We start from the raw sequence: 43,600 nt of genomic DNA, 5'->3' as shown, positions 1-43,600 counted from the left end.
GGCAGCAACGGCTCCAGCACCGCCCACTCTTCGTCCGTGAGATCTCCCCGTCCCATGAACCGTGATCATCCAACGCTCAAGATCCACTTTCGACACACGGCCTAAGGCAATGGGCTCAGCGTCCATGCCGATCTCCTTCGGCTGGGGGGTGACGGCGCTGTCGTCGTGGCGGGGCCCACACGGGGTGACGGCCCAGGACGGCCACAAAGAGGTGAAGGTCAAAGCGCGTTCACTTGCCGGCTTCCAGGGCTTCGGCGAACCGCCGGTCCATGCATGAGTCAGCCGAAATGCCCTTTAGCGCACCCTCGGCAGGCTAGGTGCGGGGCGGCGGCGGGGTCAAGCGCACCCTCGGCGGGCAGCGCTGCGCGTCCGGAGGTGTGCCACGGCGCGGCGGCGCGACAGAGGGCAGGCGTACAACTCCCCGCACGCCAGCGGGCGTTGAGTATGTGACGACTGCACCTTCGCGGGACGGCGCGAACCTCCGTCTGCGGCAGGAAGCAATCAGTCCGCACTGCTTCATACCGCCATACGGTCACGGTGACGCGATGAGCCACTGTTGGCTGAAATCCCCCGTGTCGGTTTGTTCGACGATCTTCGCGCCGTCGGCGGTCGCGCTTCCCGCCACCCCTAGCACCTTGCCGGTGCTGACGCTGACCAGCTTCACGTACCCGTCGCTGGTGGGCACCGGCCGCCACCGCTGGTTGGCGCCGCCGTTGGCGGGCCACTGGATGACCGGTGTGCCGTCGGCGGACGCGTTTCCCTGGATGTCGACGAGCAAGCCCGAGTGCACGTTGGCCAAGGTGCAGGTCCCGTCGGCGGCCGTGGTACGGCGCCACTGCTGGTTGGCACCGCCGTTGCCACCCCACTGGTTCAGCTGCACACCATAAGCGGTTGACCAGTCCGGTACGTCGAGGAGTTTGCCGCTGCGCCGGTTGGTGAGAGTGCAGGGGGTTTCGACGAGGGTCGCCCGGAACGGGACGGGCTGCGGGCGCAGTTGGTGCAGGTCGAGGACGAGGATCTCGTTCTGTCCGACGGTGAGCCACGGGGCGGGGCAGTACAGGCGCTGCTGGGGTCCGATGGACCAGTACCGGCCGAGGTTGTGTCCGTTCACCCACACGACCCCCTTGGTCCAGCCGGACATGTCGAGGTAGGTGTCGCCGGTCTCGGCGAGGGTGACCGTGGCGCGGAAGAAGATGCCCGCGCGGCCGGGGTCGCTGATCTTCGGACGCAGGGCCGCGACGAACGCCTCGTCGATAGGCAGCGCGTAGGTCTGCCAGTCGCTGACCGTGCCGTTGAGCGGGCCCGCGCCGGAGAGGGAGACCTGCTGGGTGATGCCCTTGCGGTCGACCAGGCCGTGGCCGAAATTGGTGCGCCCCATGCCCTCGACGAGAATGTCCAATGTGGGCCTTGCGCCCGCCGACCCGAGTACGAGGCGCGAGCCGGTGGTCACCTTCAACGGCGTGGCGTACGCCGAGGGCACCGCCGGACGGGAGATAGCGCCCTGGTAGGCGCCGTCGAGGAAGACCGTGGCGTAGTCGTGGACGGAGGTGACGTCGAGCGTGCCTCCCGCGTACCCGGAGAGGACCTTGCGGTAGAGCATGAACCCAAAGTTCTGCCCGTAGTTCTCCATGGGCTGCGGCGCGACGGTCTGCGCGGGCGGCAGCGCGGCGGGCAGGTTGTCCCACAGCGACGCGTAGGCGCTCGGCATCGGCGCGTCGCTTCCGCTACGCGTGATGGTGGGGACCGGTTCCGGCACGGGCGGCAGTGAGACACCCGGATAGCCGCCGATGAGCGAGCGGTACGCGGCGTACCTCGGCGCGGGCCGCCCCTGCTCGGTGATCGGCGCCCCGTAGTCGTAGGTGGTGATGTCGGCGGTGTAGCCGCTTCCGTCGTCGTTCGCGTTGGCACCGGCCCAGTAACCGAAGTTGGTGCCGCCGTGCACCACGTAGACGTTGAACGACTGCCCGGCGTTCATCAGGTCCCGCAGCGCCCCGGAGAGGTCGGTGTCCTGCCCGGCGAACGTGCCCTCGCCCCAGTGGGTGAGCCATCCCGGGTACAGCTCCCCCGACATCGCCGGGACCTTCGGGTACGCCGTGCGGCAGGATCTGATGTCCGAGGAGGTCCCGCCGCTGAGACCGATCGCCCCGCCGGTGACGTTGGTGTGGTTCGCCACGACCTGGCCGAGCCCGTCCTGGGTGTAGAACGGCCCCTCCACCCCTGCCCCGAGCCACAGTTGGCGCAGCTGCTCCAGATAGGTTCCGTCGCTGCCGTACGAGCCGTACTCGTTCTCGATCTGCACCATCAGGACCGGGCCGGCGTTGACGGCCATCAGCGGCCGGATGACCGGGGCGATCGCGTTGATGTACCGGGCCACGGCCGCCATGTAGTCCGGGTCCTGGCTCGCGTTCACCCGCAGCCGGACCGACGGCTTCTTCAGGAGGTACGAGGGCAGCCCGCCCAGGTCCCATTCGCCGCAGACGTACGGGCCCGGGCGCAGCAGCACGTACATGCCCTCCTGCGCGCAGAGCCGGATGAAGGCGGCGAAGTCGCGCCGGTCGGTGGCGAGGTCGAAGACGCCGGGCCGCTCTTCGAGGTAGTTCCACATGACGTACAGCGCGACGGTGTTGAGACCCATCGCCTTGGCCATCCGGATGCGGTGGCGCCAGTACTGCACGGGGATGCGGGCGGGGTGCATCTCGCCGCTGCGGATCTGGAACACGGCGCCGTCGAGGACGAACTGCGAGCCGTCGGCGGAGAAGCCGAAGGTGTGCCCGGCGGCGGAGGCGCGCCCGCCGGAGACGGCCAGCGCGGCCGCCGGGCTCAGGGCGGCGGCGACCAGCAGGGTGCGTCGGTGCATGCGTACTCCCCGGGGCGACGGGCGGACTGCGGGCGGGTCATGAGGCGTTCGGCGGCACATGAGGCGAGCGGAAGGGCATCCGTCTCTCCGCCGTGCTGCGCCGCAACGTAATTAATCGATCAAGAAGCGTCAAGAGTGCACGTAATCAAACATGGCGCCTTCAGGACGCGCACCTCGGAACCTCCGCACGCACCCGGCCATGCTCAACTCAAGCTGCCTGCACGGTGATTGAAGGTGCTTCAAACTCCGCGCTACGATGCACCATCAATCACGCCCGGCCGCACGTCCCCTTCTCACCACAGAGGAGCTCCCCGTGCCACGCCCCCCAGGTTCCCCCCGTATACGCACCGCTCTGAGCGCCGTCGCCGCAGCTCTGCTGTGCCTGCCGCTCGCCACGGCGACCGCCGCGCACGCGTCCCCCGAGGCCCTCCCCGCAGCGGCCCAAGTACCCGCCCCCACCCCGCCGATGGGCTGGAACGACTGGGCCCACTACCAGTGCGGCGTCACCGAGCAGACCGTCACCGCCAACGCCGACGCGCTCGTCTCCACCGGTCTCGCCGCCAAGGGATACACCACGGTGACCGTGGACGACTGCTGGACGACCCGGTCGCGGGACGCCGACGGGAACCTCGTCGCCGACCCGGTCAAGTTCCCGCACGGCATGGCCTGGCTCGGCCAGTACCTGCACGCCCGTGGGCTCCGGTTCGGGATCTACGAGGACGCGGGCTCGTCGACCTGCGGCGGCTACCCCGGCAGCGGACGGCCCCAGGGCGGCGGCGCGGACCACTTCGCCCAGGAGGCCGCCGCGTTCGCCTCCTGGGGCGTGGACTACCTCAAGCTCGACGGCTGCAATCTGTACGTGGCCCCGGGCCAGACGCAGGAGCAGGCCTACCGGCAGGCGTACGACGCCCAGGCGGCGGCGCTGCGCGGCTCGGGCCGCGAGATCGTGTTCTCCGAGTCGGCGCCCGCGTACTTCCAGAGCGGCGAATGGGGCAACCCCACCTGGTTCGACGTGCTGTCCTGGGTCGGCTCGGACGGCCAGCTCTGGCGCGAGGGCTGGGACATCGCCACCTACGATCCCGCGCATCCGAACACCAGCCGCTGGTCCAGCGTGCTCGCCAACTACGGCTACAACCGCTGGATCGGCCGGTACGCCCGGCCGGGCAACTGGAACGACCCGGACTTCCTGATCGCGGGCGCGGGCGGGCTCACCGACGACGAGTCCCGCAGCCAGGTCGCCCTGTGGTCGATGATGGCCGCGCCGCTCATCCTCTCCTCGGACGTCTCCCAGCTCACCCCGGCGGCCCGGTCCGCGCTGGGCAACACCGAACTGATCAAGGTGGACCAGGACAGCCTCGGCCGGCAGGCGGGCGTGGTGTCCACGGACGGCAGCACCGACGTCCTGGCCCGGCCGCTCGCGGGCGGGGACCGCGCGGTCGCGGTCCTCAACCGGAGCGCGACCGCCCGCACCCTCACCACCACGCTCGCCGACGTGGGCCTGCCGGGCTGCACGGTGACCGCCAAGGACCTGTGGACCGGCGCCACCTCGACGGTGAGCGGCAGCCTGGCCGCGACCGTCCCCGCCCACGGCACGGCGGTCTGGCGCCTCACCCCCGGCAGCGGCTGCGGCGCCGCCGTCCCCACCGGCCAGCTCACCGGCAACGGCGCCAAGTGCGCGGACGTCACCGGCAGCGGCACGGCCGACGGCACCCAGGTGATCCTCTACACCTGCACCGGCAACCCCAACCAACGCTGGACCACCGGCACCGACCGCACCCTGCGCTCACTCGGCAAGTGCCTCACCGCGAGCAACACCACCGCCGGCAGCCCCGTCACCCTGGCCACGTGCAGGGGCACCACGGCCCAGCAGTGGAACGCCAACCCCGACGGCACAGTCCGCAGTGCCGCGAGCGGGCTGTGCCTCGATGTGTACGGGGGTGGCACGGCCGACCTGACCAAACTCGACACCTGGACGTGCGGCCACCTCCAGGCCAACCAGGTCTGGGCGATGCCCAACTGACAGGCCGGCCTGTCCGGCCCCTCGCCGTCAGCCGAACCGGACGCTGGAGAAGCGCAGCCCCTTCGGACCCTGCTGGCCGGCGGCGATCTTCGTGGCCTTGCCCTTGCACTGCTTGCCGGCGAAGACGGTCGCCGCCGAGCCCGTCCCGTTGTGGGGGCTGGACGCCGCCTGGGACATCGTGAAGCACTTGCCGTCCGGCAGGTTCTCCACGAAGTACGGCCGGCCCCCCCTCTGGAACGTGAACGGGCCCTTCGCGGGGACGGTCAGGGCGAAGCTCAGCCCGACGAGAGCGACGGCGAACGGACGGATAAGACGTATTATTGATCCCCTGTTGGACAACGGACGACGAAGCGGAAGTGCTTCACTCACACAACGACACTCGGCGGCAGGCGACACGAGCGGAGCGCTTCGTCCGATCGTCGGACGAGGCGGGCGGACCCGATCCGCCGCACGACAAACCCCATGCGTCCGAACCCGGTTGACTTGGAGTGCACTCCAGCACCTAGCGTCCTGAACAGATCGTTTCGAGTTCAGGAGGCAGCAACATGACCACCGTTCCCACCCGTTACCTGGGCAGCCTGGCGGTTTCGGCGCAGGGCCTGGGGTGCATGGGCATGAGCCACGGCTACGGCACCACGGACGACACCCAGTCCATCGCCACCCTGCACCACGCCCTCGACCTCGGCGTGACCCTGCTGGACACCTCCGACTACTACGGCTCCGGCCACAACGAGGAGTTGATCGGCCGGGCCATCGCCGGGCGTCCCCGCGACGAGGTGGTGCTGGCCACCAAGTTCGGCTTCGCCAACAGCCTGGGCGAGCCCACCCTCATCCGCGGGGACGCCGCCTACGTACGGCAGGCGTGCGAGGCGTCGCTGCGGCGCCTCGGGGTCGACCACATCGACCTCTACTACCAGCACCGGGTCGACCCGTCCGTGCCGATCGAGGAGACCGTCGGCGCGATGGCCGAGCTCGTACGGGAGGGGAAGGTGCGCCACCTCGGGCTGTCCGAGGCCAGTGCCCAGACCATCCGGCGGGCGCACGCGGTGCACCCCATCGCGGCGCTGCAGAGCGAGTGGTCGCTGTGGACCCGCGACCTGGAGGCGGAGATCGCCCCGGTCTGCCGTGAACTCGGCATCGGCCTCGTCCCGTTCTCCCCGCTCGGCCGCGGCTTCCTGACCGGCCAGTACAGCTCGGTCGACAAGCTGGAGGCCACCGACATACGGCGCAGCCAGCCGCGCTTCGCCGACGGCAACCTCGAACGCAACCTGGCGATCGTGGCGAAGCTCAACGAACTGGCCACGGCGAAGGGCGTCACCGCCGGGCAGCTCGCCCTGGCCTGGGTGCAGCACCGGGGCCAGGACGTGGTGCCGATCCCCGGCACCCGCCGCCAGCGCTACCTGGAGGAGAACCTCGCGGCCCTGACCGTCGAGCTGTCCCCGCAGGACCTCGCCGCCATCGAGGCCGCCGCCCCGTCCGAGCAGATCGCCGGCACCCGCTACGACTCCACCAGCCTCACCTTCGTCGACAACTGAGCCGCCGAGGCGCCGGCCGAGCAGCGGGCAGGCCGGTCCGGGCTCCGCGAACGTCGACGGGGCCCACGGCGGCGCCACCGGACCCTGACCGGAGCGACCTGCTCCGAGGCCGTGGGCCAGTCTGCGAGGATGTGCCGTATGACCGTGCGCGGCAGGAATCATGTGACGGTGACCGGCCGGGACGGAGGGCCGGTGGTGATGCTGGCGCACGGGTTCGGGTGCGACCAAAACATGTGGCGGCTGGTGGTACCGCTGCTTGAGCAGGACTTCACCGTGGTGCTCTTCGACCATGTGGGAGCCGGGCGTTCGGACCTGTCGGCGTGGAGCCGGGAGCGCTACTCCTCACTGGAGGGGTATACCGAGGACGTCCTGGAGATCTGCCATGAGCTGGCGCTCGGGCCGGTGACGTTCGTGGGGCACTCGGTGAGCGCGATGATGGGCGTGCTGGCGGCGGCGCGGAAGCCGGAGGCGTTCGCCGGGCTGGTCCTGCTCGCCCCGTCGCCGTGCTTCGTCGACGATCCCGCGACGGGCTACCGGGGCGGGTTCAGCGCCGAGGACATCGATGAGCTGCTGGAGTCGCTGGACGCGAACTACCTGGGCTGGTCGGGTGCCATGGCGCCGGTGATCATGGGCAATCCGGAGCGCCCGGAACTCGGCGAGGAGCTGACCAACAGCTTCTGCCGCACCGATCCCGACATCGCCCGCGTCTTCGCCCGGGTGACGTTCCTGTCCGACAACCGCGAGGACCTGGCCGAGGTCACCGTGCCCACCCTGGTCGCGCAGTGCTCAAGCGACGCGATCGCGCCCCCGGAGGTCGGAGCCTTCGTCCAGGCGCGGATTCCCGGCAGCCGGCTGGTCACGCTGAACGCGACCGGGCACTGCCCGCAGCTCGCCGCCCCCGAGGAGACGGCTGCCGCGATCGCCGACTTCGCGCGAGCGGGCCACTGATGTGCCCGGCCGACGGCGGCGACAGCGGCGGGGACCGGGCACCCGGGAAGCAGCCGGGTGACGACGCCGCGTTCGCGGCCCTGCTGGAGGACAGTGCCGAGGACCTGTACGAGCATGCGCCGTGCGGCTATCTGTCCACCCTCCTGGATGGCACGATCGCGAAGATCAACACGACGCTGCTGGACTGGCTGGGCCACGCCCGCGGCGACGTGGTGGGCCGCAGGACGTTCTCCGACCTACTCACGGCCGGCGGCCGCCTCTACCACGAGACCCACTTCGCTCCCCTGCTGCGCATGCAGGGCGAGGTCAGCGGGATCGCCCTGGAGCTCAAGGCGGCCGACGGCAGCCGACTGCCGGTGCTGGTGACCTCGACGGTCAAGACGGGCGGCGACGGGCAGCCGCTGCTCATCCGTACCACCGTCTTCGACGCCCGCGACCGCCGCGCGTACGAGACCGAGCTGCTGCGCGCCCGCCGGGAGGCGGAGCGCGAACGCGAGGAACTCAAACGCCTCAACGCCACCCTGCAGCAGACCTTGCTGCCCCCGGCTCTGGTGAGCGTGCCCGGTCTGAACGTCGCCGCGCACTACCACATCGCCTCCGCGGACAAGGTCGGCGGCGACTTCTACGACCTCTTCCCCCTCACCGACGGTACGTGGGGGCTGTTCCTGGGCGACGTGTGCGGCAAGGGCGCCACCGCCGCGGCCATCACGTCGCTCGCCCGCTACACCCTGCGCGCCGCCGCCGTGTACGACCCCGACCCGGCCGCCGTCCTGAGCAACCTCAACACGGTCCTCAACCACGAGTACAACGGCACCGACCCGCGGTTCTGCACCGTCGTCTTCGGGCTGCTCACCCCCGACGCCGACCGGGACGGCTTCCGTATCACCCTGGCCAGCGGCGGCCACCCGCCGGCCCTGTTGATACGAGCCGACGGCAGCGCCGACTTCCTGCCCACGCCCGGAGGGCAGCTGATCGGCGTCCTGCCCGACGCGCACATCGCCACCACGACCGTCCGTCTGGACCCCGGCGACACCCTGCTGCTCCACACCGACGGACTCACCGAAGCCCACACCGCGCAGCTCGGCGACGGCGACCGCTACGGGGACGAGGCGCTCCTCGACTTCGTCCGGGCCCTGGGTCCGACGACCGCCGCCCACACCGTCGCCGCGGTCCGCGACCTGCTCGACACCTTCGGCACCGGAGTGGACGACGACACGGCCGTCCTCGCCATCAGCGTGCCCCGACCCCCCAGTGAAGAGCAGCAGTGACCGAGCTGACCGTCCGCACCCGCACCACCCCCGCCGGGCCCGTCATCGAACTGGCCGGGGAACTCGACCACGCCAGCGCCCCCGACGTACGCGCGCTCCTGCCCGGCCTGGCGCTCGGGGCGGGCCAGCAACTGGTCATCGACCTGAGCGGCATCACCGTCTGCGACTCCAGCGGCATCACGGTCCTGCTCGCCGCCCGCAACCACGCCCTCGCGGCCCGGGCGGGCATCGCCCTGGCGGCCGTCCCCGCCCGCGTCAGCCGCATCATCCACATCGTCGGCCTCGACCGGGTGTTCCCCACCTACGCCACCGCGCGAGCAGCCGAGGCGGCCTGGGCGCCGCCCTCAGCCCATCCGTGAACAGGGCGCGTCCGACGCGTGGTTGTGCCCGTGGGGAGAGGCGCAAGACTATGGGCCATGGACTACGTTGCGCAGTTCCGCCGCGAGATCGAGGCGTTCGACGCCGCGATCCGTACGGCGTCGCTGGAAGCGGGGAACGACCGGGTGGCCTTGGTGCCCTCCTGCCCCGGCTGGTCGATGGCCGACCTGACGTTCCACCTGGGCTCGGTGCACCGCTACGTGACCGCGGTAATCGCCGAGAGGCACCAGCAGCAGCCGGAACCAGTCGACCCCTCCTACCTGAACCTTCCCCCCGTACGCGCGAATTGGCCGCACCCGGAGAACACCCCGCACCGCGGACCACTTCCGCCGGACCTCATTGACTGGTTCGGGGAAGGGGCCACCGCGCTGGGGAACCTGCTGGCCACCCGCGATCCGGCCGAGCAGGTGTGGACCTGGTCGCGGGAGCAGTCCGTCGGGTTCTGGCAGCGGATGCAGACCATCGAGGCGGCCGTGCACCGCTGGGACGCGGAGAACTCCATCGGCGCTCCCGGGCCGATGGACAGGCAGCTGGCCATGGACGCCGTCACCCACACCTTCGAAGTGATGGCCCCCGCCCGCCGAGCCTGGCGCAAGGCGCCGCCCGGAGCGGGCGAGCGGATCCGCTTCAGGCAGTCTGACGGCTCCCTCATCTGGATCGTGCAGACCGACCCCGACGAGGTCCTGCTCAACGCGGGCAGCGGCTGCTGCGACGTCGAACTGACCGCCACGGCCTCGGACCTGATGCTGTTCCTCTGGCACCGCATCCCCCTGGACACCCTGGAAGTCCGCGGCGACGCCTCACTCCTCGACCGCTACTTCAAGCTGGTGCCCCCGCTCTAGAGGGCCTGCGGACCGGAACGTCACCGGGCGGCACGGCCCCGGCATCACTACTACTCGGTCGGCGGCATGTGGGCCTTCGCGTCCTCGTACGTGCCCTCCGCCTTCTGCTCGGCCGGGCCGTAGACCAGGTTCAGTACGCCCGTCTGGAACGCCTCCGAAGAGATCAGCCTCAGCGGGATCGACGGCTCGCCCTCGTCGAACAGGCGCAGGCCCTTGCGTACGGCGAGGGGGTGCACCAGCAGGTGCAGCTCGTCCAGGAGTCCGGCCGCCAGGAGCTGGCGGATGATCGAGATCGAGCCGCTGAGGGCGATGTCGCCGCCCGGCTCGTTCTTCAGGGCGGTGACGGCGTCGACGAGGTCGCCCTGAAGCTGCTCGGAGTTCCGCCAGGTGAAGTCCAGCTTCCGGCTCGACGCGACGATCTTGCGTGCGTCGCCGAGCATCTTGGCGAAGCCCGCGTCCTCGCCGCCCGCCGCCTCGCGCTCCGGCCACGCCCCGGCGAAGCCGTCGTAGGTCTTGCGGCCGAACAGCACGGTGTCGGCATCGGCGAGCATCGCGCCGACCGCCGCGCCCATCTCGTCGTTGAAGTACGGGAAGTGCCACTGGTCGGGCGCCTCCACGACGCCGTCGAGCGAGATGAAAACACCCGCCGTGATCTTCCTCATGATGTCCTCCCGGATACGTCGCGGTTGCAGTCTGCTCCAGTAAGACGGCGGGAGAGTGGGGAACTCATCGGTGGCGGCGCATTCGTTTCGGATCCCGCGCCACGACTACGCCACCGGTTGGCTTGTTCGCGCTCTGTGACGGCGGCGGTGAGTACGTTGAGGTGGTCTCCGAGCAGCACCGACCGCACCGGCACCTGGCACAAGGAGCACCACCCATGCCGTACGACCGCGCATCGAGTTCCGAGCAGGCGACCCGCAGCTACTACGACACCGCCGACGTCGACGCGTTCTACGACGCCGTGTGGGGCGGCGAGGACATCCACACCGGGATCTACACCCATGACGAGGAGTCGATCGCGACGGCCTCGCGCCGCACGGTCGAGCTGGCCGCGGACAAGGTGAGCGGCCTGCTCACCGCGGACAGCACGGTGCTGGACCTCGGATCGGGCTACGGCGGCGCCACCCGCTATCTGGCCGAACGCTTCGGGTGCCGCGTCGTCGCCCTCAACCTCAGCGAGTCCCAGAACGCGCGCCACCGCGCCACGAACGCCGAGCGCGGTCTCGGCGACCGGATCGAGGTCGTCACGGGGTCCTTCCACGACATCCCCTTCCCGGACCGCCGCTTCGACGTCGTCTGGTCCCAGGAGGCGTTCTGCCACAGCGGCGACCGCACCCGGCTGCTCAGCGAAGCCGTACGCGTCCTCAAGCCGGAAGGGGCTCTCGTCTTCACCGATCTGATGGCCGCCGAGGACGTCCCCGTCCGCACCCTGCGCCCCGCCGTGTCCCGCCTGGGCGTGGACGCCCTGGCCACCCCGAACCTGTACCGCCAGACGCTCGCCGGACTCGGCCTGACCCGCACCGACTTCGACGACCGCAGCGGCGAGATCCTCACCCACTACGAACGCCTCACCGCCGAGACCAGCCGACGGAAGCACGAACTGCGCCAGATCATCAGCCCGGCGTACGTCGACGGTCTGCTCGCCAATCTGCCGCTGTGGGTGGACGCGGCCCACCGAGGGCATCTGCGCTGGGGCATCTTCACCGGCCGCCGCGCCTGAACCTCAGTTCCGCTCGCCGCGCGCGGGCGGTTCGGGCAGCCAGTCGTGCGCCGGGTCGTACTCCAGCCACCGGCTCCGCGCCGCCTCCGCCGCGCAGGCGGCGGTGAGGCCGTCCACTCCCGGGTGTCCGCCGCCGGTACGCCACAGCAGTGACCAGGCGTACAGCGGTGTGGGTTCCACCAGGGGAACGGAGCACAGCCCGGGGACCGACGGCAGGGGTACGTCGGCGGGCAGGAGCGAGAAGCGCCGCGGGTCGTCGGCCACCTCCGTGAGGAAGTGGCCGAGCCCCAGGTTGACGCTAGCGGCCCGGTCCCGGATGTCGAACCGCTCGGCGAACTGGTGGAGGAAGTCGAGCCGGTCCAACGCACCGGGCGCCCACAGCACACTGCCGCGCAACTGCTCGGGGCGCAGCGCCGGTTCGGCCGCGAGCGGATGGCTCGCGCTGAGCACGGCGTCCACCGGTTCGAGGCGGACGAGGCGGTGTGCGAGGCCCGTGTGCAGCGGAGGGTGGACCCGGCCGAAGGCGGCGTCGATGTCGCCGCGCAGCAGCGCCGCCGTCACCGACGGCAGATCGCGGCCGTGCCCGAGCACCAACTCCCCCGCCTGCCCGGCGACTTGGGCCAGCGTCCGCATCGGCGCGTAGAGGTGGCCCCAGACGTCCACCCGCAGCGGGCGGTCCTGCCCGACCGCCGCCGCCACGGCCGCGTCGGCGGCGGCCAGCGCCTGCCGGGCCGGTGGAAGGAAACGCTGTCCGGCCTCGGTGAGGCGGACACCGCTGCCGTCGCGCCGGAACAGCTCGGTGCCGAGCAGGGATTCCAGCCGCGCGATCCTCTTGGAGAGCGCCTGCTGCGAGATGGCGAGCGTCGCGGCGGCCCGGCCGAAGTGCAGCTCCTCGGCGGCGCGTACGAAGGCACGTACCTGCGCCATGTCGAGATCCACGGCTCCCACCATAGGTGACAACCAAAGGTTGTCGGTCGCGCGTATGCGTTGTTGGATCACGGGGTGACCGGCGAGGTTGCATGCTCGGCATGCAGAGACTGATTCCCACCGGGGACGCCGCGCGCCCGGTCGCCTTCGCCGAAGTCCCCCAGCCCGTACCGCGGCCCGACGAGGCACTGATCAAGGTCGAGGCGTTCGCGCCCAACCGGGGCGAGACGTTCCTCCTCGAACACCCCCGGCCGGGGCTGCTGCCCGGCAAGGACGTCGCGGGGCTCGTCGTGCAGGCCGCGGCCGACGGCTCGGGCCCCGGCATCGGCGCCCGGGTGGTCGGGCATCCGGCGCTCGGCGGCTGGGCCGAGTACGCCGCCGTGCCCACGCACTCCCTCGCGGTGCTCCCCGACAGCGTCGACAGCGTACGGGCGGCGGCCCTGCCCCTGGCCGGGATCACCGCCCTGCGGCTGCTGCGCGCGGCCGGTTCCCTGGCCGGGCGACGGGTGCTGCTGACCGGCGCCTCGGGCGGTGTCGGCCACTACGTCACCGAGCTGGCCGTGGGGGCCGGGGCCGAGCTGACCGCCGTGACGGCCACGCCGGTGCGCGGCGAGCGCCTCGCGGAGCTGGGCGCCCGGGTGGTGCACGAGGTCGCGGCGGCCCAGGGGCCGTTCGACGTCGTGCTGGAGTCGACGGGCGGGCCGGATCTGCCGGTCGCCCTCTCGAAGGTGCGCCCGGGCGGTCTGCTCGTCTGGTTCGGGCAGGCGAGCCGGAGCCCGGTGACCCTCGACTTCTTCGAGCTCTTCAAGGGGCCCGAGCGGGTCACCATCCAGCACTTCCACTACGCGGGCGCCCCCTACGGCTCCGACCTCGCCGCCCTGGTGCGCCTGGTGGAACGGGGCCTGCTGCACCCGGAGATCGGCCGGACCGCCGACTGGACGGAGACCGCCGACACCTTGGTCGACCTGCGCGAACGCCGGATACGCGGCAAGGCCGTCCTGGTGACGGGCGGTGCACGATGAGCACCACGCAATCCCCCGCCACGCAATCCCCCGCCACGCAGTCCCTCCCCACGCAATCCTCCACCACGGAAGCCGCCGCCTTCGCCGCCGCGCAGTGGACGCGCGCCACCGGCGCGGGCGTCGACCCCCACGAGTACCGTCGCGTCACCGACGCGCTCGCCTCCGTCGCCGGCTGGGGCCCGTCCTTCGTACGCACCGGACGGGCCTATCTGGACCGCGCGGCAGGCGCGGGATCGTCCGTGTCGGCGGGCGAGTTCCTGCTGACGGCGGCTCGGTGGTTCCACCTGGCCACCTTGGCGCCGTACGCGGAGGCCGACCGTGCGGCCGCCGAGGCGGACCACGCCTTGGGCCGGGCGCTGACGCTGTTGGAGCCGGGCGCCCGGCGCGTGAGCGGCGAGGCGTTCACGGGCTGGCTGCGCGGCCCCGCCGACGCGCCGGGCACTGTGGTCGTCGTCCCCGGCCTGGACTCGGCCAAGGAGGAGTTCCTCGGTCTGGTGTCCGCGCTGCTGGCCCGAGGGCTCGCCGTGTTCGCGATGGACGGCCCGGGACAGGGCGCGCTCGCGGCCACGACGACCTTCACGCCGGAGTACGAGCAGGTGGTGGGCCGGGTCGTCGACGCCCTGGGCGTCGCCCGCATCGGGCTCGTCGGCATGAGCCTGGGGGGCTACTTCGCGGCCCGGACCGCGGCGCTGGAGCCGCGTGTGGCGGTCGCGGCGACCGTCAGCGGCCCCTTCCGCCTCGACTGGGACCAACTGCCGCCGCCCGTACGGGACATCATGGCCCGCCGCACCGGCGGACCCGACGCGGCCCGCGCGTTCGTCCGCCAGGTGGACCTCGCCGCCCTGACACCCCGCATCGCGGCCCCGCTCCTGGTCGTGGACGGCGGCCAGGACGTCATCCCCGGGGTGGCGAACGGCGAGTCACTGGCCCGACTGGCTCCCCGTGGCACCTACTTGTCCGTCCCCCACGGCGACCACCTCCTCGGCAACGCCCAACCCGACTGGCTGCCCCGGCTGGGCGACCACATCGGGCGCGCACTGACGGAAGCCGAATAGCCCGGCCCTACCCCTTCACGCCGCGTGCAACGCCACCGTTGGATGCAGGCGCGAGGCGCGGATCGCCGGATAGAGGCCCGCGAGCACGCCGATCAGGAGGGTGGCGGCGAGGCCGCCCGCCAGGGCCCAGGGCGGGACCACCGTCGTCCAGCCCTGGGCCCGGGCGAAGCCGTACGTCGCCGTCGCGCCCAGCAGGGCGCCCGTCACCCCGCCAAGCCCCGAAAGCAGCAGCGACTCGGTCAGGAACTGGAGGCGGATCGCGCCCCGGGTGGCCCCCAGGGAGCGGCGCAGGCCGATCTCCTGGCGGCGTTCCAGGACGGAGATGACCATGGTGTTGGCGACGCCGACCCCGCCGACCAGGAGGGCCACCGCGCCCAGGCCGAGCATCAGGGTCGTCAGGCCCTCGTCGGTGGCGGCCTTGGCGGCGAGCGCGTCCGAGGGGCGGGAGACTTTGATGCCCGCCTGGCTGCCGGGGTTGATGCTGCGGGCGAGCACCGCCCGTACGTCCTCCACCGAGGCGTCCGTGGACCGCTCGAAGACGGTCGTGGGGTGGCCGTCGAAGCCGAAGTAGCGCTCGGCGGCGGGGAATCCGACCAGGGCCACCCGGTCCAGGGTGGGGACCAGTTCGATCGGCTCGAGGATGCCGACGACGACCACGCGTACGTCGTTCATCATGATCGTCTCGCCGGTGCGGGTGATACCGAGGCGGTCCGCCGCCACCGCGCCCAGGACCGTCGTCGGGAGGCGTTCGCCCGCCTCGGTGAGCCAGCCGCCCTTGGCGACCTCGCCGCCAAGCGCGGACAGCAGGTCGAGGCGGGCCGCCTGGGTGGTGACACCGGCGGTGCGCTCCTCGGGGACCAGGGCGCTGCGACGGACGCGGGCGTCGACGTCGGCGGTGGCCGTGGCGTGCCGCACCGGGCCGATGCGCTCGACCATCGCGACCGCGTTCTTGGGGAGCTTGACCGGCCGGCCCGTACCGTCGTCGTCCGCCTCGGCGGTGAGGAGGTTGGTGCCGAGCCGGTCGAGCCGGGCCATCAGGTCCGCGCGGCTCGACTCGGACAGGCCGACGACCGCGACCATGGTCGCGATGCCGATGGCGATGCCGAGCGCGGACAGCACCACGCGCGCCCGCCGCGCGACCAGGCCGACGGCGCCGACGCGGAGGATGTCCCCGGGGGTGAGGCGGGAGGGTTTGAGGTCGGAGGGCCTGTCGGTGGACTTGGGGTCGTTCTTGGGGTCGTTGTTCATCGGCGGGCGTCCCCCGTGAGCGGCGTGGATCGGGAGTCCGAGACGATCTCGCCGTCCTTGAAGCGGACCCGGCGCGGCAGCGAGTCCGCGATCGCGTGGTCGTGGGTGATCACACAGACGGTGGTGCCGGAGGCGTTCAGCTCGTGCAGCAGCTCCATGACGATCTCGCCGGACGCGGTGTCCAGCGCACCGGTCGGTTCGTCCGCGAGCAGCAGCCGGGGCTCGCCCACCAAGGCGCGGGCGATGGCCACGCGCTGCTTCTCGCCGCCGGACAGCTCGTTGGGCGTGTGCGCGAACCGGTGGTCCAGACGCACCCCGGCGAGCGCCTGCCGGGCCCGCGCGCGCCGCTCCTTCAGCGGTACGCCCGCGTACAGCAGCCCGTCGGCGACGTTGTCCACCGCGTCGCGCCCCGCCGCCAGATGGAAGTGCTGGAAGACGAAGCCGATGTGGCGGGCGCGCAGTGCGGAGAGCCGGGCGTCGGACAGCTCGGACACGTCGTACCCGGCGACCTTCACGGTCCCCGAGGTGGGCCGGTCGAGGGTGCCCATGACGTTGAGCATGGTGGACTTGCCGGAGCCGGACGGGCCGACGACGGCGAGCAGTTCGCCCTCTGCGACGGTGAGGTTCACTCCGCGCAGGGCGTGGACGCCGCCGGGGTACGCCTTGGTGGCGTCCCGCAGTTCGATCACGGGGAGCCGTGTCATGACGCCGCCACTCCGACCAGCGCGCCCTCGCGCACGTCCGGACCCGAGACCTCGATCCGCCCGTCGGCGGTCATCCCCGTCTCGACCCGCACCATCTTCGAGGTGGCGCCCTGGACGATCTGGAGGCCGTAGCCGCCGTTCTCGCCGCGCAGGGCGACGACCGCCTCGACGGGGACGGCGAGGACTCCCTTGCGCGCCTCGCTGACGAACTTCACGCTCGCCGACGCCTTGGCGTCCTCGCCGGACACCGCGCCCGCACCGCCGTCCAGCGCGATCTCCACGGTGATGCCCTTCTGCGCCGCGCTCGCGCCGCTCCCGGATTCGGGCCCCTCGGGGCGCACGGTCCCGGCGACCCGGCCCGCCGCGGTCCTCCCGCTCGGCAGGGTGACCTCGACCTTGGTGTTCCTGGAGGTGAGCGCGCCGTCGGTCTGCTCCAGCTGCGCCCGTACGACGGGCTGGGTGGCGCCGATCGTCACCACCGTCCCGCCCGGGGCGACCTGGTCGGCGAGCGCCGCGTCGGCGGTGACCACCTTGACCTGGCCCGGCTGGAAGACGACATCGCCCTTGCCCACCCTGCCGGTGCTCTCCCGGTTCAGTGACTTCTGCCACCGCTTGACGGCGGCCTCGGTGTACTTGTCGTACTCGGTGTCGACATAGAGCCCGGCCCCGTACCCCAACTCGCGCAGGTTGCGCTCCAGTTGGAGGACGTCGCCGCCCCGGTCGCCCGCCTTCATCTCGCGGAACATCGGGACGGGGCCGTAGAGGAGGGTGACGGGCTTGTCGTTCAGCTCGTAGAGCGCCTGCCCCCGCTTGACCGTCCTGCCTTCGGCGGCGGCCACCGTGACCGTGCCCTCGACGGCGGACTTGACGGCGCGGCGCTGCGCGAAGTCGAGCTTGCCGTCGACCGTCTTGGACAGCACGAGGTCGGTGCGGACGACCTTCGCCGTGGCGGGCGGCAGATCGCTGCCCTGAGCCGAGGCGCCCGCGTCGCCGCCGTCGCCGAAGAGCAGGGCTCCCCCGGTGACCGACGCGGCGACGGCCGCCGCGCCGAGCGCGAGGAGGGCGGTGCGGCGCGTCACTGCATGCCGTCCAGACCGTCGAGCAGCTTCGACTCGCACGCCTTGCGGGCCTGCTTGTACGAGGGCGACTCGGTGTCGATGGAGCGGGACGTCGGATCCGGGTCGCCGCCGGGCTGGGCGTTGCCGCCGCTCATGGTGGGGTTGGCGAACTTGGAGACGCCGTTGTCCCGCATGCACTGGGCGTGCGCGAGCATCGACTCGTACGCCTGCTGCTGGTCGCGCTTGGGCTCGGCGTTCATGGCGGCCTGGAGCTCACCGACGCACGCGCCGTTCTTGCCGCCCTTGATGCCGTCGTTGCGGCCGGGCTGGGCGCCGATCGCGTTGACCTTCGCCCAGTCCAGATAGCCGCTGAGCTTGGGGTCGGGGAAGTCCTTGTAGCCGCCCTTCACCCGCATGCACTGGACGTACTTCAGCTGGGCGTCGTAGAAGGCGCTCTTGCCCGCGGGCCGCGTGCTCTCCCCCTTGGACGTGCTCGGTACCGGCGCGTCGGGCACGTCGGCGATCGCGTCGCCCTTCGTGCCCGCACCGGCGCTGTCGTCCCCGCCGCCGCACGCGCCGCAGAAGGCGATGACGGGCACGGCCACGAGAGCGATGACGCGCGCTGCGACAGATACGCGGGCATTGCGCCGGTTTATCCCGTTGGTTCTGTTCATCCCGAGAAAGCTCATGTGCTTCACGTTCGCCAGCGCAGATGATGACCCGTCCATGGCGATGTGATGGGAACGTAACAATGCCTCCGACCTGCGCCTCCGCCCTCATTCGGAGTAGGCGGAAGCGGGCCCGGCGTGGTCATAATCGGCCCCATGCCGCATGTGCTGCTCATTGAGGACGACGCGTCCGTACGGGACGGAATGGAGCTCGTGCTGCGCCGGCACGGGTACGGCGTGGACACCGCCGCCACCGGGGAGCAGGCCCTCGCGCTGCTCGCCGAGGAGGGCGGCGCGCGGATCGAGCTGGCCGTGCTGGACCTGATGCTGCCCGGCATGGACGGCTTCGAGGTGTGCCGCCGCATCCGGGCCCGCTCGGCGACCCTGCCGGTCATCATGCTGACCGCGCGCGGCGACGACGCGGACATCGTGACGGGCCTGGAGGCGGGCGCCGACGACTACGTGGTCAAGCCGGTCACCGCCCCCGTCCTCGAAGCCCGCATCCGGGCCGCGCTGCGGCGCGCGGAACCGTCCGGGCAGGCACGGGAGGCCGACGACCTCGCGGGGCTGGTGATCGACCGCGCCGGACTGACCGTCACCAAGCACGGCGTCCCGGTCGCGCTGCCGCCCAGCGAGCTGCGGCTGCTCCTTGAGCTGTCGGCCTCCCCCGGCCGCGTCTTCAGCCGCGAGCAGCTCCTGGAATCCATTTGGGACCACACCTTCCTGGGCGACTCCCGGCTGGTGGACGCGGCGGTCGCCCGGCTGCGGGCCAAGCTGGAGGACACCCCGGGCAAGCCGCGGTACGTCCAGACCGTGCGGGGCTTCGGCTACCGCTTCGGGCCGCTGTGAGCCGTGGGAACGGGCCCGAGCGCGCCGCCGGCGCCAGGTGGCGCCCCCGGCGGCTCATCGGCGGGCTGCGCACCCGGCTCGTCGTCACCTTCGTCGTCGTCGCCCTGATCAGCGCGGTGACCGCGACCGCCCTCGCCTACCGGGACGCCCGCACCGCCGTCCTCCAGCGCACCCAGAACACCGCCGTGAACGACCTGCGCAAGCGGGTCACCGCGGTCGCCGCCGACTTCGACCTGCCGCCCGACCAGCGCGCGCTCTCCCGCCTCGCGGCGAAGGTCTCGGACGGCATCGGCGCCCGCCTCGTGGTCGTCCGCTACCAGGACCTCGTCGCCACCTCCGACACGCTCGCCGACACCCGGGACCGGATCAGCACCGAGCTGCGCGCCGCCGTGCACACCGGCAAGGGGGCCCGGTTCCAGCGGGTGATGTGGCGGGGCGAGCCCTATCTGACCGTCGGCATGCCCGTGGCGTACGCCGACGGGGACCGCCGCACCTCCGGTCTGGAGGTGTACGCGATCACCGACCTGCGGGCCGAGCGCGACGACACGGCGGCCCTGCTCGACTCCGTGCGCGCGGGCACCGCACCGGTGGTGCTGCTGGCCGCCGTCCTGGCGCTGCTGGCCGCGGGAACGGTCCTGCGTCCGGTACGCAAGCTGAGCCGGGCCACCCGTGAGCTCGCGACCGGGGACCTCGGCAGCCGGGTCGCCGTCACCGGGCACGACGAACTCGCCGACCTGGCACGGACGTTCAACGAGACCGCCGACGCGCTCCAGGCCTCCGACGCGGAACTGCGCGACCAGGAGGCGAAGGCGCGCCGCTTCGTCGCGGACGTCTCCCACGAGCTGCGCACGCCCCTGGCGGCGATGACGATGGTGGCGACCGTCCTGGAGGAGGACGCCGACCAGCTGCCACCGGACGCGGCGCGGGCGGCCCGTACCGTCGGCGCGGAGACGGCCCGGCTGTCCCGGCTGGTCGAGGATCTGATGGAGATCTCCCGCTTCGACGCCAAGGCGGCCCGGCTCAACGCCGGCGAGACCGACCTCGCCGAGACCGTACGGGCGTCCCTGGCGCTGCGCGGCTGGACGGACCGGGTGCGGGCGCGGCTGCCCGAGGGCGTACGGGCGGTCGTCGACCGGCGCCGTATCGACGTGATCGTCGCGAATCTGGTGGGCAACGCGCTGCGGCACGGGGCCCCGCCGGTCACCGTGACCCTCGCGACGGTGACCGGCGCGGACGGGGAGTGGCTGACGCTCGAGGTCGCCGACCACGGCCCCGGGCTGCCGCCGGAGGCCCGGGAGCGGGTCTTCGACCGGTTCTACAAGGCGGACGCGGCCCGTACCCGGGGCGCGGCCGACGACAGCGGACAGGGCAGCGGCCTGGGCACGGCGATCGCGCTGGAGAACGCGCGCCTGCACGGCGGCACGATCGAGGTGGCCGACGGGCCGCACGGCGGCGCGGTGTTCACCCTGCGCCTGCCCGCACGACGCACCGAAGGGGGCGCCGGGTGAAGGCCCGACGAGGAGCCGTGGCCGCCGCGCTGGGGATCGCGGGGATCGCCCTCACCGGCTGCGGCGTCCAGCCGAGCGGTGTGGTGGGCGCGGGCGAGCCCGCGTCCGGGCTGACGCGCGGGATGCGCCTGTACTTCGCGTCCGACAGCGGACTGCGCGGAGTGCCGCTGCTCGACACGGAGGTCAAGGACCTCAACTCGGTGGTGAAACTGCTGGCCGTGGGGCCGCCGCCCGCCGAGCAGCGCGACGGGCTCACCTCGCTGATCGGCAAGCTCGGCGGCTACACGGTGACCGGCACGGGCCACCGCGTCACGATGCGCCTCGACGGCCCCTATGCGATGTCGGGCCGCGACCAGGGCACGGGCCAGCTGGTGTGCACACTGGCGCGCGCCCAGTCCGTACTGGACCCGAAGACCAGGGCCGACGACGTCGAGGTGACCGTGCGGCCGAAGGAGGGCGCCGCTCTGGGGCCCTACCGGTGTGCGGAGTTCCTCAACCGGTGAGACGGGCAGGTTCACGGCGCTCCCGGGAGCGCCTTCACCTGGGCGGCGCCGCCCGCCTGCACCACATGGTCATGTTTGTCATGTCATGCGGAGTGTTCGACGGATTTCCTCCCCCTGCCCTCGCCATAGTGCGGGCATGACACGAACCCGCTTGTCCGCCCGTCTGCGCACCCGTGCCCGCACGGCCCTGCTGTGCGCCGCGCTCCTCGCCGCCACGGTCCAGACCACCGCCGTCACCCCCGCGTACGCGGGCGGGCCCGGCCACGACGACCGCGACTGCGTGAAGACCCGGGGCCCCCTCGACGGCCGGGCCCGCGAGGTCCTGGGCCTCGCCCGCAGGGCCAAGGACGAACTCCACCTCAAGGCCGTGCAGCTGCGGGTCACCGTCGACGGGCACGAGGTCCTCACGGACGCGCTCGGCGAGTCCATGACCAATGTCCCGGCCGAGCCGGACATGCACTTCCGCGCCGGGTCCGTGGCCTTCGCCCACATCGGCACGGCGCTGCTGCAGCTGGTCGAGGAGGGACGGGTCCGCCTCGACGACACCGTGGAGCGCTGGCTGCCCCGGCTGCCCAACGCCCGCAAGATCACCCTGCGGATGCTGGCGACCAACACCACCGGCCTGCACGACTACGTCACCGACCCGGCCTTCCTCGCCGAGCTCGCCGCACACCCGTTCCGCCAGTGGACCCCCGAGGAGTTGGTCGGATACCCGCTGCGCCACCCGTTCTGGTACGCGCCGGGCACCAGCTGGAGCTACTCGCACGCCAACTACGTACTCCTGATCGCCGCGCTGGAGAAGATCACCGGCATGCGGATCGACGAGCTCCTGGAGCAGCGGATCACGGGCCCGCTGGGCCTGCACGACACGCAGAACAACTTCACCCCCGACATCCCCACCCCGGTCCTGCACGCCTTCACCTCCGAGCGCGGCACGTACGAGGAATCCACCTTCTGGAACCCGTCGTGGACCACCGCACCCGGCGCGGTCATCACCACCCACATCTGCGACCTGGCCCGGTCGGCGCAGGCCATCGGCAGCGGTGAACTCCTCTCGCACCGCGCCTACCGCACCCTGCTCAACCCCGGCACGGTCGGCCTCGGCGGCGGCACCGCCACGTGTCCCGCCACGGTCTGTCTGAAGCAGACCCCGGCCAAGCACTTCGGACTCGGTGTCATCGTCGTCAACGGATGGGTGCTGCAGAACCCGTCGTTCTCGGGCTACGCGGCCATCCAGGCGTATCTCCCGTCCGACCGCCTCGCCATCGCGGTCTCCGCCACCAAGACCGCGACCACGCCCGACGGCAACATGGCCCAGCAGGTCGCCGAACGCATCGCGGCGGCGCTGGCCCCGGACAGCCCGCTGGCGGTCTGACGGTCTGGCGGTTTGACGGGAACCACCTGGCCCGGCAGCACATCTTCACCAGCACCGGTGATCCAAATGTGTTGCCGGGTCCGGATGCGTGCTGGTGACCAGGGGGATGAGGCATGTCGGCTTTCAGCGGGGCGTTCGGGGTGGTGTTCGGCTCGATCGGACTCCTCTTCGCCGCCTTCGGGATCGGAATGCTCGTCCTGGGCGCCCGCAAGAGCTCCGAGTACAAGCGGCTCTTCCGCGAGGGGCAGGTGGCGGAGGCCCGCTGCCTGGAGACGTACATAGTGCATCGCCACTCCCCCGACGCGCCGACCTCCAGCCAGCGGCGCCTGATCGTCGCGTTCCGGACCGTGGACGGCCGGGACGCCCGGGCCGAGGTCGTCTCGCGGCACCCGTATGTGGCCGGAGACGTCGTGCCGGTGCGGTACCTGCCGGAGCGCCCCGACCGGGCGGTGGCAGCGGAGGCCACACCCGGCCTGGGAGTCTTCTCCTGCCTCTTCGGCGGGGTGATGGTGATCCTGACGTGCGTGGGGCTGGGCTTCGCCGCGATCGGTTTCGGCGTGGCGGCGTTCATCGGCATGAACTGACGCGAGGCATCAGCAGACCTTGCGGTAGGAGGCCTCGGGGATCAGCTTCCGCCATTCCTCTCTGCTGAAGTCGCGTTGGACTCGGTGGCAGAGATCGGCGGAGAGGGCCTGGGCGGCGAGCGGGTAGGAGCGCCATGGTGTGCGCTCGCCCGAGGCGTACAGGAAGCGGCCGTCCGGGCTGAAGGCGAGGGTTCGGACGACGTCCCCGCCGGTGGCCAGGGCCGCGCTGAGGGGGCGTTGGGTCTGGGTGTCCCACAGCTGCAGCGATCCGTCCGAGCCCGCCGCCGCCAGGACGTGCCCGTCGCGGGACAGGGCGAGGGCCGTGATGCTCGTCCTTTCCCCGGGCATCGGCTGGCTGTCGTCGGCGGTCACCGAGAACGGCTTCATGTGCCGCCGCGGGTCCTCGTCCCACACGGTGATCTGTGGGTACTGCGTCCCCGCGGCCATCAGCCCTCCACCGGACGCGGCGGCGAGGGAGATCAGGTCCGGGGAGTGTGGATGCAGGCTGGTGCGTCCGGTCGTCAAGTCGGTGACGTAACCGCCCGACGTGACGGCCTGGTTCTTGGTCGGAGGGAGCATGAAGGAGTATCCGGGACCGTCGGCCACCTTGGCCAACTTGCCGTCGTGGGTGTTCCAGGATTCGAGCACCCGGTCCTCGCCCGTCTCACGGATGGCCAGCAGGGTCCTGCCCGAGGGGTCCAGGGCGATGTCCAGTGTCGTCTGGCGCGGCTTCCCGAACGACGTCAGGTTCACGACGGCCTTCGTACGGCGCTTCGTCACGTCGTACAGCGTGATCTCCTGGCGGGGAAGCGCATGTTGCCACGTCAGCACCCCGTAGGCGAGCGTCCGGCCGTCGGCGCTGAATGCCATCCGGCCGACGCAGAACTCGGTGTGCGCCGGGCAGGGTTGGGACGAGAGCTCGGTGATGACCTTTCCGCTCTCCCCGTCACGGAGCTGGAACGCCCGTAGGGTGCCGTGGCGCACCGAGGTGGCCAGCAGGCGCGCGTCTGGGCTGAACACCGCATTCTCGACCGGGTCCTTGACCGCCGTCGCACGCACGATCCCGCGCACGTCCAGGGACCGGACCGCCCCTTTCTTGCGGCCACCGACGAAGCGCAGGAGCCCGCGCTCCACGTCCAGTCGTAAGCTGCTGGCCTTCTCGTCCACCAGCCGGTAGCGGAAGACGGGCCGCGCCGGGTCGGCGGTCCGCCACATCAGGATCTCGTTCCCGGTCGCCGCCGCGAGAAGCCGTCCGTCGTCACTGAACCGGACCTCCTTCAGGCCCTGTTGTTCGACGACGAGCTCTTGACGCCCTGTGGTGAGGTTCCAGGTACGGACCCCCGTGTTGTTCATGAGGGTCAGGCCCTTCCCGTCGGGAGTGAACCGCATACGGTGGACGTCACCGCTGCCGGGACACCGCGCGTACGCACCAAGGGAGCGGGGCAGGGCCAGCGTGCGCTTCGCCGCCATGTCCCACACCTCGAGTGAAGCACCCGCCGCGCACGTGGCGAGGAGGCGCTCGTCCGAACTGACCGCCGTCCGGTGGGTGTCCAGCGGATGCTCGGCCGTGTTCTTGAACAGTAGGCGCTGGTCGGCGGCGTCCCACACCTGGATGGACGGCGTGTCGTAGGAGTCGGTGAGCACCAGGGCCCGGCCGTCGCCCTGGAAGCTGCCGACGGTCAAGACGGAGCCCGGCAGCTCGGGCCCGTCACGCTGGGACTGGCCGGTGTGCCACAGGCGGGTACCGGCCCGGCCCGTGAGCAGCACCGTCCGGCCGTCCTCGCTCACGTCCGCCCCCTCACCGATCAGAAGATCGGAGGACAGCACCCGATGGCTGTCGACGTCGCGGCGCACGGCGTTGCCGCCCGCGAAGGTGGTCACCGTACGGCCGTACCGGTCCAGGAAGCGGGGAGCGTCGGAGTCGGAGTCCGGGTCGGCGTCCACGTCGGTGTCCTGGTCCGGGCGGGAGGCGACGGCCACGAGGGCGGCGCGCGCCTCCGGTACGCGCGCGAGCCTCCAGGCGGCGAGGCTCAGCCGCATGGCGGTCTGCGGGTCGGACTGGAGGTAGCTCTGCGCGAGCGTGGCGGCGCTGCGGGCCGCCGACTCGCGGCGCTGCTGGTCGCGGGCCCGCCCTTGCTGCCAGGCGATGCCGCTCGCCACCAGGGCGAGCACCACCAGGACGGACAGGGCGGAGGCGATCACACGCCGTGTGAGGCGGGCACGACGGTGCGCGTGCCGACTCGCGGTGAGAAACGCCTCTTCGAGCGCGGTGAGTTGGATCCGCCGGTCCTCCGTCCCGAACGCGGTCTGCGCCTGGGCCAGGCGGGTGCCGCGCAGCAGGGCGTCGGAGTCCCGGCCCAGGTCGTGCCAGTCCTGGGCGGCTTCGGCGAGTTGGCGGTGGGCGCGCAACCGGTCGCGGTCCCGTTCGATCCACTGGCGCAGCCGCGGCCAGGCGGTGATCAGGGCCTCGTGGGTCAGGTCGACGCTCCGCTGGTCCAGGGAGACCAGGCGCGCCCGGGCCAGATGTTCCAGGACAGGACCGGCGTGCTCGGGGTGGACGGCGTCCAACTCCTCGCGGGCGGCGGGGCGCCGCGTGTCGGGCGTTCCGGCGCCGGGCGTGATCAGCCGCAGCAGCAGCTGACGGGCGACCTGGGCCTGACCGTCCGGGAGTTGGGCGTAGGCGTGCTCGGCGCTCTGGGTGATCGCCCCGCGCAGTCCCCCGGCCAGCTCGTACGCCTGCAGGGACAGCGTCCGCCCGCGCCGTCGGCGCCAGGTCTCCAGCAGGGCATGGGACAACAGGGGCAGACTGCCGGGCTCGGCGGTCGCCTCCTCCAGCACCCTGGCGGTCAGGGACCGTTCGACGATCAGCCCTTCGGCCGCCGTGGACTTGAGGATGACTTCGCGCAACTCGGCGGGGGTGAGCGGTCTGACGGGCAGGCTCGCCTCGTGGACGACGGCGGCCAGGTCGGGGTGTTCGAGGCAGTGGCTGTAGAAGTCCGCGCGGGTCCCCAGCACCACGCGCAGTCGGCTCTCAGGGTCGCGCGCCCCCATCAGCAGGGCGATGAACCGGTTCCGCTCCTCAAGGTCGTGGCAGAGGGTGAAGACCTCCTCGAGCTGGTCCACGATCAGCCAGGTGTCGCCCGCCGCGCCATCGGGGACGAAGAGCCTTTCGTGGTCACGGACGGGATGCGGTCCGGGCGTGAGGATACGGACGGCGGCGGGCTGTACGCCGGGTTCGTCGAGCGCGCGTAATCGAGGGATCAGCCCGGCGCGCAGCAAGGACGACTTGCCGCTGCCGGACGGGCCGAGCACCACGGTGACGCGGTGGTCCAGGGCCGTCCGGACCAGCTCGTCGGTGAGCCGGTCGCGCCCGAAGAACCGGTCCGCGTCATCGGGTTCGTACCGCGCGAGCCCCCGAAACGGCGGTACGGCGTTCTCGTCGTCGGCCCAGACCTGACCGGCCTCCTGCCGCGACGCCTCGCGCCAGCGCTCCTCCCATCCGGCCGGGTCGGCGCCGCAGGCCGTCACATAGGCCAGCGCCACGGCGAGCGAGGGCAGGGTGTCCCCGGAGGCCGCACGGGAGAGGGCGGCTGCGGAGTAGTCCACCTCCCGGGCCATGCCCCGGTACGTCGGACCGCCCGCCTCCTGCCGCAGCAGCCGCAGCGCCTGGGCGAATCGCCGCACGGGACCGTCCGCCGGATCGAGGGGCTTCTCACTGCGTCCCACTGTTTCCCCATTCAGTGATCACGTGGATGCCGGGTGACTGATCGGCATGGGCTGTCATGTCCCGGCCCGTGGCCGAGCCGGGACACGACGTCGCCGTGGAAGGCACCGGTACCGCTGACCCGGCGGTGCACGGGCAGTGGAGTTGGTTCACGGACCGCGTGCACCTGTTGCCGGGTGCCGCGCCACCCCCGTGGGCGGCGGTACCGGGCTTGGCACAGCGATCCCATCGCCTCGTGGATTGATGCGCAGCCCCCGCCCGGGCGACTAATCAATCGGCCCGAACGCCGCCACCCCGCACCTCACCCCCGCCGAACCCCCGCGGCCAGCCTGAACAACTCCTTGAGCGCCCCGAACGCCGCCTCCCGGTCCACCAGGCCGTCGAGGTTGTGCAGGGTGTGCAGGCCGATGCCGGTGCCGAAGACGATCGACGCCAGGCTCTTCGCGTCGGGGAGGCCGGGGGTGTCCTGGACGATGCGTTCCAGGTAGCCGATCCATACCTGCCGCGTGCGTTCGTACCCCTCGATGTAGGCGTCCCGCAGGGGGCCCTCGTCCCGTAGGACCTCCGGCAGGACCGTGGCGAACACGCGGCCGCACGGGGCGTCGACCACTGCCAGGTGCGCGTCCACGAGGGCGTCGAACGTCAGGGGGCCGGAGTGCGGCAGGCGTCGGCCGTACTCCTCCTCGGCCGTGCGGAAGGCGAGTTCGATCACTTCGACGATCAGGCCGTCCTTCGAGCCGAAGTGCCAGGCGACCGAACCCCGGCTGATCCCGGCCCGGTCGGCGACCGCCTGTACGGACGCGGCCCTCGGGCCGGCCTCGGCCACCAGTTCCGTCGCCGCCCGCAGCAGACGGCGGCGGCTCTCCCGCGCGGACTCCTCACGACGACCGGTCATGCGGCGGATTGTTCCACAAGGGGCGCGGCCTCCCCAGACCCCTCCGTCCGACGCCCTCGCCGGACACCGATCATGTGAGGAGTCTTGACGGTCTGTGTCATGCGTCCAACGATTGGACCCCTGTCCAGTATTCGCGGGTGGGTCGCCCCGCCGATCGCGTTCTCGCCGTACTCGTTCCGAACCACCGACCGCACGATGGGAGACGTCATGCGCCTGGTCACGTTCGTGAGGAAGAACCAGAAGGACCACAAGGACCACAAGGACCAACCGAACCCCGAGTCCGTCGGGGTGCTGCTCGACGGAGACACCACCGTCCTCGACCTCGCCGCCGCCGCTCCGGGAGAGGCGGCCTTCGGCTCCATGCTCGCCCTGATCGAGTCCGGTCACGAGGGGCTGCGCCGGGCGCGGGAGCTCTGCCGACTCCGGAACGGGCCCGCCCTGTTGGCCGTCGAGGACATCGCGCTGCGGGCGCCGCTGCCGCGCCCGGCCCGGCTGCGTGACTGCGGGCTGTTCATCGCCCATCTGGAGTCGGGGCTCAGGGAGTTGGCCCGGCGCCAGTCGGCCCGCGCCGAGGACCCCGACGCCGAGTTCCAACGGCTCATGGCCAGCGGCCGGTTCGACCTCAATCCGCTCTTCCGCGAGCGGGTCATGTATTACACGGCCGACCATCTGTCGGTGAGCGGGCCCGAGGACGTGATCACCGCGCCCGCCGGGGCGAAGGAGCTGGACTTCGAGCTGGAGTTCGCCGCCGTGGTGGGCCGGACCGGCCGCGAGGTGAAGCCCGGCGCGGCGCACGAGCACATCTTCGGCTACACCGTGTTCAACGACTGGAGCGCCCGCGACCTCCAGCTGCTGCTGATGCCGGCCGGTGTGGGCCCCTGCGAGGGCAAGGACTTCGCCGGGTCCAACACGCTCGGGCCCTGCATCGTCACCCACGACGAGCTCACCGACCCGTACGCGCTGACGATGACCGCCCGGGTCAACGGCCAGGAGTGGTCGCGCGGCGGCACCGACGGCATGCACCACAGCTTCGAGGACGCGATCGTGCACCTCAGCCGGGACCGGGCGGTGCACCCCGGCGACGTCATCGGCTCCGGGACGGTCCCCTCCGGCACCGGGTTCGACCTGGCGCGTTCGCTGCAGGACGGGGACGTGGTCGAGCTGGAGGTCGAGGGGATCGGCGTCCTGCGCAACACCGTCCGCGTGCCCGCGCTCCCCTCGACCGGCTCATGACCGACGCGTACGTCCTCGCCGTGGGCCGCACCCCGTACGGCAGGTTCCCCGAGCTCGGTGTCGGCGCGCTGGCCCGCGAGGCGCTGGCCCTGTGCCTCGCCGACGCCGCGGCCGGGTCCTCGGTGGTCGACGGGGTGTTCTTCGCCAACGCCACCCAAGGGGCCCTGGAGCAGCAACATTTGATACGAGGTCAGGTCGCCCTGCGCGGCACCGCTCTCGAAGGCGTGCCGGTCTTCAACGTCGAGAACGCCTGCGCCAGCGGCGCCACGGCCTTCCACCTCGCCGCCACCGCCGTACGGGCCGGGGAGATGGACGTCGCCCTCGCGCTCGGCGCCGAGAAGATGTACGGCGCCGACGAGACACGCACCACCGAAGCCTTCCACGGCGGACTGGACGTCGCCCGCTGGGAGGCCGAGCTCAAGGCGCTGCGGGAGGCCGCGGGGGCCGAAACCGCGCCGCCAGGGCGGCGTTCGGTGTTCATGGACGTCTACGCGGCGCTCGCCGCCCACTACCGGCGCCGCTTCCCCGACTGCACCGCCCGCCGACTCGCCGCCGTCACCGCCAAGAACCGGCGGCACGGCTCGCTCAACCGCGACGCCGCCCACCGCACCCCGCTCACCGTCGACGACGTACTGGCCGCGCGCGAGATCGCGGCACCGCTGACGCTCCCCATGTGCGCGCCCATCGGCGACGGCGCGGCGGCGGCCCTGGTCTGCTCACCGGCGGCGGCGCGCCGGATCGGCGTCCGGCGCGCCGTGGGCATCCGGGCGAGCGTGGTCGCCTCCGGCTCGGGCCGGGCCCTGGACGACGAGGAACACCAGATCACCCGCCGCGCCTCCGCCACCGCGTACGAGCGCGCGGGGATCGGACCCGCCGACGTGTCACTCGCGGAGGTCCACGACGCGACGGCGATCGGTGAAGTGCTCCAGCTCGAAGCCCTCCGACTGGTCGGCCCCGGTGAGGGCGCGCTCGCGGCCGAGCGCGGCGAGACGGCACTCGGCGGGCGCCTCCCGGTCAACACCTCGGGCGGTCTGGAGTGCAACGGGCATCCCGTCGGCGCCACCGGGATCGGCCAGATCGCCGAGCTCACCACACAGTTGCGCGGCGAGGCCGGTGCGCGCCAGGTGCCCGACGCGCGGATCGGGCTCGCCGAGAACGGCGGCGGGTTCCTGGGCTTCGAGGAGGCGGCAGCCGCGGTCGTCGTCCTGGAAGCGCCCTTACGGGTGGGGAGGTTGCCGTGACACGAACTGTGGGCCCACCGCCCAATGCCCCGGCGAACATCGCCGGTCTGCTGCACCGGGCGGCCGCCGCGACCCCGGACGCCCCGGCGGTGTGCGAGGGCGCGACCGTACTGCGCAACTACCGTCGGCTGGCCGAGCGTGCGCGGGCGATCGGGGCCGCGCTGGTGCGCGAGTACGGGCTGCTTCCCGGCGACCGGGTCGCACTGGCGATGCGCAACACTCCGTACTATCCGGAGATCCTGTTCGGCGTCTGGTGGGCCGGGCTGGTGGCGACGCCGATGAACGCGCGGCTGCATCCCAAGGAGTTCGCCCAGCAGATCGAGGACTGCGGGGCCCGGCTGTGCGTCGCCACGGACGAGCTGGCCGGTGCGCTGCGCGAACAGGGCCTGGGGAAGACGGTGTTGACCGAGGCCGGTGAGCTGGCGCGGACGGCGCCGTCTGATGGATCTGGGCCTCCGGCGTCGGTGCGCCCCGACGATCCGGCGTGGTTGTTCTATACGAGCGGCACAACCGGCCACCCCAAGGGCGCGACGCTCACCCACCGCAATGTGCTGGCGGCGACCGAGAGCGCCCTCACCGACATCGGCCCGGGTCTGGACGCCGCCCTGCTCCACCTGGCACCGCTGTCCCACGCGGGAGGTCTCTTCGGGCTTGCCGCCGTCGCCCGCTCCCGTCCGCAGGTGTTCCTCCGGGGCGGTGGGGTGGACGCACGGACCCTGGGCGAGTCGCTGCACGCCTTCGGACCGGCGGTGTTCTTCGCGGTGCCGACCATCCTGCGCCGACTGCTCGACCCCGCGCTGCTGCCGGACGACCTGGTCGGCCAGGTCCACCACATCCTCTACGGCGGCGCTCCGATGTACGCCGAGGATCTGCGGCAGGTCATCGCCCGCTTCGGACCCCAGCGGCTGTGGCAGGGGTATGGCCAGGGCGAATCCCCCGCCACGATCACCCATCTGCGGCCCGGGGACCACCGGGGCAACGACGCCGAGGCCCTCGGGCGCCGGCTGGCGAGCGTCGGCCGCGCGCGCACCGGCGTCGAGGTGCGGGTGGTGGACGCGGCGGGGCGGGAGGTGGCGCCCGGGACCAACGGCGAGGTGGTCGTCCGGGGCGAGACCGTGATGGCGGGCTACTGGAACAACCCCGAGGCCACTGCCCGTACGCTGCAAGGTGGTTGGCTGCACACCGGCGACCTCGGACGGTTCGACACGGACGGCTTCCTCACCCTCGTCGACCGCGCCAAGGACCTGATCATCGCCGGGGGCTCCAACATCTATCCGCGCGAGGTGGAGGAAGCCCTCCTGCGCCATCCGGCGGTCGCCGAGACGGCCGTGGTGGGGGCTCCGGACCCGGAGTGGGGCGAACTGCCCGTCGCCTTCGTCGTCCTGGCCCCCGACCGTACGGCGACGGCCGACGAGCTCGACCGCCACTGCCTCGCGCACATCGCCCGGTTCAAACGGCCGCGTGGTTTCCGCTTCGTGGCCGCCCTGCCCAAGAACTCCTACGGAAAGGTCCTCAAGACCGAACTCAGGGGACTGATCGCCAGATCCCCGGACGCCGAACACGGAAGAGGCTGAGCTGAGATGAGCCGCATCATCGACCTGACCTCCCCGCTCGACCCCCACGACCTCGATCTCGTGCCACCCGACATGCCCGATCTGGCGCTGGTGATCGCACCCAAGATCGACTATCACACCCATGACGCCTGGGGCCGCGAGTTCATGGTCGCCTCCTTCGGCTGCGACCCCGACGACCTGCCCGCCCGCGAGGGACCGGCGGGCGAGGTCATGCACGAGATCAGCACGCACTGCGGTACGCACGTGGACGCGCCCCTGCACAGCGGGCGCCTGTGCGAGGGCCGCCCCTCGCGCACCATCAGCGACATCGCGCTCGACGAGCTGTACCGCCCCGGCATGGTGCTCGACGTGCGCCCCTGGGCCAGGCCCGGCGAAGCCATCCCCGTCGAGGCGCTGGAGCAGGCGGTGAAGGCCAACGGGCGGGACATCCAGGACGGCGACGCGATCCTGATCCGCACCGGCCAGGAGCGCTACCGCCTGGGCGAGCCGGAGTACTTCGACTACCCCGGCATGTCGGGCGCCGGCACCCGCTATCTCACCGGCCGGGGAGCGACGATCCTGGGCACGGACGCGATCGGCTGGGACCGGCCGATCCCGAGGATGCGCCGGGCGTTCCAGGAGACCGGTGACGCCGGGCACATCTGGGACGGGCACTACGCGATCCAGGACAAGGAAGCGCTGATCGTCCAGCAGTTGGTGAACCTGGGCGCGCTCCCGCCGACCGGTTTCATGGTCGGCTTCTTCCCCCTCAAGCTCACCGGTACGAGCGCCTCGCCCACCCGGGCCGTCGCCTTCCTCCCCGAATAGCGCGACCGCGGCCGTGCGGACCACACCCCGCACGGCCGCTTTTCCATACCGGCTGACCCGCTGGATTTCCCGACCACGCAAAAAGCGTCACATCCGATCCGCCCCGCACGGCGCCACGACAGCCCGCCGCACATCGAAACCCGGGAATTACCGGGCCCGCGCGGCCGAATGTGGTGCCGGTCACCTGGCCGGATGTCAACACTCCGGCACCGGTGACGCGTTGACGATGTTCCGCTACGAACTGTAGCGTTACTTATCGGTAGGGTGGTGAATGCAGAAAGGCGTGAGTTCCAAGGGCACGAAATAGTGGGCTCCGCGCATCACTGCCCGGCTTTTCTGTCACACCCTCGACGGTTGCGCGAAGCTGCCTTTCCACAGCGACACAGCAACTCGATGAGGCGTGCATGAGCAATCCCAACTCCCTTTGCGACGAAGTACTGTCGCAGATTCGGCCGCTGATCGAATCCGTCGTCAACGACGTCCAGATCCGCGCACTTGAGGATTCGACTCTCGCCGTCATACGCGACAGAGATGTCGCGGCCACCACACTCGACACCCTGGTGGAGCGGGCGGAGTTCTCGGTGAACATGCTCGTGCCGCATTCCCGCGACGCTTTGCCGGTGGCGGACGCGGCGTTACGGGGCCTGGCCGCGCGGCGTCCCGGCGGGGCCCGGGTGCAGATCCTCGCGGCGCCGGAAGTGGCCGCGGACCAGCGGCTCGCTCGGCTCGGCGGGCTCACCGAGCGCGTCGAGGTCCGGCTCGCCGCCGACGTGCGGCACGCCGCCGTGGTGGTGGACGGGCAGGTGGCGCTGGTGCGCTCGCCCGGCGTGGTCACGGCCGGCGCCGAGGCCTCCGTCATCCGGGCGCCCGGCGTGGTCAAGGCCCTCTACGACATCATGATGACCGCGTGGCACCGGGCCGCCCCGCTGGTGAAGTACCAACAGCTCCAAGAATGCCTCAACGGGGACTGCGGCACGCGGATCCTGCAACTGCTCAGCGACGGCTGCACGGACGAGGCGGCCGCCCGCGAACTCGACATGTCCGTGCGCACCTATCGCAGGAGAGTCGCCGACATCATGCGCCTCCTCGGTGCCCGCTCACGATTCCAGGCCGGGGTGTACGCATCCAGCATGGGGTTGTTACAACCATAAGTCAGAGGCGTGTCAGGAAGTACATGTGCAGGCAGCAACCTGTCAGCTGGAACAGGAAAGCACCGCAGTGCATGGCAATTTGCTGACCTCCCGTTGAACATGGCCGCCTTTTCTGGCGAGACTCGGAGTCGAGCCCGCGCAGCCGACTGCCGCGCGGCCTTCCCGAGTTAAGGAAGTCACGTACACCATGGGTGAAGAAACCCCGGTGCGGCCCGCACCGATCGCGATCGTCGGAATGGCCTGCCGGGTTCCCGGTGCCGACGGCCCGGACGCTTTCTGGCAGCTCCTGATGGACGAGGTCTGCTCGGTCGAGGACGTTCCGGCGACCAGGTTCGGGCGGCCGTACGAGATTCCCGGGGCGCGCGTCCGGTCGGGACTCCTCAAGGACGTGGACCGGTTCGACGCCGAGTACTTCGGGATCTCCCCGAGGGAGGCGGCGGGCATGGACCCGCAGCAGCGGCTCTTCATGGAGACCGTCTGGGAGGCCCTGGAGGACGCGGGCCAGGACCCCGCGCGGCTCGCGGGCACCCGTACCGGCGTCTACGTGGGCACCACCAACGTCCACTACTGGGACCTCCAGCAGAGCGTCGACTTCCCCGACATCCACGCCTCGCTCGGCGCGGGCTCGCGCTCCACCACGACCGGCCGGGTCTCCTTCGCCCTCGGCATCACCGGACCCGGGCTCTCCGTGGACACCGCCTGCTCCTCCTCGCTGACCGCCATCGCGCTCGCCTGCCAGAGCCTGCGGGCGGGCGAGTCCACGCTCGCCATCGCGGGCGGCTCGCAGCTGCTGCTCGCCAATACCGAGAACCACGGCTTCGTCGACGCGGGCGTGTTCGGGACCGACTGCCGCTTCGGCGACGCCTCCGCCGACGGCTTCGTCTTCAGCGAGGGCGTGGGTGTGGTCCTGCTCAAGCCGCTCGACCGCGCCCTCGCCGACGGCGACCCGATCCGGGCCGTCATCCGCGGCTGGGGCATGAACAACGACGGCGCGGGCAGCGACACGATGATCAACCCCGCGCTGAGCGGCCAGCGGCAGATGCTCCAGCTCGCCTACGAGCACGCCGGGATCCCCGTATCCGACGTCGACTACATCGAGACCCACGGCACCGGCACCCGCGCGGGCGACCCGGTCGAACTCGGCGCCATCGCCGCCGTCCTGGGCGGGCGCGACAAGGGCCGGCCGCCGCTGCTCGTCGGCTCGGTGAAGAGCAACATCGGCCACACCGGCTCCGCCGCGGGCGTGCTCGGGCTGATCAAGACCGTACTGGCCCTCCAGCACCGCACCGCCCCGCGCAGCCTCCACGTCACCGAGCGCACCCCGGCGATCGACTGGGACGCCACGGGCCTGGACATCCCGCACCGCGCGTCCGTACCGCTCGTGGCGGAGGGGCGGCCGCTGACCGCCGGTGTGAGCGGGTTCGGCGTCTCCGGCACCAATGTGCACCTCGTGCTCACCGAAGCCGAGGCCGAGGTCGGAGCCCAATCCCGCGGCACCGGTGACCGCACGCCCCTCGCCTCGGAGAGCGGCGCCACGCACATCCTCCCCCTCTCCGCCGCCTCACCCCAGGCCCTGCGCCAGCGGCTCCAGGACATGGCCCACCACCTCTCCCCCGGCGGCGCCGGACGCGGCGCCGCGATCGCGGACGTCTGCCACACCGCCGCGACCCGCCGCGCGCACCACGACTGCCGCGTCACCGTCGTCGGCGACAGCCACGACGCACTGGCCGAGCGGCTGCGGGACGTCCTGGCCGAGGACGGCTCCAGGCCCTACGCCGGCCGCCCGCAGGTCGCGTTCGTCTTCTCCGGCCACGGCTCGCAGTGGATCGGCATGGCCCGTGAACTCATGGACACCTCGACGGCGTTCAGCGCGGCACTGATCCGCTGCGACGACGTCGTACGCAACGAGACCGGCTGGTCCGTCATCGACCGGCTCACCGACGGCAGCGACCTGGTCGGCGAGACCGTCGCCGTCGTGCACCCGGTGCTCTGGGCGGTCCAGGTCTCCCTCGCCGAGACCTGGCGGGCCTGGGGCGTGGAGCCGGACGTGGTCATCGGGCACAGCATGGGCGAATCGGCGGCCGCCTGCGTCGCGGGCGCCCTGAGCCTGGCCGACGCGGCGGCCGTGGTCTGCCGCCGCGCCAGGCTGATCCGCGACCGCGTCGCCGGTCGGGGCACCATGTCGGTGGCCGCACTGCCCGCGGCCGAGGCCGAAGCGCTCATCGCGGAGCTCGCGGTGAACGTGTCGGTGGCGGCCAGCAACGGCCCGCGCACCACGGTGCTCGCCGGTGAGATCGAGGGCATCGAGAAGATCAAGGCCGAGCTGGACGCCCGTGACGTGTTCTGCCGCGTCATGAAGGCCGAAGCCGCCTCGCACTGCGCCCAGATGGACCCGCTGCTCGACGAACTCGGCGCGGAATTACGGGAGATAGCCCCCAGGACCGGCCGCATACCGATGCGCTCGACCGTCACCGGCGAGCTGGAGGACGGCAGCGGGCTCGACGCCTCGTACTGGACCCGCAACATCCGCGGCCGCGTCCACTTCCACGAGGCCGTGCTCAGCACCGCCCTCGCCGCCGAGACCGTGTTCGTCGAGATCAGCCCGCACCCGATCCTGTCGAGCGCCGTGCAGGACTCGCTCCTGGACGCGGCCCTGCCCGGCACCGCCGTCGGCTCCCTCATCCGCGACGAACCGGACCGCCAGACCCTGCTGACGCACCTCGGCAAGGTGTACGAGAGCGGCGCCCGCGTCGACTGGGACGGCCTCTACGGCGGCGGTCGCCTCGTTCCGCTGCCGACCTACCCCTGGCAGCGCGAGAGCTACTGGGTGGAGGACCTCGAAGCCCTCCCCCAGTCCCACACGTTCGCCCTGGACCCGTCGGACTCACCGTTCCTCGCGGACGCCCCGGCGCACGGCCCCGCCCTGCTGCACGGCCCGGCGTTTGCCGAAGCCGCCCGGGTCGCGGCCGTCAGGACCGCGCGGACCGACGCGGTGCTGCTCACGGACGTGACCGTCAAGGACGCCCTCGCGGTGCACCCCGGATCCGCCCCCGTGCTGCGCGTCACCCTCACCCCCGGGGAGACGGACGGCAGTTGGTGCTTCTCGGTCACCGGGGAACAGGACGGCAGGGAGAACGAGCACGCCTGCGGCACGGCGACCGTGACGCCCGGCCTCGCCGCCGCCGTGCACGAACCGCTCGCCCGCACGCTGGAGCGCTGCCCGCAGCGCCTCGACGGTGCGGCCTTCTATGCCGGAATGGCCGGGGTCAAGGAGCTCTACCAGGTGGTGGACGAGCTCTGGCTCGGGCAGGGCGAGGCCGTCGGCCGACTGCGCCGCCCCGCCACGCTGGAGCCGCACCCGGACCACCCGGTGCACCCGGCCCTGCTGGCCGCGGCCGCGCAGCCCGCCTTGGCACTGCTGCCGGACATGGCGTACCTCACCGAGCACGTCGGCCGCGTCACCGTGCTCGGGCCGCAGACGGACGTGATGTGGAGCAAGTGCTGGATCTCGGAAGTCACCCCCGACGGGCTGCTCTTCCTGGACCTGGCGCTCCTGGACGAGGCGGAGAACGTGGTGGTCGAGGCCACGCGGATGCGGATGCGCAGGCAGGACGGTGGTACGGAGGTCGGCGCCGGTGCCGAGGCGAGCGCGGAGGACGAGATCATGAGCACCGAGCCCGAACCCGTCCACGAGCGGGGAACGGTCACCGGCCGGAGCGCGGACGGCGGCATCGAGCTGACGGGCGAGCTGCGGCTGACCGACCCGTCCAGCGGCTTCGTCGTCGAACTGCGCGGCAGCCTGCGGATCTCGCAGGCCGGTACGGCGAGCCCTTCCCCCGCGGTCACCGCACCCGCTCGTACAACCGCGCCCGTCGCACAGCCCACGGCCGCCCCGGCACCCGTCGTGGCGGTGAGCCCCGCGGCCGTGGCACGGCCCACCGCGGACCGGCCCGCCGAGGACGCCCCGGCCGCCGACCGCCCGGTCGTCGACCGCGTGGCGGCGCACGTCGCCGCGGTGCTCAAGATGCGCGTCGCCCGGCTCGACGTGAACAAGCGCTTCAACCAGCTCGGCATGGACTCGCTCATGGCGACCGAGCTGCGCAAGCGGCTGGAGAAGGAGCTGGGCGTCGCCCTGCCCATGACCCGGCTGGTGCGCGAGACCACGACCGCCTCCCTGGCCCGGGAGCTGGAGGCGGAGATCACCCGCTGACCGGCCGACGCGCGGCCGGACCGGACCACAAGGCACCAGCAGCACCACAAGGTGGAGGAAGAGTTGAGCAAGGACCTGTACGACATCGGCCAGCTGCCCCCGTTGGGCGAGGTACCCGCGCGGATGCACGCGTCGGTCATCCGCCCGGAGCGCTACGGTCCGCCGGAGCAGGGCTTCGCCATGGAGGTCGTGGACGTACCGCGCGTCGGGCGCGGCCAGGTCCTCGTCTACGTGATGGCGGCGGGCATCAACTACAACAACGTGTGGGCCTCCCTCGGCTACCCGTACGACGTCATCGCCGGACGGCAGAAGCGCGGCGAGCCCGAGGACTTCCACATCGGCGGCTCCGAGGGGTCCGGCATCGTCTGGGCGGTGGGCGACGGCGTCACCTCCGTGAAAGTGGGCGACGAGGTGATGCTCTCGGGCTGCACCTGGGACGAGACCGCCCACGACATCCGCCTGGGCGCCGACCCGATGACCTCGGTCACCCAGAACGCCTGGGGCTACGAGACCAACTACGGCTCCTTCGCGCAGTACGCGCTCGTCGACGACTACCAGTGCCACCCCAAGCCGGCCAACCTCTCCTGGGAGGAGGCCGCCTGCTTCCTGCTGACGGGCGCGACCGCCTACCGGCAGCTGTGCGGCTGGGCCCCGCACACGGTGGAGCCCGGGGACCCGGTGCTGATCTGGGGCGGCGCGGGCGGCCTCGGCTCGATGGCGATCCAGATCACCCGCATCCGGGGCGGTGTGCCCATCGCCGTGGTCTCGGACGAGGAGCGCGGCAAGCACTGCCTCGACCTCGGCGCGGAGGGGTTCATCAACCGCAACGACTTCGACCACTGGGGGCGGCTGCCGGACACCACGGACGACGCCGCCATGGCCAAGTGGGCCAAGGGCGCGCGGGCCTTCGGCACCAAGTTCTGGGACATCCTCGGCGAGCGCCGGGCGCCCAAGATCGTACTGGAGCACAGCGGCCAGAACACGATTCCCACGTCGATGTACGTGTGCGACACGGCGGGCATGGTGGTCATCTGCGGCGGCACCAGCGGCTACAACGGCGACGTGGACCTGCGCTTCCTGTGGATGCGCCAGAAGCGCCTCCAGGGCTCGCACTTCGCGAACATCCGCCAGTGCCGCCAGGTCATCGAGCTCGCGGCGAGCAAGAAACTCGACCCGTGCCTGTCCTGGACGGGTGACTTCGAGGAGACGGGCCTCGCCCACCAGCTGATGTACGAGAACAAGCACCCGTCCGGCAACATGGCCGTCCGCGTCAACGCGGTGAAGGGCTGACCGTACGGCGCATACTCGCAGGACGCCGACTGTGCGGCGGTGACGGCCGAGAAGCCGTGGCCGCCGCACAGTGGTTCACCGGTTTCGCGGGATGCGCTCAGACCAGCGTGGTGATGCAGAACGGGTGGCCCGCGGGGTCCAGCAGGACCCGCCAGCGGTCGGGTTGCGGCTGCCCTTCGGGCTTGACGGCACCGAGGGCGAGCAGCTCGGCCTCGGCCGAGTCCAGGTCGTCGACGCCCACTTCTATGTGGGCCTGCTTCTCCTGGGCGGGGTCCGGCCAGGTGGGACGGCGGTAGTCGGCGAGCCGGTTGAACCCCAGACCCGCGGCGCCGTCCTGGCCGAGCAGAACGAAGTCATCAGTCGAGTAGACGACGGGCAGGCCGAAGACCTCGCCGTAGAATCGGGCCAGCTCGGCGGGGTCGGGGCAGTCGAAGGTGACGGCGGCGAAGCGGAACGGCCGCGCGGAGGCGTGTGCGGAACTCATGACCCGGACGGTAGAAGGGAATTGGGTCAGATCCGGTCCTAGTTCGGCGCTGGACGACCGGCACACCCACTTTGACCGTGGATGACCGGCCCATACCGCCCCGACACGGCGAAGGCCGCAGCGCACCTGACGACGTCAGATGCGCCACGGCCTCGCCTCAGCGGCTGGTCACTTGTTGGTGCACTTGCTGCCGCCGGCCGGGTTGAGCAGGCCGATGATGTTGATCGAGTTGCCGCAGACGTTCACCGGAACGTGGATGGGCACCTGGATCACATTGCCCGAGAGCACACCCGCAGAATGGCTGGCGTGTCCTTCGGCGTGGGCGTCGGCCACGGCGACGCCGGCGCCCGCGAAGGCCGTCACCACGGCCAGGGCGGTGGCGGCGAAAGCGGTCCGAATACAAATACGCATGTCTCTCCCCAGATCGACGGAGCGTCGTGATGCGCCACAACGGCGAGCCGCAGCACATCACATCGATGGTCATATCAGGGCGAAATGGTCGTTCCTTCCGATGAAAGGCCACCCGGTCGGGTCGAGAAGTCACCCCGTTGAGTGCGCGAATCCGACGAGCAACCTGCCTCCCCACCTCGATGCTCAAGATCATCTAGATGCAGAATGACCCGTATGTCGATAACGAACATGCCGCAGGCAGCGACGATCGACGACGCCGCCTTGATCAGCCGCACCCTGGCGCGCGCCTTCGAGGACGACCCGATGATGCGCTGGTTCTTCCCCGACGACGCCTCGCGCGAGGCGGGGCTGGGCCGCTACTACACCACCCTGTTCACCCGGCAGTACGTCCACCACGGCGTGTGCGAGCGCACCGGCACCGCGGCCGCCTTCTGGGTGCCGCCGGAGGCACAGGCCAAGGCGGTTCCCGACGCGGAGACCATCCGCGAGCTGGAGGACATCCTCGGCGACCGGGCCGGGGCGTTCCGGGAGGCCGTCGAGGCGGTCGCCGGGCACGGACCCCAGGAACCGCACTGGTACCTGGCGGTGATCGGCGCCGACCCGGCCGGCCGGGGCCAGGGGCACGGGTCCGCGCTGCTGCGCTCGGGCCTGGCCAAGGCGGACACGGCGGGTCTGCCCGTCTACCTGGAGTCCTCCAAGCCGTCCAACCTGCCCGTCTACGAGCACTTCGGCTTCACCGTTCTCGAAGAGGTACGGCTGCCGGGGAACGGGCCGACGCTGTGGCCGATGCGGCGCGCACCGCGCACGAACACCCCTGCCGGTGACTTCGTGCCGAGGGCCAGGTGATCGGCTAGCGTGTACAACTACCCGTTGCGCGCGAACACCGAGGTCACCCAGGTGAGTTCGTGGGTACGGGCCGACCGCGCGGAGCTGGACGGGCCGCTGTACGACGCGGTGACGCGGTGGCTGTCCTCGGCGTAGCCGTTCCGCCAGATCGACTACCGGTCGGGGACCTGACCGGACCGGGCCACGGCTCGTACGACCGCAAAGGGTCCAACTCCCGCAAGAGTTGGACCCTTCGTTCAACCGCTACCGACTACCGGCTGCAGCTCAGAACAGGATGCGGTACGTGTTCCAGCCGCCGTTGCCGATCTTCACGCGCTGCTTGTACGGGGCGGAGGCGTTGCCCGTGCCCTTGTACAGCCACAGCGAGCCGTCGTTGCCGCGGCCCAGCAGGTCGCTCTTGCCGTCGCGGTCGACGTCACCGCTGGACACGAGGGTGTTGTAGGTGTTCCAGCCGCCGCCGACCTTGGTGCGGGTCTGGAACGGCGCCTTGTGGTTGCCCGTGCCCTTGTAGAGCCAGAGCGTGCCCGCGCGGTCGCGGGCGACGATGTCGGCCTTGCCGTCGCCGGTCAGGTCGCCGTTGCCGACGATCTGGGTGTACTGGCCCCAACCGCCACCGACCTTGTAACGGGAGGTGAGCTTGCCGTTGCCGTAGCCGAGGTACAGCCACAGCGTGCCGGCGGAGTCGCGGGCGAGCAGGTCGGCCGCCTGGGCGCCGCCGAGGTTGCCCGGGGACAGCACCTTGTCGTAGATGTTCCAGCCGCCGCCGACCCGGAAGTCGTCGGTGTTCTCGCCGCCGTAGTACAGGCCGCCCTTGGTGTCCCACGTCCACATGCCGTCGGGGAGCCCGTCGGCGGTGTTGTCGGCCAGGGCGCCGGCCTTTACGCCCGGCATGGGGCCGAGCTCGATGCGGTCGGTGAGGCCGCCCTTGCCGTTGGGCAGGTACATCCAGCCCTGGTCGGAGCGGTCCACACCGAACAGCGGCGCGAAGGCCTCCTCTCCCGTCGGCTCGCTCTGGGCCGCCGTCAGCCCGGCCTTGGCCTTGCCGGCCTCCGCGGACCCGAAGACCGAGGGAGCCTTGGGGGTGTCGGCGGCGAACGCGGTGGCGCCGGTGCCGACGAGGGCGGCGGTAACCGCCGCGGCGGCCAGCCGGGCGGCTATCCGCCCGTGCTTACGGCCAGTGGTCTTGGCCACGTATCTCTCCATTGATCGGACGAACGCGACACGGCCCGGCACACACCTGTTCCGGCGTCATACGCACTGGGACACATCACGTGATCGCCCGAGACTTTACACAGAACATTTACGCGTCAACGACTTTCCGGCCAGGGGTGGACCAATGCCGCCAGGTAGTCGTCGAGGAGCTCGGTCTGGCGCGGGGGCGGGAACGCCTCGGGGGCGAAGAGTGCCTGCACCACCAACCCCAGGACGAACGACTGGGCGCCGGCCGCGATGCGCGCCGGGTCGCCGGGCGGCAGTTCGCCGAGCTCCTGGGCCGCGGCGACCAGTTCGCGTAGTTTGTCCCGGCTGCGTCCGTACTTGAGGGCGTACTCGCCGCTCAGCGCGGGGTCGGCGAGGGCCGTGTCCCAGGAGGACACCCAGATCCGGTTGCTGGCGGTGGCCTCGGCGGTCAGCGGCAGGATGTCGAGCAGGGCGGCCCGCACGGCGGCCAGGCCCGTACCGGCGGCGCGCCGGGGGCGGGCGGCGGTGCGCTGGTCGAGCAGGTCGAGGGCGTGCGCCACCAGGTCGCGCTTGGCGGGGAAGTAGTGGGTGAGCAGGCCGGTGGTCGCCCCGAGCTCGGTGGCGACGGCGCGCAGGGTCAGACCGCCGAAGCCCTGCGCGGCGAGCACCCGCCAGACCGCTTCGGAGACATCGCGACGACGGGCTTCGTGGTCGCCCTTGGTACGTGGCATGCTGCTACCGTACATAACCGTAACGCTTGTTATGTGAATGGGGTCATCCATGTTCTCCCTCCCGCTGCGGGACAACGCCCACCTGCGTCCGCTGGAGCTGTGGCACGCCGAGGAGTTCGCCGCCCATATGGACCGGGCCCGCGAGCACATCCGGCCCTGGGTCGGGGCCGGGTTCGTGACCGACGACGTCGACGGAGCACGCGGCACCCTGCGCCGCTACGCCGAGCGCCAGGCCGCGGACGGCGCCCGCCTCTACGGCATATGGCTCGACGGCACGCTGGTCGGCGGCGTGATGTTCACCGACTTCAGCACCGCGTCGGGCTCCTGCGAGGTCGGCTGCTGGCTGGAGCCGGCCGCCGAGGGCCACGGCGTGGTCACCGAGGCCTGCCAGGCGCTGCTGGACTGGGCGTTCGTCACGCGCGGGCTGCACCGGGCCGAGTGGCACTGCCGGGCCGACAACGAGCGGAGCGCGGCGGTGGCCGAGCGGCTCGGTATGACCCTGGAGGGTGTGCGGCGCGAGTACTGGCCCTACGGCGGCACCCGCTACGACAAGCAGCTCTGGGCGGTCCTGGCGCCCGAATGGCGCGCGCGTCGCCGGTGACGGCCGCTCACCCCGCCGCGACCGGCTCCGGGTGTGCCACTTGGACAGTGTGGCCAGCAGGAAGACCAGGGCGGCCGCGCAGGCCACCGCGCCCCACGCGGGCAGCAGCCAGGCGGCGGGCAGCAGCATGCCCGGGGTGAGGACCAGACAGGGC

39 protein-coding genes are annotated in these 43,600 nt (G+C 71.7%); 25 read left to right on the top strand and 14 right to left on the bottom strand.

Translation table 11 applies throughout. From position 1 onward, the window contains the following. Window positions 1-124: 124 nt before the first annotated feature. A complete protein-coding gene (locus IE252_RS40580) occupies window positions 125-277 on the top strand; it encodes a hypothetical protein (RefSeq protein WP_190094530.1) in 153 nt (50 codons plus the stop codon). Between the two features lie 255 nt (window positions 278-532). Here the strand turns inward: IE252_RS40580 and IE252_RS40575 are convergent, their stop codons facing one another. Then, window positions 533-2,857 carry a beta-galactosidase gene (locus IE252_RS40575; protein WP_190094529.1) on the bottom strand — a complete coding sequence of 775 codons (2,325 nt, stop codon included), beginning with the start codon at window positions 2,855-2,857 and terminating at the stop codon, window positions 533-535. 313 nt (window positions 2,858-3,170) lie between these two features. Here IE252_RS40575 and IE252_RS40570 point away from each other — a divergent pair, with 313 nt between their 5' ends. Beyond that, window positions 3,171-4,877, top strand: coding sequence for a ricin-type beta-trefoil lectin domain protein (locus IE252_RS40570; RefSeq protein WP_229849121.1), 1,707 nt, complete (start codon window positions 3,171-3,173; stop codon window positions 4,875-4,877). Between the two features lie 27 nt (window positions 4,878-4,904). On the opposite strand, the gene IE252_RS40565 is transcribed toward IE252_RS40570, so the two are convergent. Then, complete coding sequence (locus tag IE252_RS40565) at window positions 4,905-5,216, bottom strand: hypothetical protein (protein ID WP_229849120.1); 312 nt, start codon at window positions 5,214-5,216, stop codon at window positions 4,905-4,907. A 206-nt stretch (window positions 5,217-5,422) separates the two neighbouring features. Between IE252_RS40565 and IE252_RS40560 the strand changes: the two genes are divergently transcribed. From IE252_RS40560 to IE252_RS40540, 5 genes are all read left to right on the top strand, one after another. After that, window positions 5,423-6,412 (top strand): aldo/keto reductase, encoded by a 990-nt coding sequence (locus IE252_RS40560; RefSeq protein ID WP_190094527.1) that lies wholly within the window; start codon window positions 5,423-5,425, stop codon window positions 6,410-6,412. Window positions 6,413-6,550: 138 nt separating this feature from the next. Beyond that, window positions 6,551-7,360 (top strand): alpha/beta fold hydrolase, encoded by an 810-nt coding sequence (locus IE252_RS40555; protein WP_190094526.1) that lies wholly within the window; start codon window positions 6,551-6,553, stop codon window positions 7,358-7,360. Further along, window positions 7,360-8,628 carry a SpoIIE family protein phosphatase gene (locus IE252_RS40550; protein WP_190094525.1) on the top strand — a complete coding sequence of 423 codons (1,269 nt, stop codon included), beginning with the start codon at window positions 7,360-7,362 and terminating at the stop codon, window positions 8,626-8,628. The genes IE252_RS40555 and IE252_RS40550 overlap by 1 nt, the downstream gene beginning before the upstream one ends. Further along, window positions 8,625-8,987: an STAS domain-containing protein gene (locus tag IE252_RS40545; RefSeq protein ID WP_190094524.1), complete on the top strand. Its 363-nt coding sequence runs from the start codon at window positions 8,625-8,627 to the stop codon at window positions 8,985-8,987. Before IE252_RS40550 ends, IE252_RS40545 begins: the two co-directional genes overlap by 4 nt. A 57-nt stretch (window positions 8,988-9,044) precedes the next feature. Next, window positions 9,045-9,848 (top strand): maleylpyruvate isomerase family mycothiol-dependent enzyme, encoded by an 804-nt coding sequence (locus IE252_RS40540; RefSeq protein ID WP_190094523.1) that lies wholly within the window; start codon window positions 9,045-9,047, stop codon window positions 9,846-9,848. 50 nt (window positions 9,849-9,898) lie between these two features. On the opposite strand, the gene IE252_RS40535 is transcribed toward IE252_RS40540, so the two are convergent. Further along, entirely contained in the window at window positions 9,899-10,510 is a 612-nt protein-coding gene (locus IE252_RS40535; RefSeq protein WP_190094522.1) for a dihydrofolate reductase family protein, read from the bottom strand. Between the two features lie 215 nt (window positions 10,511-10,725). On the opposite strand from IE252_RS40535, the gene IE252_RS40530 reads away from it, so the two are divergent. After that, window positions 10,726-11,568 (top strand): class I SAM-dependent methyltransferase, encoded by an 843-nt coding sequence (locus IE252_RS40530; protein WP_190094521.1) that lies wholly within the window; start codon window positions 10,726-10,728, stop codon window positions 11,566-11,568. A gap of 3 nt (window positions 11,569-11,571) precedes the next feature. Here IE252_RS40530 and IE252_RS40525 read toward each other — a convergent pair whose 3' ends face one another. Next, window positions 11,572-12,507: a LysR family transcriptional regulator gene (locus tag IE252_RS40525; RefSeq protein WP_190094520.1), complete on the bottom strand. Its 936-nt coding sequence runs from the start codon at window positions 12,505-12,507 to the stop codon at window positions 11,572-11,574. Between the two features lie 89 nt (window positions 12,508-12,596). Between IE252_RS40525 and IE252_RS40520 the strand changes: the two genes are divergently transcribed. Both IE252_RS40520 and IE252_RS40515 read left to right on the top strand, forming a co-directional pair. Next, the gene (locus tag IE252_RS40520) at window positions 12,597-13,517 is read left to right on the top strand and encodes a zinc-binding dehydrogenase (protein ID WP_190094519.1); all 921 of its coding nucleotides are present in this window, start codon (window positions 12,597-12,599) and stop codon (window positions 13,515-13,517) included. Beyond that, window positions 13,514-14,572, top strand: coding sequence for an alpha/beta hydrolase family protein (locus IE252_RS40515; RefSeq protein ID WP_190094518.1), 1,059 nt, complete (start codon window positions 13,514-13,516; stop codon window positions 14,570-14,572). Before IE252_RS40520 ends, IE252_RS40515 begins: the two co-directional genes overlap by 4 nt. A gap of 15 nt (window positions 14,573-14,587) precedes the next feature. On the opposite strand, the gene IE252_RS40510 is transcribed toward IE252_RS40515, so the two are convergent. From IE252_RS40510 to IE252_RS40495, 4 genes are read right to left on the bottom strand one after another with little or no spacing between them, the layout of a single operon-like run. After that, window positions 14,588-15,820, bottom strand: coding sequence for an ABC transporter permease (locus IE252_RS40510; protein ID WP_190094517.1), 1,233 nt, complete (start codon window positions 15,818-15,820; stop codon window positions 14,588-14,590). Further along, on the bottom strand, window positions 15,817-16,524 hold the full coding sequence (locus IE252_RS40505) for an ABC transporter ATP-binding protein (protein WP_190094516.1): 708 nt from the start codon (window positions 16,522-16,524) through the stop codon (window positions 15,817-15,819). Before IE252_RS40505 ends, IE252_RS40510 begins: the two co-directional genes overlap by 4 nt. Beyond that, the gene (locus IE252_RS40500; RefSeq protein WP_190094515.1) at window positions 16,521-17,603 is read right to left on the bottom strand and encodes a peptidoglycan-binding protein; all 1,083 of its coding nucleotides are present in this window, start codon (window positions 17,601-17,603) and stop codon (window positions 16,521-16,523) included. The genes IE252_RS40505 and IE252_RS40500 overlap by 4 nt, the downstream gene beginning before the upstream one ends. Next, window positions 17,600-18,256 (bottom strand): hypothetical protein, encoded by a 657-nt coding sequence (locus IE252_RS40495; RefSeq protein WP_190094514.1) that lies wholly within the window; start codon window positions 18,254-18,256, stop codon window positions 17,600-17,602. The genes IE252_RS40500 and IE252_RS40495 overlap by 4 nt, the downstream gene beginning before the upstream one ends. A 150-nt stretch (window positions 18,257-18,406) precedes the next feature. On the opposite strand from IE252_RS40495, the gene IE252_RS40490 reads away from it, so the two are divergent. From IE252_RS40490 to IE252_RS40470, 5 genes are all read left to right on the top strand, one after another. Next, window positions 18,407-19,099, top strand: coding sequence for a response regulator (locus tag IE252_RS40490; protein WP_190094513.1), 693 nt, complete (start codon window positions 18,407-18,409; stop codon window positions 19,097-19,099). Continuing rightward, window positions 19,096-20,607 carry an ATP-binding protein gene (locus IE252_RS40485; RefSeq protein WP_229849119.1) on the top strand — a complete coding sequence of 504 codons (1,512 nt, stop codon included), beginning with the start codon at window positions 19,096-19,098 and terminating at the stop codon, window positions 20,605-20,607. The genes IE252_RS40490 and IE252_RS40485 overlap by 4 nt, the downstream gene beginning before the upstream one ends. After that, window positions 20,604-21,110, top strand: coding sequence for a GerMN domain-containing protein (locus IE252_RS40480; RefSeq protein WP_190094512.1), 507 nt, complete (start codon window positions 20,604-20,606; stop codon window positions 21,108-21,110). The genes IE252_RS40485 and IE252_RS40480 overlap by 4 nt, the downstream gene beginning before the upstream one ends. A gap of 136 nt (window positions 21,111-21,246) precedes the next feature. After that, the gene (locus tag IE252_RS40475; protein ID WP_190094511.1) at window positions 21,247-22,485 is read left to right on the top strand and encodes a serine hydrolase domain-containing protein; all 1,239 of its coding nucleotides are present in this window, start codon (window positions 21,247-21,249) and stop codon (window positions 22,483-22,485) included. Window positions 22,486-22,598: 113 nt separating this feature from the next. Then, window positions 22,599-23,069: a DUF3592 domain-containing protein gene (locus tag IE252_RS40470; protein WP_190094510.1), complete on the top strand. Its 471-nt coding sequence runs from the start codon at window positions 22,599-22,601 to the stop codon at window positions 23,067-23,069. Between the two features lie 9 nt (window positions 23,070-23,078). Here IE252_RS40470 and IE252_RS40465 read toward each other — a convergent pair whose 3' ends face one another. Then, window positions 23,079-26,795, bottom strand: coding sequence for an nSTAND1 domain-containing NTPase (locus tag IE252_RS40465; RefSeq protein ID WP_190094509.1), 3,717 nt, complete (start codon window positions 26,793-26,795; stop codon window positions 23,079-23,081). Window positions 26,796-27,094: 299 nt separating this feature from the next. After that, the gene (locus tag IE252_RS40460) at window positions 27,095-27,688 is read right to left on the bottom strand and encodes a TetR/AcrR family transcriptional regulator (RefSeq protein ID WP_190094508.1); all 594 of its coding nucleotides are present in this window, start codon (window positions 27,686-27,688) and stop codon (window positions 27,095-27,097) included. A 207-nt stretch (window positions 27,689-27,895) separates the two neighbouring features. On the opposite strand from IE252_RS40460, the gene IE252_RS40455 reads away from it, so the two are divergent. The 7 genes from IE252_RS40455 (at window position 27,896) to ccrA (ending at window position 39,194) form a co-directional block, all read left to right on the top strand. Next, on the top strand, window positions 27,896-28,921 hold the full coding sequence (locus IE252_RS40455; RefSeq protein ID WP_190094507.1) for a fumarylacetoacetate hydrolase family protein: 1,026 nt from the start codon (window positions 27,896-27,898) through the stop codon (window positions 28,919-28,921). Beyond that, window positions 28,918-30,162, top strand: coding sequence for a thiolase family protein (locus IE252_RS40450; RefSeq protein WP_190094506.1), 1,245 nt, complete (start codon window positions 28,918-28,920; stop codon window positions 30,160-30,162). The genes IE252_RS40455 and IE252_RS40450 overlap by 4 nt, the downstream gene beginning before the upstream one ends. Then, window positions 30,159-31,736: an AMP-binding protein gene (locus IE252_RS40445; protein WP_229849118.1), complete on the top strand. Its 1,578-nt coding sequence runs from the start codon at window positions 30,159-30,161 to the stop codon at window positions 31,734-31,736. The genes IE252_RS40450 and IE252_RS40445 overlap by 4 nt, the downstream gene beginning before the upstream one ends. A gap of 6 nt (window positions 31,737-31,742) precedes the next feature. Further along, complete coding sequence (locus IE252_RS40440) at window positions 31,743-32,543, top strand: cyclase family protein (RefSeq protein ID WP_190094505.1); 801 nt, start codon at window positions 31,743-31,745, stop codon at window positions 32,541-32,543. Between the two features lie 404 nt (window positions 32,544-32,947). Beyond that, window positions 32,948-33,694: a helix-turn-helix transcriptional regulator gene (locus IE252_RS40435; RefSeq protein ID WP_190094504.1), complete on the top strand. Its 747-nt coding sequence runs from the start codon at window positions 32,948-32,950 to the stop codon at window positions 33,692-33,694. Window positions 33,695-33,881: 187 nt separating this feature from the next. After that, window positions 33,882-37,904, top strand: a complete 4,023-nt coding sequence (locus IE252_RS40430; RefSeq protein WP_190094503.1) for a type I polyketide synthase — start codon at window positions 33,882-33,884, stop codon at window positions 37,902-37,904. 63 nt (window positions 37,905-37,967) lie between these two features. Then, complete coding sequence (gene ccrA / locus IE252_RS40425; protein ID WP_190094502.1) at window positions 37,968-39,194, top strand: crotonyl-CoA carboxylase/reductase; 1,227 nt, start codon at window positions 37,968-37,970, stop codon at window positions 39,192-39,194. Between the two features lie 97 nt (window positions 39,195-39,291). Here the strand turns inward: ccrA and IE252_RS40420 are convergent, their stop codons facing one another. Then, window positions 39,292-39,678, bottom strand: a complete 387-nt coding sequence (locus IE252_RS40420) for a VOC family protein (protein ID WP_190094501.1) — start codon at window positions 39,676-39,678, stop codon at window positions 39,292-39,294. Between the two features lie 168 nt (window positions 39,679-39,846). Then, a complete protein-coding gene (locus tag IE252_RS40415) occupies window positions 39,847-40,089 on the bottom strand; it encodes a chaplin (RefSeq protein WP_190094500.1) in 243 nt (80 codons plus the stop codon). 204 nt (window positions 40,090-40,293) lie between these two features. Between IE252_RS40415 and IE252_RS40410 the strand changes: the two genes are divergently transcribed. Beyond that, window positions 40,294-40,935: a GNAT family N-acetyltransferase gene (locus tag IE252_RS40410; protein ID WP_190094499.1), complete on the top strand. Its 642-nt coding sequence runs from the start codon at window positions 40,294-40,296 to the stop codon at window positions 40,933-40,935. 9 nt (window positions 40,936-40,944) lie between these two features. Then, complete coding sequence (locus tag IE252_RS44090) at window positions 40,945-41,070, top strand: hypothetical protein (RefSeq protein ID WP_268248472.1); 126 nt, start codon at window positions 40,945-40,947, stop codon at window positions 41,068-41,070. A gap of 129 nt (window positions 41,071-41,199) precedes the next feature. On the opposite strand, the gene IE252_RS40400 is transcribed toward IE252_RS44090, so the two are convergent. Further along, window positions 41,200-42,126 (bottom strand): FG-GAP repeat domain-containing protein, encoded by a 927-nt coding sequence (locus IE252_RS40400; protein ID WP_229849117.1) that lies wholly within the window; start codon window positions 42,124-42,126, stop codon window positions 41,200-41,202. 116 nt (window positions 42,127-42,242) lie between these two features. Continuing rightward, window positions 42,243-42,845 (bottom strand): TetR/AcrR family transcriptional regulator, encoded by a 603-nt coding sequence (locus IE252_RS40395; RefSeq protein ID WP_190094497.1) that lies wholly within the window; start codon window positions 42,843-42,845, stop codon window positions 42,243-42,245. A gap of 49 nt (window positions 42,846-42,894) precedes the next feature. Between IE252_RS40395 and IE252_RS40390 the strand changes: the two genes are divergently transcribed. Further along, window positions 42,895-43,446: a GNAT family N-acetyltransferase gene (locus IE252_RS40390; RefSeq protein ID WP_190094496.1), complete on the top strand. Its 552-nt coding sequence runs from the start codon at window positions 42,895-42,897 to the stop codon at window positions 43,444-43,446. Window positions 43,447-43,600 lie beyond the last annotated feature (154 nt).

Origin of the sequence: Streptomyces melanogenes, assembly GCF_014649795.1 — a bacterium.
Classification (GTDB): Bacteria; Actinomycetota; Actinomycetes; order Streptomycetales; family Streptomycetaceae; genus Streptomyces; species Streptomyces noboritoensis.
This window is presented reverse-complemented; position numbering and strand designations above follow the sequence as displayed.

Bases quoted from the DNA above. Each gene is read 5' to 3' on its own strand.
- IE252_RS40550 (WP_190094525.1), top strand. From the start codon at position 7,360: ATGTGCCCGGCCGACGGCGGCGACAGCGGCGGGGACCGGGCACCCGGG.
- IE252_RS40515 (WP_190094518.1), top strand. From the start codon at position 13,514: ATGAGCACCACGCAATCCCCCGCCACGCAATCCCCCGCCACGCAGTCC.
- IE252_RS40435 (WP_190094504.1), top strand. From the start codon at position 32,948: ATGAGCAATCCCAACTCCCTTTGCGACGAAGTACTGTCGCAGATTCGG.
- IE252_RS40395 (WP_190094497.1), bottom strand. From the start codon at position 42,845: ATGCCACGTACCAAGGGCGACCACGAAGCCCGTCGTCGCGATGTCTCC.
- IE252_RS40540 (WP_190094523.1), top strand. From the start codon at position 9,045: ATGGACTACGTTGCGCAGTTCCGCCGCGAGATCGAGGCGTTCGACGCC.
- IE252_RS40415 (WP_190094500.1), bottom strand. From the start codon at position 40,089: ATGCGTATTTGTATTCGGACCGCTTTCGCCGCCACCGCCCTGGCCGTG.
- IE252_RS40455 (WP_190094507.1), top strand. From the start codon at position 27,896: ATGCGCCTGGTCACGTTCGTGAGGAAGAACCAGAAGGACCACAAGGAC.
- IE252_RS40505 (WP_190094516.1), bottom strand. From the start codon at position 16,524: ATGACACGGCTCCCCGTGATCGAACTGCGGGACGCCACCAAGGCGTAC.
- IE252_RS40475 (WP_190094511.1), top strand. From the start codon at position 21,247: ATGACACGAACCCGCTTGTCCGCCCGTCTGCGCACCCGTGCCCGCACG.
- IE252_RS40520 (WP_190094519.1), top strand. From the start codon at position 12,597: ATGCAGAGACTGATTCCCACCGGGGACGCCGCGCGCCCGGTCGCCTTC.
- IE252_RS40575 (WP_190094529.1), bottom strand. From the start codon at position 2,857: ATGCACCGACGCACCCTGCTGGTCGCCGCCGCCCTGAGCCCGGCGGCC.
- IE252_RS40555 (WP_190094526.1), top strand. From the start codon at position 6,551: ATGACCGTGCGCGGCAGGAATCATGTGACGGTGACCGGCCGGGACGGA.
- IE252_RS40470 (WP_190094510.1), top strand. From the start codon at position 22,599: ATGTCGGCTTTCAGCGGGGCGTTCGGGGTGGTGTTCGGCTCGATCGGA.
- IE252_RS40430 (WP_190094503.1), top strand. From the start codon at position 33,882: ATGGGTGAAGAAACCCCGGTGCGGCCCGCACCGATCGCGATCGTCGGA.
- IE252_RS40510 (WP_190094517.1), bottom strand. From the start codon at position 15,820: ATGAACAACGACCCCAAGAACGACCCCAAGTCCACCGACAGGCCCTCC.
- IE252_RS40390 (WP_190094496.1), top strand. From the start codon at position 42,895: ATGTTCTCCCTCCCGCTGCGGGACAACGCCCACCTGCGTCCGCTGGAG.
- IE252_RS40440 (WP_190094505.1), top strand. From the start codon at position 31,743: ATGAGCCGCATCATCGACCTGACCTCCCCGCTCGACCCCCACGACCTC.
- IE252_RS40495 (WP_190094514.1), bottom strand. From the start codon at position 18,256: ATGAACAGAACCAACGGGATAAACCGGCGCAATGCCCGCGTATCTGTC.
- IE252_RS40560 (WP_190094527.1), top strand. From the start codon at position 5,423: ATGACCACCGTTCCCACCCGTTACCTGGGCAGCCTGGCGGTTTCGGCG.
- IE252_RS40460 (WP_190094508.1), bottom strand. From the start codon at position 27,688: ATGACCGGTCGTCGTGAGGAGTCCGCGCGGGAGAGCCGCCGCCGTCTG.
- IE252_RS40535 (WP_190094522.1), bottom strand. From the start codon at position 10,510: ATGAGGAAGATCACGGCGGGTGTTTTCATCTCGCTCGACGGCGTCGTG.
- IE252_RS40450 (WP_190094506.1), top strand. From the start codon at position 28,918: ATGACCGACGCGTACGTCCTCGCCGTGGGCCGCACCCCGTACGGCAGG.
- IE252_RS40420 (WP_190094501.1), bottom strand. From the start codon at position 39,678: ATGAGTTCCGCACACGCCTCCGCGCGGCCGTTCCGCTTCGCCGCCGTC.
- IE252_RS40580 (WP_190094530.1), top strand. From the start codon at position 125: ATGCCGATCTCCTTCGGCTGGGGGGTGACGGCGCTGTCGTCGTGGCGG.
- IE252_RS40490 (WP_190094513.1), top strand. From the start codon at position 18,407: ATGCCGCATGTGCTGCTCATTGAGGACGACGCGTCCGTACGGGACGGA.
- IE252_RS40530 (WP_190094521.1), top strand. From the start codon at position 10,726: ATGCCGTACGACCGCGCATCGAGTTCCGAGCAGGCGACCCGCAGCTAC.
- IE252_RS40410 (WP_190094499.1), top strand. From the start codon at position 40,294: ATGACCCGTATGTCGATAACGAACATGCCGCAGGCAGCGACGATCGAC.